The organism is Desulfobacterales bacterium (assembly GCA_034003325.1).
In the GTDB taxonomy this organism is placed as follows: domain Bacteria; phylum Desulfobacterota; class Desulfobacteria; order Desulfobacterales; family JAFDDL01; genus JAVEYW01.
Genome location: JAVEYW010000006.1, coordinates 57,672 through 115,342, shown reverse-complemented (window position 1 = coordinate 115,342; position 57,671 = coordinate 57,672). Strand labels below are relative to the sequence as shown.

Annotated in this window: 48 protein-coding genes and 1 riboswitch (1 of these 49 only partly in view); of the genes, 27 read left to right on the top strand and 21 right to left on the bottom strand. The window is 51.3% G+C overall.

Annotated elements, in window-relative coordinates; translation table 11 throughout:
• From tmk to RBT11_08120, 5 genes are all read left to right on the top strand, one after another.
• A protein-coding gene (gene tmk, locus RBT11_08140; protein ID MDX9786731.1) for a dTMP kinase crosses the window boundary here: on the top strand, nucleotides 1-529 show its 3' portion. It extends 122 nt beyond the left edge of the window; only the last 529 of its 651 coding nucleotides appear in the window; its start codon lies beyond the left edge, outside the window; it ends in the stop codon at nucleotides 527-529.
• Between the two features lie 23 nt (nucleotides 530-552).
• The gene (locus RBT11_08135) at nucleotides 553-2,835 is read left to right on the top strand and encodes a cysteine synthase (protein ID MDX9786730.1); all 2,283 of its coding nucleotides are present in this window, start codon (nucleotides 553-555) and stop codon (nucleotides 2,833-2,835) included.
• Nucleotides 2,836-2,864: 29 nt separating this feature from the next.
• Nucleotides 2,865-3,866 carry a hypothetical protein gene (locus tag RBT11_08130; protein MDX9786729.1) on the top strand — a complete coding sequence of 334 codons (1,002 nt, stop codon included), beginning with the start codon at nucleotides 2,865-2,867 and terminating at the stop codon, nucleotides 3,864-3,866.
• A gap of 171 nt (nucleotides 3,867-4,037) precedes the next feature.
• A complete protein-coding gene (locus RBT11_08125; GenBank protein ID MDX9786728.1) occupies nucleotides 4,038-4,226 on the top strand; it encodes a 4Fe-4S binding protein in 189 nt (62 codons plus the stop codon).
• Nucleotides 4,227-4,365: 139 nt separating this feature from the next.
• Entirely contained in the window at nucleotides 4,366-5,361 is a 996-nt protein-coding gene (locus RBT11_08120; protein MDX9786727.1) for a potassium channel protein, read from the top strand.
• On the opposite strand, the gene RBT11_08115 is transcribed toward RBT11_08120, so the two are convergent.
• On the bottom strand, nucleotides 5,358-6,782 hold the full coding sequence (locus RBT11_08115) for a diadenylate cyclase (GenBank protein ID MDX9786726.1): 1,425 nt from the start codon (nucleotides 6,780-6,782) through the stop codon (nucleotides 5,358-5,360). The two genes, RBT11_08120 and RBT11_08115, sit on opposite strands and share 4 nt — an antisense overlap.
• A 9-nt stretch (nucleotides 6,783-6,791) precedes the next feature.
• Nucleotides 6,792-7,229 (bottom strand): DUF2914 domain-containing protein, encoded by a 438-nt coding sequence (locus RBT11_08110; GenBank protein MDX9786725.1) that lies wholly within the window; start codon nucleotides 7,227-7,229, stop codon nucleotides 6,792-6,794.
• Between the two features lie 327 nt (nucleotides 7,230-7,556).
• On the opposite strand from RBT11_08110, the gene RBT11_08105 reads away from it, so the two are divergent.
• The 3 genes from RBT11_08105 (at nucleotide 7,557) to RBT11_08095 (ending at nucleotide 11,921) form a co-directional block, all read left to right on the top strand.
• Nucleotides 7,557-7,889 carry a hypothetical protein gene (locus tag RBT11_08105; protein MDX9786724.1) on the top strand — a complete coding sequence of 111 codons (333 nt, stop codon included), beginning with the start codon at nucleotides 7,557-7,559 and terminating at the stop codon, nucleotides 7,887-7,889.
• A gap of 133 nt (nucleotides 7,890-8,022) precedes the next feature.
• Entirely contained in the window at nucleotides 8,023-9,690 is a 1,668-nt protein-coding gene (locus tag RBT11_08100; protein ID MDX9786723.1) for a ribonuclease J, read from the top strand.
• A gap of 83 nt (nucleotides 9,691-9,773) precedes the next feature.
• Entirely contained in the window at nucleotides 9,774-11,921 is a 2,148-nt protein-coding gene (locus RBT11_08095) for a DNA translocase FtsK 4TM domain-containing protein (GenBank protein ID MDX9786722.1), read from the top strand.
• Between the two features lie 87 nt (nucleotides 11,922-12,008).
• On the opposite strand, the gene RBT11_08090 is transcribed toward RBT11_08095, so the two are convergent.
• From RBT11_08090 to RBT11_08075, 4 genes are all read right to left on the bottom strand, one after another.
• A complete protein-coding gene (locus tag RBT11_08090) occupies nucleotides 12,009-12,464 on the bottom strand; it encodes a hypothetical protein (protein MDX9786721.1) in 456 nt (151 codons plus the stop codon).
• 67 nt (nucleotides 12,465-12,531) lie between these two features.
• Nucleotides 12,532-12,702, bottom strand: coding sequence for a hypothetical protein (locus tag RBT11_08085; GenBank protein ID MDX9786720.1), 171 nt, complete (start codon nucleotides 12,700-12,702; stop codon nucleotides 12,532-12,534).
• 335 nt (nucleotides 12,703-13,037) lie between these two features.
• A riboswitch (cobalamin riboswitch) is annotated at nucleotides 13,038-13,229 on the bottom strand.
• Between the two features lie 39 nt (nucleotides 13,230-13,268).
• Complete coding sequence (pgm, locus tag RBT11_08080; protein MDX9786719.1) at nucleotides 13,269-14,912, bottom strand: phosphoglucomutase (alpha-D-glucose-1,6-bisphosphate-dependent); 1,644 nt, start codon at nucleotides 14,910-14,912, stop codon at nucleotides 13,269-13,271.
• A 78-nt stretch (nucleotides 14,913-14,990) separates the two neighbouring features.
• Nucleotides 14,991-15,362: a transcriptional repressor gene (locus RBT11_08075; protein MDX9786718.1), complete on the bottom strand. Its 372-nt coding sequence runs from the start codon at nucleotides 15,360-15,362 to the stop codon at nucleotides 14,991-14,993.
• Nucleotides 15,363-15,628: 266 nt separating this feature from the next.
• Here RBT11_08075 and RBT11_08070 point away from each other — a divergent pair, with 266 nt between their 5' ends.
• From RBT11_08070 to RBT11_08055, 4 genes are read left to right on the top strand one after another with little or no spacing between them, the layout of a single operon-like run.
• Complete coding sequence (locus RBT11_08070) at nucleotides 15,629-16,621, top strand: zinc ABC transporter substrate-binding protein (GenBank protein MDX9786717.1); 993 nt, start codon at nucleotides 15,629-15,631, stop codon at nucleotides 16,619-16,621.
• The gene (locus RBT11_08065; GenBank protein MDX9786716.1) at nucleotides 16,608-17,429 is read left to right on the top strand and encodes a metal ABC transporter ATP-binding protein; all 822 of its coding nucleotides are present in this window, start codon (nucleotides 16,608-16,610) and stop codon (nucleotides 17,427-17,429) included. Before RBT11_08070 ends, RBT11_08065 begins: the two co-directional genes overlap by 14 nt.
• Nucleotides 17,422-18,288: a metal ABC transporter permease gene (locus RBT11_08060; protein ID MDX9786715.1), complete on the top strand. Its 867-nt coding sequence runs from the start codon at nucleotides 17,422-17,424 to the stop codon at nucleotides 18,286-18,288. Before RBT11_08065 ends, RBT11_08060 begins: the two co-directional genes overlap by 8 nt.
• Nucleotides 18,289-18,338: 50 nt before the next feature.
• Nucleotides 18,339-18,866 (top strand): gamma carbonic anhydrase family protein, encoded by a 528-nt coding sequence (locus RBT11_08055; protein MDX9786714.1) that lies wholly within the window; start codon nucleotides 18,339-18,341, stop codon nucleotides 18,864-18,866.
• 83 nt (nucleotides 18,867-18,949) lie between these two features.
• Here RBT11_08055 and RBT11_08050 read toward each other — a convergent pair whose 3' ends face one another.
• Nucleotides 18,950-19,405, bottom strand: a complete 456-nt coding sequence (locus tag RBT11_08050; GenBank protein MDX9786713.1) for a hypothetical protein — start codon at nucleotides 19,403-19,405, stop codon at nucleotides 18,950-18,952.
• 506 nt (nucleotides 19,406-19,911) lie between these two features.
• On the opposite strand from RBT11_08050, the gene RBT11_08045 reads away from it, so the two are divergent.
• Nucleotides 19,912-20,376 (top strand): response regulator, encoded by a 465-nt coding sequence (locus RBT11_08045; protein MDX9786712.1) that lies wholly within the window; start codon nucleotides 19,912-19,914, stop codon nucleotides 20,374-20,376.
• A 40-nt stretch (nucleotides 20,377-20,416) separates the two neighbouring features.
• On the opposite strand, the gene RBT11_08040 is transcribed toward RBT11_08045, so the two are convergent.
• Nucleotides 20,417-21,202 (bottom strand): AMP nucleosidase, encoded by a 786-nt coding sequence (locus RBT11_08040; protein ID MDX9786711.1) that lies wholly within the window; start codon nucleotides 21,200-21,202, stop codon nucleotides 20,417-20,419.
• Between the two features lie 321 nt (nucleotides 21,203-21,523).
• Between RBT11_08040 and RBT11_08035 the strand changes: the two genes are divergently transcribed.
• Entirely contained in the window at nucleotides 21,524-22,039 is a 516-nt protein-coding gene (locus RBT11_08035) for a cob(I)yrinic acid a,c-diamide adenosyltransferase (GenBank protein MDX9786710.1), read from the top strand.
• Nucleotides 22,040-22,062: 23 nt separating this feature from the next.
• On the opposite strand, the gene RBT11_08030 is transcribed toward RBT11_08035, so the two are convergent.
• The 3 genes from RBT11_08030 to RBT11_08020 form a co-directional block, all read right to left on the bottom strand.
• Nucleotides 22,063-23,757, bottom strand: a complete 1,695-nt coding sequence (locus tag RBT11_08030; protein ID MDX9786709.1) for an AarF/UbiB family protein — start codon at nucleotides 23,755-23,757, stop codon at nucleotides 22,063-22,065.
• The gene (locus RBT11_08025; protein ID MDX9786708.1) at nucleotides 23,718-23,963 is read right to left on the bottom strand and encodes a hypothetical protein; all 246 of its coding nucleotides are present in this window, start codon (nucleotides 23,961-23,963) and stop codon (nucleotides 23,718-23,720) included. Before RBT11_08025 ends, RBT11_08030 begins: the two co-directional genes overlap by 40 nt.
• A 145-nt stretch (nucleotides 23,964-24,108) precedes the next feature.
• Complete coding sequence (locus tag RBT11_08020; GenBank protein ID MDX9786707.1) at nucleotides 24,109-25,743, bottom strand: TolC family protein; 1,635 nt, start codon at nucleotides 25,741-25,743, stop codon at nucleotides 24,109-24,111.
• Between the two features lie 133 nt (nucleotides 25,744-25,876).
• Here RBT11_08020 and RBT11_08015 point away from each other — a divergent pair, with 133 nt between their 5' ends.
• Together RBT11_08015 and RBT11_08010 are read left to right on the top strand one after the other, a co-directional pair.
• Entirely contained in the window at nucleotides 25,877-27,091 is a 1,215-nt protein-coding gene (locus RBT11_08015) for an efflux RND transporter periplasmic adaptor subunit (protein ID MDX9786706.1), read from the top strand.
• Nucleotides 27,088-30,198, top strand: a complete 3,111-nt coding sequence (locus tag RBT11_08010; protein MDX9786705.1) for an efflux RND transporter permease subunit — start codon at nucleotides 27,088-27,090, stop codon at nucleotides 30,196-30,198. Before RBT11_08015 ends, RBT11_08010 begins: the two co-directional genes overlap by 4 nt.
• 79 nt (nucleotides 30,199-30,277) lie before the next feature.
• Here RBT11_08010 and RBT11_08005 read toward each other — a convergent pair whose 3' ends face one another.
• On the bottom strand, nucleotides 30,278-32,578 hold the full coding sequence (locus RBT11_08005) for a methyl-accepting chemotaxis protein (GenBank protein ID MDX9786704.1): 2,301 nt from the start codon (nucleotides 32,576-32,578) through the stop codon (nucleotides 30,278-30,280).
• A gap of 724 nt (nucleotides 32,579-33,302) precedes the next feature.
• Between RBT11_08005 and RBT11_08000 the strand changes: the two genes are divergently transcribed.
• The gene (locus tag RBT11_08000; protein MDX9786703.1) at nucleotides 33,303-33,989 is read left to right on the top strand and encodes a flavodoxin family protein; all 687 of its coding nucleotides are present in this window, start codon (nucleotides 33,303-33,305) and stop codon (nucleotides 33,987-33,989) included.
• A 31-nt stretch (nucleotides 33,990-34,020) separates the two neighbouring features.
• Here RBT11_08000 and RBT11_07995 read toward each other — a convergent pair whose 3' ends face one another.
• The 6 genes from RBT11_07995 to RBT11_07970 form a co-directional block, all read right to left on the bottom strand.
• Complete coding sequence (locus RBT11_07995; GenBank protein ID MDX9786702.1) at nucleotides 34,021-34,929, bottom strand: sulfite exporter TauE/SafE family protein; 909 nt, start codon at nucleotides 34,927-34,929, stop codon at nucleotides 34,021-34,023.
• A gap of 269 nt (nucleotides 34,930-35,198) precedes the next feature.
• On the bottom strand, nucleotides 35,199-36,917 hold the full coding sequence (locus RBT11_07990; GenBank protein ID MDX9786701.1) for an ATP-binding cassette domain-containing protein: 1,719 nt from the start codon (nucleotides 36,915-36,917) through the stop codon (nucleotides 35,199-35,201).
• Nucleotides 36,918-36,964: 47 nt separating this feature from the next.
• Nucleotides 36,965-38,137 carry an aminotransferase class I/II-fold pyridoxal phosphate-dependent enzyme gene (locus tag RBT11_07985; GenBank protein ID MDX9786700.1) on the bottom strand — a complete coding sequence of 391 codons (1,173 nt, stop codon included), beginning with the start codon at nucleotides 38,135-38,137 and terminating at the stop codon, nucleotides 36,965-36,967.
• Complete coding sequence (locus RBT11_07980; GenBank protein MDX9786699.1) at nucleotides 38,137-38,388, bottom strand: phosphopantetheine-binding protein; 252 nt, start codon at nucleotides 38,386-38,388, stop codon at nucleotides 38,137-38,139. Before RBT11_07980 ends, RBT11_07985 begins: the two co-directional genes overlap by 1 nt.
• A gap of 46 nt (nucleotides 38,389-38,434) precedes the next feature.
• Nucleotides 38,435-39,367, bottom strand: a complete 933-nt coding sequence (locus RBT11_07975; protein MDX9786698.1) for an NAD-dependent epimerase/dehydratase family protein — start codon at nucleotides 39,365-39,367, stop codon at nucleotides 38,435-38,437.
• 106 nt (nucleotides 39,368-39,473) lie between these two features.
• Nucleotides 39,474-41,243, bottom strand: a complete 1,770-nt coding sequence (locus RBT11_07970) for a fatty acyl-AMP ligase (GenBank protein MDX9786697.1) — start codon at nucleotides 41,241-41,243, stop codon at nucleotides 39,474-39,476.
• Nucleotides 41,244-41,632: 389 nt separating this feature from the next.
• Between RBT11_07970 and RBT11_07965 the strand changes: the two genes are divergently transcribed.
• A complete protein-coding gene (locus RBT11_07965; protein MDX9786696.1) occupies nucleotides 41,633-42,481 on the top strand; it encodes a hypothetical protein in 849 nt (282 codons plus the stop codon).
• Here RBT11_07965 and RBT11_07960 read toward each other — a convergent pair.
• Entirely contained in the window at nucleotides 42,473-43,321 is an 849-nt protein-coding gene (locus RBT11_07960; protein ID MDX9786695.1) for a nucleotidyltransferase family protein, read from the bottom strand. The genes RBT11_07965 and RBT11_07960 overlap by 9 nt on opposite strands.
• A 6-nt stretch (nucleotides 43,322-43,327) precedes the next feature.
• Nucleotides 43,328-44,506 (bottom strand): N-acetyltransferase, encoded by a 1,179-nt coding sequence (locus RBT11_07955; GenBank protein MDX9786694.1) that lies wholly within the window; start codon nucleotides 44,504-44,506, stop codon nucleotides 43,328-43,330.
• A 224-nt stretch (nucleotides 44,507-44,730) separates the two neighbouring features.
• Here RBT11_07955 and RBT11_07950 point away from each other — a divergent pair, with 224 nt between their 5' ends.
• The 3 genes from RBT11_07950 to lptG all read left to right on the top strand — a co-directional run bounded on the left by RBT11_07950 (nucleotide 44,731) and on the right by lptG (nucleotide 47,723).
• Nucleotides 44,731-45,492 carry a phosphocholine cytidylyltransferase family protein gene (locus RBT11_07950; GenBank protein MDX9786693.1) on the top strand — a complete coding sequence of 254 codons (762 nt, stop codon included), beginning with the start codon at nucleotides 44,731-44,733 and terminating at the stop codon, nucleotides 45,490-45,492.
• Nucleotides 45,493-45,495: 3 nt separating this feature from the next.
• A complete protein-coding gene (gene lptF, locus RBT11_07945) occupies nucleotides 45,496-46,563 on the top strand; it encodes an LPS export ABC transporter permease LptF (GenBank protein MDX9786692.1) in 1,068 nt (355 codons plus the stop codon).
• A gap of 92 nt (nucleotides 46,564-46,655) precedes the next feature.
• Complete coding sequence (lptG, locus tag RBT11_07940; protein ID MDX9786691.1) at nucleotides 46,656-47,723, top strand: LPS export ABC transporter permease LptG; 1,068 nt, start codon at nucleotides 46,656-46,658, stop codon at nucleotides 47,721-47,723.
• Between the two features lie 102 nt (nucleotides 47,724-47,825).
• Here the strand turns inward: lptG and RBT11_07935 are convergent, their stop codons facing one another.
• Nucleotides 47,826-48,860 (bottom strand): metallophosphoesterase, encoded by a 1,035-nt coding sequence (locus RBT11_07935; GenBank protein ID MDX9786690.1) that lies wholly within the window; start codon nucleotides 48,858-48,860, stop codon nucleotides 47,826-47,828.
• Nucleotides 48,861-48,924: 64 nt separating this feature from the next.
• On the opposite strand from RBT11_07935, the gene RBT11_07930 reads away from it, so the two are divergent.
• From RBT11_07930 to gtfA, 6 genes are all read left to right on the top strand, one after another.
• Nucleotides 48,925-50,130, top strand: a complete 1,206-nt coding sequence (locus tag RBT11_07930) for a CDP-alcohol phosphatidyltransferase family protein (protein ID MDX9786689.1) — start codon at nucleotides 48,925-48,927, stop codon at nucleotides 50,128-50,130.
• A gap of 18 nt (nucleotides 50,131-50,148) precedes the next feature.
• Complete coding sequence (locus RBT11_07925) at nucleotides 50,149-51,198, top strand: diacylglycerol kinase family protein (GenBank protein MDX9786688.1); 1,050 nt, start codon at nucleotides 50,149-50,151, stop codon at nucleotides 51,196-51,198.
• A gap of 2 nt (nucleotides 51,199-51,200) precedes the next feature.
• Entirely contained in the window at nucleotides 51,201-52,154 is a 954-nt protein-coding gene (locus tag RBT11_07920; GenBank protein ID MDX9786687.1) for a hypothetical protein, read from the top strand.
• Nucleotides 52,155-52,983: 829 nt separating this feature from the next.
• Nucleotides 52,984-53,889 (top strand): carbohydrate kinase, encoded by a 906-nt coding sequence (locus RBT11_07915; protein MDX9786686.1) that lies wholly within the window; start codon nucleotides 52,984-52,986, stop codon nucleotides 53,887-53,889.
• The gene (locus RBT11_07910; protein ID MDX9786685.1) at nucleotides 53,886-56,078 is read left to right on the top strand and encodes an HAD-IIB family hydrolase; all 2,193 of its coding nucleotides are present in this window, start codon (nucleotides 53,886-53,888) and stop codon (nucleotides 56,076-56,078) included. The genes RBT11_07915 and RBT11_07910 overlap by 4 nt, the downstream gene beginning before the upstream one ends.
• Nucleotides 56,075-57,523, top strand: a complete 1,449-nt coding sequence (gene gtfA / locus RBT11_07905) for a sucrose phosphorylase (protein ID MDX9786684.1) — start codon at nucleotides 56,075-56,077, stop codon at nucleotides 57,521-57,523. The genes RBT11_07910 and gtfA overlap by 4 nt, the downstream gene beginning before the upstream one ends.
• Nucleotides 57,524-57,671 lie beyond the last annotated feature (148 nt).

The window sequence follows — 57,671 nt, the reverse complement described above, 5'->3', positions numbered from 1 at the left end:
GATCGGCGAAAAGATTCGGGCAATTCTACTAGATCCGGCAAGCAGCGGATTGGACCCCATGGCGGAACTGCTGTTGTATATGGCGGATCGGGCACAGCATATCCATGAAACCATTATACCGTGGTTAAGGGCCGGGAAAACCGTTGTTTGTGATCGTTTTTTTGATGCCACGGCCGCCTATCAAGGGTATGCCCGGCAGCAGGACATTGCCTTAATTCACCGGCTGCATGCGCTGCTCTTTTCTACGCTGACGCCCGACATCACCCTGCTCTTGGATCTGCCCCCGGCCGTCGGGTTGGCCCGCGCCTGGCAACAGATTCATCAGGGGCAACGCCGTGATATGGAAACACGATTTGAAAAGGAAGCCGTTGCATTTCATGAACGGGTGCGCGCCGGTTATTTGGCGCTCGCAAAGCGGGAACCTCGCCGGTTTCATATTATCGACGCCGAACAAGATCAGGACCAGGTCACACGACAAATCATTCGAACGCTATCGGCCGCCATGCGCCAAACGGCCAAAACAGCATAACCCGAAAAGGTATTCGAAGCCCCATGACGATGGAAGGGAAAACCATTCTGGACATCATCGGCAACACGCCGTTGGTTGAAATCAAACAGTTGAGCCCGAACCCGAAGGTTCGTATCTTCGCAAAACTCGAATATCTGAACCCGGGCGGCTCCATTAAGGACAGGGCAGCGTATTACATGATAAAGGCCGGGGAAGAATCCGGCGAGCTGACGCCGAACAAGATGGTGATTGAAGCAACCAGCGGAAATACCGGCATCGGCCTGGCCATGGTCTGCGCGGTAAAAGGATACAAGCTTCTGCTGGCCATGAGCGAAACCGCCAGTGAAGAGCGACGCAAGATCCTTAAGGCCCGCGGCGCCGAAATTCTTCTTACCCCGGGGCATCTGGGAACGGACGGTGCCATTGAAGAAGTCTACCGCATGGCCAGAGAGCATCCGGATCAGTATTTTGTAACGGACCAGTTCAATAACGAAGCGAATTATAAAGCCCATTATTACGGCACGGCCCCCGAAATCTGGGCGCAAACCGAGGGAACAATCACAATGCTGGTGGCGACCATGGGGACGACCGGCACCCTCATGGGGTTATCCAGAAGGTTAAAGGAATACAACCCGGCCATTCGGATTGTGGGCGTAGAGCCTTATTTAGGGCATAAACTACAGGGCCTTAAAAACCTGAAAGAAGCCTATTGCCCCGGCATTTTTGAAAAAAGTCGTCTGGATAGCAAGGTGAACGTGGAGGACGAGCCCGCCTATGAAATGGCCAGGCAACTGGCTCGTAAAGAAGGCATTTTCGTTGGAATGAGCAGCGGCGCCGCCATGGTGGTCGCTCGTGAACAGGCCGCCGTCATGAGCGAAGGCATCATTGTCGTCATTTTTCCCGATGGCGGAGAGCGGTATTTAAGCACCTCCCTTTTTGCAGAAAAGGATAAGGTTGATCTGATCCTTTTTGACACGTTGCGGCGCGAAAAAGCTTGGTTTCGACCCATTCAGCCCGAAAAAGTCACCCTATTCACCTGCGGCCCCACCGCGCACACGCGAATGCACCTGGGGGAATACCGCCGGCTCGTTTTCGCGGATCTTCTGGGTCGTTACTTTTCCTACCGGGGATATGAGGTGTCGCATGTGGTCCATGTGACCGATTTAGATGACAAAACCATTCAGGATGCGGAGAAAGCCGGCACCAGCCTCGAAGCATTTACCCGTCAGCAATTGGAAGACTACCAGCGAAACCTTACCCTGCTGACCATTCATTCGAACGTTAAGCACCCCAGAACAAGTGAAAACATAGAGGATATGATTCACCTGGCCGAGCGGCTGGCAACGAAAGGATACGCTTACGAAAAACTTCGTTCTCTGTATTTTGATATCTCCCGGTTCTCCGGTTACGGCAAACTATCGGGCATTGATATCTACAAAATAAAGCTTGGCGCCACCGTGGACCTGGATGAATACGAAAAGGACAATCCCAGGGATTTTACCCTGATGAAGCGAATCACCCTATCCGAGTTAAAAAAAGGGCTTTTCTTTAAAACGCAATGGGGTAACGCCCGGCCGTCCTGGCACATTCAATCCACCGCTATCGCTATGAAATACCTTGGAAATAATTTCGACATCTACATCAGCAGCCGCGAGCTTATTTTTCCCCACAACGAAAACGAAATCGCCCTGTCCGAAGCGCTGACCGGTAAACCGATGGCCAATTACTGGCTTCACTGCGAACAGGTAAGAGTAGACGGGAAAAAAGTGGGAGATACTGCCCGCATGACCTTAAACGGCTTAACGGAGTTAGGTTACAGCGGCAGGGAAATTCGATACTGGCTTCTATCCAGCCATTATCGAAAGCCGATTCTTTTTTCGATCAAACAGCTTGAAAGCACCCGGCGATCTTTAGGCCGATTGGACGCTTGCATTCACTCACTTGAAAGCATAACGGCGGGCCAACCCTACCTCGAGTTGAACCAACTGCTCTATGACCTAAAGCAAGGGTTTGTCTCCGCCATGGATATGGATATCAACATTTCCGCGGCCATCGCTTCTCTCTTTAAGGTAGTTAAAAAGATCAACCGGCTGATAGCCGAGGGGCGTATCGACCCAACGGACGCCGAAAAAATACTGGATTGTTTTCAAGGAATCAACTCCGTTCTTCAGATTTTTGATTTCAGCCGGCCGCGGAATGATGCCCACATTCAAAGCCTGATTCAGGCCCGCGAAGCTGCCCGTAAGGAAAAAAACTGGAATTTGGCCGATAAACTCCGGGACGAACTGGCGGCCCTGAACATTTGTGTTCAAGACCAGAAAGTGTAACACAACGAACCAAAAATCACGAGAATATCATGCAAGCGATCTATTTTCCATACACACACCTATCCGCTAATCTGGCCAACACGCTGTCGGCCTGTTTCAAAAAAATGACCGTTTATCAGCCAACCGCCCGGCATATCGACGAAGCCACCCTGCGACAGCGGGATATGGGATGGCTGGACGTTCGCGTGCCAGCCGCTGAATTTGAATCGGAGATCGAATCCGGCTTAACTTCATTTCGATCCTTCGGGGAACGCCATGGCCATCGAAAAGGCGAAGCAACACATTATCAATTCGAAAAATTACCCTTTGTCGAAGACTCGTCCTCCTTTATCATTCGATCCGAACTCACTCACCAACTCAAAGAGGACAACCAACCGGCCAACCAGCTCATCGCGCAAAAAGAGCGCCTCATTCAGGCCTGCCTCTTTTTGCAATTCGCTCAGGATTTTGACCGCCACCAGGAGGATATCGAACATTGCCTGCAAGCGTCCATTGGCCTGGAAAACGCCCTTTTCAAGAATTTAACAGGCGATGAAGACACCCTTTTTCAAAATTCGGTTTCCCCGGTATCCGCTTCGGACAACTATCAGGATGCCTACATGCCGGCTGAGCGGCTCGCCGCTTGGACGCGTTTATTTTTTTGTGACCTTTCCTCCGGCGATAAAAAGCCCGCCTGCTATTCCACGCCCATCCTTCTGATTACTCACAGCCGCCCTGTTTTTGAACATCTGAGTGAACAAGCGCCGGAAAACACGATATTTGTTGATATCGCACAGGATCAGCTTGATTTGGTGAAGGGCAAAGGCGTCTCGCGCCTCGTCCAACTGGCACGAGCAACGGATGTGACCGGCATGGAAACAGACGTCCCCCCCCACACAACCGGCGCGCAGGGGTCCATGAAAACAGCGGTTATCCCCAACCGAACACCCTCCGAGTTTCTGTCTGCGGTTACGGGCGTTCAATCCGATGCATCCGCCCATCATGTCATAAAGACACTTCAGGTGAATACCCTCGTCGGACTGGTCTCATGACAGAACCAAAGCGCTTTCCCCTGACCCGGCCATAAATCCGTTTATTTGCCGGGTCGCTATAAGAAAGGTTGACTGGCCGAAACAATTGATATAAGGGACTCGTTTGTCATCATGGCTATTTTGGGTGGTGTCATCACCCTTCACCAACTATTAAGAAAGGAGATTTGTTCAATGGCTTTTAACCCGATTGTTGACCAAGACAAATGCCAAGGCTGCGAAGAGTGTGTCGATGTTTGCCCGGTGGAAGTGTTCGAGATGGTGGACGACAAGTCCAGCCCCGTCAATGCCGAAGAGTGCCTGGGATGTGAAAGCTGCGTCGAAGTATGTGAGCCCGGCGCTATTACGATCGAAGAGACCTGATTTCATCGCAACGTACCCCTCCGGATGGATCCGCTACCGGAGACATTCGGGGGGGAGTTAAAATCCCCCCCTTCATACAACCATCGCCGATGCCGTCATTGATTTTTTAACCCGCGGTCTATCCACTTGAACGGGTAATATGGATTATTCAAAGCTCAGAGTATCATTGGCGCTTTTCTTTCTTATCATTTCCTGCGGTACAATCGGATACTCCTTTCTGGAAGACATGAGCGTCTTTGATGCATTTTATATGACGCTCATTACCGTCAGTACAGTGGGCTTTTCAGAAATAAAACCCCTATCGGAAGCCGGGCGGCTCTTGACCATCATCGTCATTATCACCGGCATCAGCGTCGGCACCTACACCCTGGGTCAACTCGTTCAAATGCTGATTGAGGGGGAATTGGGCATTATATTGGGGAGGCACAAGTTGAAAAAAAACATTGCCGGACTAAAAAATCACTGGATCATTTGTGGATTCGGGCGAATCGGCCGAATCATCAGCAGCGAACTCTCCGAGGATAACATCGCGTTTGTGATTGTTGAACAAAATCCGGAAAAAAACGTGGACCTCGAGGCGCTCGGATACCTTTATTTCAACATGGACGCCACCTCCGAGGAAGCCCTGATAAAGGCGGGAATAAACAGCGCCAGGGGTATTGTCACCGCCGTCCATTCCGATGCCAACAATGTATATATTACGCTGACCGCCAAAGGGCTTCGGCCGGACATCTTCATTCTTGCCAGGGCCTCCGATGAAAAAAACGAAACCAAGCTGCTTCGCGCGGGTGCCAGCCGAGTGGTCTGCCCTTATATGATCGGCGGAAAGAGAATGGCGGAGGTCTTAAAGCGCCCCACCGTGGTGGATTTTCTGGATACGGCGTTAATGAACAGCAAGCTTGGCCTTGTCATGGAGGAAGCCGTGATCGGCACCGGGTCCCCGATCGCCGGAAAAACCCTGGTGGACAGCAATATCCGCCGTAATTTCGGCGTGATTATTGTTGCCATTAAAAAGCCGGACAACCGGATGGTTTTTAACCCGGCGCCGACTGAAATTCTGGAGGCCAATGATGTGATTGTGGCCATCGGAAAAAAAGAAGACCTTCATCAGATGCAGCATATCGTAATAACTTAGTTTCTTTGTGTCACCTCATAGTGAACAATAATGGTCCCTTTCTGTCCCTCCCCCAAACGAACGGCATCCTCGAGCACCGGCTTGGCCTCCAGCGATCCGCTTTTCGTTATGGTATCCAAAGGTACTTTTTCAGTATAAACGGTCTTCAATTCGTCGAGCAATTGTGTGCGGCCTTTGACCGCCAACACTGATGGCTCCAGCCGAACCGCTGTAAGCGAGAGCCCGTCGCGCAGCTTCCCCGTCCAATCCACCTGCACCGGTAAGGTTCGGGTGGTCACGGCATCAAGAAGCACCTCCACACGGGAAGGGCTTAATCCCGTCAACGCAATACCGGGCGGCAATGAGACATTGGGCGCATTTATCTGAAAGGTATTGTTTCCGGGCTCGGCAGCGCCCAGATCGATTTTGATGGCGATTTGGTCCGGCCGAACCGCATTGATCAACGTACTGAATCCACTCAATTGAAGCCGGACCGTATTGGCGGAAGTCTCGACAATTTCAATTCCGGTGCGCAAATTCTGATAATGAATGGGAACATCCAGGCTGATCAAGGTGTCACGGCCCCGGCTTAAACCGACCCAGGCGCTCGCCACCAGAACAAATGAGAGTACCGCAACCATCGCCTTTCTGAATTTTTCGCTTTGAATACCTTTTTCCGGGCTCTCCTGAATGTTCAAATGCGACTGCAACGTCAGTTTCATTTCGCGGGGTGTCTTGATTTCGCTGATGACGGTCCCTTTGGACATCATCACCCGCCCTCTTTCTTCAGAAACAATCACGGCCAGCGCATCGCTTCTCTCCGTAAGCCCCGCGGCAGCGCGATGCCGGGTTCCCCAGTGAGAGGGCAAATCCGTGCGATCGGTAAGGGGCAATATGCTGCCGACGGTTTTGATCTGATTGCCGATAATGACAGCCGCGCCATCGTGAACTGGGTTTCCGGGCCAGAAGATACTCACGATCATTTCGGTTGAGACAGTGCCCTGCCAGGGAATTCCGCCGTGAATCAGCTCGGATAGGTCTTCTTTTCCAGGGAACACGAGGATCGCACCGATCCGCTTTTCCGCCAGCGCAAACAGGGCATCGGCAATCTGATCGGCATCGGAGTGCTCGGCCCCTTTTGGCGATCCCCAAAAAAGCGCCTGCCAGTTTTGAGTTTGAAATACCGACCTAATTTCATTACGGAAAACCACGATAATGATCAGGGCTGCGGCCGCTGTAATCCCCTGCAACGCCCAGCTGGTAACCAAAAAGCCCATGGACGAAGAAATGCGTTGAATAAACCACAGGCAAGCGATTCCGATCAGGACTCGGAAAGTGTTGGTACCACGAAACAAGGTATATAATCGGTAAAGAATATAACTGTTCAGCGCAATATCCACCACGTCCTGCCAGTGGATCGTATAAAAAAAATCAATCGACATACCGATACGCTAATCCGAAATACTGAATCTAAGGGTTTTCAGAACATGGTTGTCACTATCCGTGATATCAACCCGCCAAGGGCCTTTGTCCGCGTCTCTAAGCCGAATGCTGCTGTAAGTGGCCCATCGAGGCGGCTGAAGAACCAGCTTGATGCTCGCTACCAGCCTATCTTTTCGATACCAGAAATGATATATTATTTCTTTCTGGGCTATCTGATCAAATGCGCTCCAGCAATAAGCGTTTCCATGTCCGACCGAAAAGACAATGGTCGGATTCAGAGGGATCTCCTCTTGAATTCCTTCACACATGACGGCGCTCGTCAGTGCATAGCGCATCGAGTCTGCGGGTTCGGATGGATCTTGGGCCCATAAAAAAAATGATCCCCGTGGGCAACCGATCAGGGTTCCACAAAAAACAAGGACGGCAAGAAAAAACTTTTTTTTCACACTCCGCTCTCTTTTTCGCCGAAGGGGCGCTAACGGGTTTGATTGGATTCCGGCTTCAAAGGCCAGGCCGCCTTTTCCGCCTGTAACCTAATCCGAAAAAGCCGGAAGCTGGGCAGCCACAACAACCTACCTCCGAAGCCCACACGCTTTTTCAAGCAAGTTTCAAAAAAGGGGCTGATATGGCTTTGCCAGATTGTGCTAAACCGTACGTATTTTTGGAAGATACACTATATGGCGACTCATTGCAAAGTCAATTGATCTGCAGCCGCTTATCCGCACCAACATACGCCTTGCATGCTACAATAAACTGTGATAATTGGGCTTTTTATGAAACATTACGTTATTGATGGGCTGCGATACCAAGACTACCAAGCCGTGAAAGCATACCTGGATGCACACCTGGAGTCCTCCGGCGTAAAGGGGCTGTACTGGCTTGAACTGAAAGAGGCGCTATTAACCGATCTTCAGAAGGCCCATACCGAGTGCCGGCCGATGTTTTTTGCGGTTGTGCTCTCGCCCGATCATCTATCCTGTGAGCTATTGATTCGAACCCGTCACAAAATGCAGTGTGATTGCATGGCATATGCCACGGAAGCGCAGCGTAACTGGCTCATCGGTTGGGCGGATGGCATATTTGATGAACTCGGTCTGTATGCATAACACCCTTTGCTCCGCATACAAACGCATATCGACAACCATCGATAACAAACCGTAAATCGGGCGACTGCCTTCTTCGGCCAATGGCTGCAAGAAAAAAGACATCCCCCCGGCCGGTATGATCGGATAAAAGCAGATGAATCACCCTCATGACCATTTCAAAATAATTCCCCTGGGCGGACTCGGGGAAATCGGCCTCAACATGATGGCGTTTGAATGCCGGGACACCATCTTCGTTGTGGACGCGGGATTGATGTTCCCGGAAGACTATATGCTCGGTGTCGATTTTGTGACGCCGGACATGGATTATCTCAAGCAAAACGCTTCCAAGATCAGCGCCGTGGTTCTCACCCACGCCCATGAAGATCATATCGGCGCCCTGCCCTTTTTGCTCAAAATCAAAACGGTGCCGATATTCGGCACACCGTTTACGCTCGGCATCGTGCGTCATAAGCTGCAAGAGCACGAATTGCTTGGCGTGGTGGATCTTCACGAAGTAAAGCCGCGGGAAACATTAAAAATCGGGCCGTTCGAGATTGAGTTCATCCGGGTAAGCCACAGCGTAATCGATGGGGTGGGTCTTGCCATTCGAACCCCCCTCGGGGTTGTCATTCACACGGGGGACTTTAAGATTAGCCACACGGCACTGGCCGGTATGGCGACGGATGTTAACCGGTTTGCTCAATACGGGGAAGAAGGCGTGCTGGCCCTGCTCTCCGATTCCACCAATGTGGAAAAGGAAGGGTACACCTTCTCCGGCGACCAGATCGGGGATACGCTTCGGCAGATCATCGCCGGCAAAACCGGTCGCATTATTGTCGCCTTGTTTGCTTCCAACATCGCCCGAATTCAGAAGGTGGTCAATATCGCCAAGGATCGGGGGAGCAAAATCGTTTTTAACGGAAAAAGCATTGAGGTCAGCATCGGCATTGCCAAGGAGCTTCACTATCTTGATATTCCAAAAGGCATGGAAATCGGAATTGACGAGATCGACAACTATCCGGATGATCAACTGGTCATCATCACGACGGGAAGCCAGGGGGAACCCATGTCCGCGCTGGCCCGCATGGCCGCCGGCGCTCATAAACAGATTAAAATAAAAGCGGAAGACACGGTCATATTGAGCTCCAAATTTATTCCGGGCAACGAAAAGGCCATTGCCGGCATCATCAACAATCTGTATAAACGCGGCGCAGATGTTATCTATGAGAAAATTTCCGGCATTCACGTCTCGGGGCATGCGTTTCAGGAAGAGCTTAAGCTCATGATCAAGCTGACCAACCCCAGGTATTTCATTCCGATTCACGGCGAGTATCGGCACCTGGTTTTACACAGCCGCTTGGCCCGCCAGGTCGGCATTCCTGAAAAAAACGTGATTCTTACGGAAAACGGACAGGTCATTCTGTTCGACAAACACGGCGCACACTTGCCCGAGCGCGTCACAACGGGCCGAATCTTTATTGACGGCAAAGGGATCGGGGATGTGGGGCGAAGCGTCTTAAAGGAACGCAAACACCTGTCAGAGGATGGACTGGTGGTGGTCAATATGGCCCTTGATGAAGAAACCGGTATCATTGTCTATGGTCCGGAACTTGTTTCCCAAGGATTTGTTTTTGAAACCCAGACCGGGCATCTTTTGGCGGACGCGCAATGTGTCATCCTTGAAATAATCGAGGAAATAAGGCCTGATGCCCCGAATCGAATCAATGAAATCCGGGCAAGAATAAAATCTTCCCTGCGGCAATATTTCTACTTTACCATTAAGCGGCGTCCCGTTATTCTCCCTTTTATTATTGAAATATAGCGAATTCGAGGATAATGGCGGGAGCGTCCCGGCAGCTTCGGCAACCGGTATGACGAACATAACAATATCAAGCAGATAAGGCCATGCGCAAGGAACTTGTCGGACTTCTACTTTTTTTCCTGGTGATTTTCACATTGATCAGCCTGTTGTCTTTCACACCCGTGGATCCTTCCATCAACAACGCCACGGCCGACCACCAGGTCCATAATCTTTTCGGAAAACTGGGCGCCTATTCCGCAGACATTCTGATCTCGCTCTTCGGCATCGGCGCTTTCTGGATACCCGTGATACTCATGCTGGCCAGCATTCATCTGTTGAGTAAACACCCGCGCAAAAGCATTCTTTTAACCGTCATCGGCGGCATCGTGTTGGCCGTCACCACGGGAAGCCTGCTCGCCCTTCAAAAAGACCATTATGTAATCTTCAACACCAAGATCTCCTCCGGCGGACTGATCGGCATTCCGCTCAAATCCCTCCTCATTCATTATGCGAATCCCACCGGGGGTTTTTTCATTTTGATACTGGTATGGATCGCAGGGTTTATTCTGGCAACCGGCTTTTCCATTCACGCGTTTGCCCTGCGCTGCCATCGGCATTATTCTTTGTCACTGCTTTTACTCAAAGATATCCTTATCAAATGGAAAGTTCGCCGGGAAAAGAAACGGCATCAGAAACAGGTAAAAAAGAATCCGACCAAGGAAAAAGAAATTCAGATACACATCACGGCACCGCCCCCGCCTTCGCCGGCGACAAAAAAAATACCGAAGCCGAAACAGGAAGTCTTCAGCTTCATGCGGGAAGATAACGGCTTTCAACTGCCTTCCACCGATTTTCTCGTGGATCCGGAGCCACAGGCCATTGAAACAAACCGTGAGAACCTCGAGATGCAGTCCCGGCTGGTCGAAAAGAAGCTTGAAGATTTCGGTGTGCTCGGCAAGGTCGTCGCCGTTATTCCGGGGCCGGTGATCACCACCTTTGAATATGAGCCGGCGCCGGGCGTTAAAATCAACAAAATCGTCAATCTGACCGATGACCTGGCCCTGGCGCTCCGGGCCATGAGCATTCGCATCGTCGCACCCATTCCCGGAAAATCGGTTATCGGCATTGAAATTCCCAATGCAAACCGTCAGATGGTCCGCTTCAAAGAAGTCCTGGTATCAGAAGCGTTCGATTCATCCAAATCCTTTCTCACCTTATGCCTGGGAAAAGATATCGTCGGGAATCCCGTTGCGGCGGAACTCGATAAAATGCCCCATTTGTTGATCGCCGGCGCAACCGGCGCAGGGAAAAGTGTCGCACTCAATACCATGATATGCAGTTTTCTGTATAAAGCCACGCCGGATGAAGTCAAATTCATCATGGTCGATCCCAAACGCATTGAGTTGTCCACCTATGACGGCATTCCGCACCTGATCACCCCGGTGGTGACCGATGTCAAAAAGGCCACCAATGCGCTTTTTTGGGCGGTCCGGGAAATGGAGAACCGCTACAAGCTGCTCTCGGAAAAAAAAGCCCGGAATATTCTGCAATACAACCAGAAAATCGACAAGGATAAAAAAGCGGGCAAAGAAGACGTGCCGAACAAGCTCCCTTATATCGTCATCATCATCGATGAGTTGGCCGATCTGATGATGGTCGCTTCCCGTGATGTGGAGGTTTCGCTGATGCGTCTGGCCCAAATGGCGCGAGCGGCCGGACTTCACTTGATCCTTGCGACACAACGCCCCTCGGTAGATGTCCTGACCGGCATCATCAAGGCCAACTTCCCGACCCGATTGACGTTTCAGGTCTCATCCAAAACCGATTCCCGAACCATCATCGACTGCAACGGGGCGGAACATCTGCTGGGCATGGGGGATATGCTGTTTCTGCCACCCGGCACGGCAAAGCTTCAAAGAATTCATGGCGCCTATTTGTCGGAGGAAGAAATCTCCCGAATCACCGAGTTTCTGAAAAGCCAGGCAGCCCCCTCATATGATCAGGAGGTCACCGAGGCCCGTCAGGAAGATGCGACCGGTAATGAAGAAATCGAATTCGATGAAAAATACGACGAGGCCGTGGCGCTGGTGACAAAAACCCGGCAGGCGTCCATCTCCATGATTCAGCGACATCTTCGCATCGGGTACAATCGCGCAGCCCGCATCATCGAAGTCATGGAAAAAGAAGGGGTCGTCGGACCTTCGGACGGCGTCAAACAACGCGAAGTGCTGGTACCGGGATATGAAAGTTAAGCTTCAAAACGAGGGACACCCGCATGAAAGACTATCGGCAACACCACCTATTGCCGCCTGAACACCCTCCGAGTCAACCGGTTATCGTTATCCTTTAACCGCCCGTATCAAGTATCGCAAGTACCGAATGCTCGAAAAAATCAAAGCGGTTCCAATTCCGATGTATAAAACGGATAGATATGATTTCGGAATCGGCGAATGCCGAAGCAACATTCCGATCGCAACCATTATCATGATAAGCAGATAACTCTTCCAGGGCATAAATGAAAAAAGACACCGCCGCCCCTCCATTGGAAGAATTCGATCGAGATTTCGATCGACGATGCGAAGAAATCCATAGTGGTGAATCACAAGGCCACATATAAATCCAACAACCACCGTGACAAGGACATGGTTTTGCCTTCCGGCGCTCAACCATGAATAGGCCAAGCTATTCAGCATAATGCCCACCATCATCCACATGATTCCCGCCATGAACAAAAGCACGCTTTTAGAAACACCCGGCTTCCATTTTTCCAACTTTTTGATATTTCTAAAATCCATATGTGCTTTAACCGGCTACCCGAGAGCCCGCGCCGAAGGATTGACTTTGGGTTTTTTTACGCGGTCCTTAATTTGAATTTGCGGCGGCTGCCGCCAAATCAAGCCCTTCGGCCATAGCAATTCCCCCTGAATTTTTCCTCACCCATTCACGCAACGACCGGATGAAAGATGGATCATGGAAGTATATCACTTCCCCAAGGCAAGTTAAATCCTGCTGAATACGCCAATAAAGGTACATCCTATCCCCCCTTCGAAATCATTTAATATAATAAGCCATAATCGAGCACGGGACCAGCATTGCATCCGCTGCGGCTGTCTTTTCAACGCATGCCAACATGACTGCCGAAAGTATTTCCACCATAATCCCGTGAATCGCAGCTTAAGCGAGGAAGGCGCTTGTACTATATCTGATCCGTGCCTTTTTAACCGGCCTGGACGATAGGCCGTATCCGGTATGAAGGGCGAAAAGAAAGGCCGGCGTAAGCAAAAAAAACCCGAATCGACATTCTATCGATCCGGAATATCCCTTTTCTCTCCGGCTGAATCAGTGAGCCTTCCTCTATCCACGAGAAAACAGCGGCTCTTCATTCAGGCAGGTCTTCTGACTTTCGGATTCACCTAACGGCAGCGCCTTCCCGATTCTTCTTAAAAAAATCAGTGGCATCATGCTGCTTTCGTCCCCGAATACAGCGGCGGGCCCGTCCCCGATTCACACGGGGTTCCCTCTTCGGCTCCTTTCAGAGCACCTGAATACGTTGTATGAAAACAAAACACGAAAACGGAGTCAAGAAAAAAACAGAAAAATTAAGCTGAGAGGACCTCCGTGACCATGGCTTGCGCCTCTTCTTGTATGCGTCGCAAGTGATCCACTCCCTGAAAACTTTCCGCGTAAATTTTGTAAATATCCTCGGTTCCGGACGGGCGAGCGGCAAACCAGCCGTTTTGCGCCACCACCTTGAGGCCGCCGATGGCCGCGCCGTTGCCCGGCGCATGCGTAAGTGTTGCCTGAATGGGTTCGCCGGCCAGATCTTTGCGCCGGATTTGAGACGGCGATAGCCGGGACAACTTGGTCTTTTCAGCCGGTGAGGCCGGGGCATCCATGCGCTCGAACACCGGTTCACCGAATTGGCGGGTCAGTTCGCGATACACCTCTCCCGGATCACGCCCCATTCGGGCCGTGATCTCGGCCCCCAGCAATGAAGCGATAATGCCGTCCTTATCCGTTGACCATACCGTACCGTCCTGCCTCAGAAAGGATGCCCCCGCGCTCTCTTCCCCGCCAAACCCCAGTGTGCCGTCGAGCAAGCCGTCGACAAACCACTTAAATCCCACCGGCACCTCCCAAACGAACCGGCCCAGTTTGGCGGCCACGCGATCAATCATCTGACTGCTGACAAGGGTTTTGCCCACGGCAGCGTGTTGCGGCCATCGGGGCCGATGCTGAAACAGGTAGTAAATGCATACGGCTAAATAATGATTGGAGGGCAGCAGCCCGGCACTGCGGGTCACAATCCCGTGCCGGTCGTGATCCGTATCGCAGGCGCAGCTGATATCAAAACGATCCTTGAGGCGGATCAGACGCTGCATGGCATAGGGCGAAGAGGGGTCCATGCGAATGCGGCCGTCCCAATCCAACGTCATAAACCGAAAGGTCGGATCGACCTCCACTGAGAGAATCTCCAGGTTCAGGCCGAATCGCTCGGCAATGGGCGCCCAGTATTGCACGCCGGCGCCGCCCAGCGGGTCCACGCCGATGCTGATCTTTGCGTCACGAATCACATCCATGTCGATGACGTGTTTCAGGTCGCGCGTGTAGGCATCCATATAGTCATGGCGATGCGTCGTTTCGGCGCGCATGGCCCGCTCATAGGGCATCCGGTTCACGCCGCCGGGGAGCCTATTCAGCAGCTCGTTGGCCCTTGCCTCGATCCGGGTGGTGACATCGCTACCGGCCGGACCCCCGTTGGTAGGGTTATACTTAAAGCCGCCGTCCTCCGGCGGGTTGTGCGACGGTGTGATGACAATCCCGTCGGCGAGGCCGGTTTTACGGCTCCGGTTATAGGTCAGAATGGCATGCGAAATGGCGGGTGTCGGGGTATAGCTGTTATCCGGAGCGATCATGACCGTCACGTCATTGGCGGCCAGCACCTCCATGGCGCTCGCAAAGGCAGGCGTAGACAAGCCATGAGTATCCATCCCCATAAAAAGCGGTCCGGTAATTTGATGCGCAGCACGGTGCTCGCAGATAGCCTGGCTCATTGCCAGAATGTGGGCTTCGTTAAACGATTTTTTAAAGGATGACCCCCGATGCCCGGAAGTACCAAAGCTGACACGCTGGGCAGGGATTGAAGGATCGGGATTTTCCGTATAATAAGCCGTAATCAAGCGGGGAATATCGATCAGCATACCCGGCTCGGCCGGTTTTCCCGCTTCTGGATGGTTGCTCAAAATTCTCTCCTTTTAAAAAATACCGCAAAAAATCCGAATCCGGCAATGCGGGGTGCGGGTCAAAACCAATACGCGCCTTTACCTCGCACAAGACGGGCAAACCCCGGACAGGAATACCTCGTGATCTTCCACCACGAACCCATCGGGGACGGCCTCTCGCTCGTTCAGGGCGCACCCGGGAAGTTCAAAAACACGGTTGCAGGCATGACAGTGGAAGTGATGATGATGCGCTTTTCCGCTTCTTTCATACAACACGCCGAGGCCGGGATGGCTGATCTGCGTAAGCCACCCGTTTTCGACCAGAAGCTTGAGATTGCGATAAACCGTGGCCTGGTTCAGGGAACTGACAATGGAGCGCCCTTTATCAAGGATTTCTTCAATCCCCAATGGCCGGTCTTGTTGCAGAAAGACTTGTTCTATGGCGGTTCTTTGGGTTGTTATTCGTTTCATTTGCCGTGCCTCGTTTTGTCACAACATAGCCAATGCGACGCCTTAATGCAAACCATTTTGCGTTAAAGCGCTTCCCCATTGAAATCCGACGCATAGGCATCGTATTATCCAATATTCTGATAATATTTTTAATTAACCTTCATCGCAGTCCGTGCCGCATTCGGGGCTACTGAGTTCTCAACTCTTGACAGAAGAAAAACACGGACTATAATGCAAATGCATTTGCAATAGCGCGCACACTGTCCGCTGAAAAGGAATCCGCATCGATGAAAAGAGATCTTGAATGGTGGCGCATGGCAATGGTCTGTTGCTGCCTGATACTTGCCGCTGGATTTACCGATGCTGCGGCCGCCCCGGAAAAACTCAAAGTGATGGCCAGCACATTTCCGGTTCATCAAATCACCCGCAACCTTGTCGCGGGAAGTCATACCGTTGAAACGGCGCTTTTGATTCCGGCCCAGCTAGGCTGCCCGCATGATTATGTCCTGACGCCGCAGGACCTGCGACAACTCGCCGGAACCGATGTGCTCATTATCAATGGGCTCGGGATGGAGGAGTTTCTGGAATCACTTTTGGAAAAAGCCGGCAGGAATTTGAAAATCATCGACAGTTCCGCCGGAATTACAGAAACCCTTCCTTACAAAAACGCAGAGCACGGATATGGCACCGATGAAACCGGGCATTCAGAAGCGCTTGATTCCGACAAGCAGCACGCATACAGTCACCACAAATCCGGCGGCGTAAATCCGCACCTGTTCGCCAGCCCGCGCATGGCAGCACGGTTGGCAATAAACATCGCCGAAGCGCTTTGCGAAATAGACCCAGGCGGGACGACCCTTTATACCACCAACGCAAGGGCGTACGCTGATAAAATGAACCAACTGGCCGAAAATTTTGCCGCACTCGGCAAGAAATTGGTGAACAATCGAATTGTAACCCAGCACGGCGTGTTCGATTATCTGGCCCGGGACATGGGGCTTCAAATCGTTGCCGCAGTGCAACCCCATGCCGGACAAGAGCCGTCAGCGGCCGAAATGCTTGAGCTCGTCGAAACAATCAAACGCGAAAGGGCCGGCGCCGTTTTCACGGAACCCCAATATCCAGCGAACATCAGTCGCACCATCGCCCGGGAAACAGGCATTGCCTTTGCGACCCTGGATCCGGCCGCCAACGGGCCAAATCATGCGCCGTTGGATTATTATGAAACCATCATGCGCCAAAATATAACGGCACTGGGGAACACACTTGGCATCAGGTAATCCGGATCTCATTGAAACCCCGTCGAATGTGGCCATTCGATTTGAGGACGTGACCGTTTCGCGCGGCAACGTGTCCATTCTGGACGGTGTGAGTGCCACAGTGCCCCTGGGCGGATGCACGGCCATTGTCGGGCCCAACGGCGCCGGTAAAACCACCCTGTTGCTGGCCCTGCTCGGCGAAATTCCTTACAAGGGCAGAATATTTACGGCGTGTAATGTCAGCGGCGGCTGCTCACGCATCGGGTATGTTCCCCAACGACTAACGTTTGACCGGGGAATGCCCCTTACGGTCGCCGAATTTCTCGTTCTGGGCATTCAGAAAAAGCCGCTGTGGTTCGGGATTCGCAGGGAACTGAAGTCTATCGCCATGGAAACACTTTCTTCGGTAAAAGCGGCGCATTTAGCCGAGCGCCGGCTGGGTGCGCTTTCCGGCGGCGAAATGCAGCGCGTGCTTCTTGCGCTTGCCCTGCAGCAGACGCCCGAGTTGCTGGTGCTGGACGAACCTGCCTCAGGCGTGGATTTTCAGGGTGAACATGTTTTCTGCGAATTACTGGACGGGCTTCGAAAGTCCCGGGGCTTTACGCAATTAATGGTCAGTCATGACCTGGCCACAGTGACCCACCACGCCACCCATGTCATCTGCCTGAACCGAAAAGTCGCCGCTGAAGGCCCGCCCCGGGAAACGCTGACCAACGCCAATCTGACCGCTATTTTCGGTATGCACATGGGGCTCGTGGATTCACGCTCCATGCCGGACGGCCGTGCAACCTGCACGGCGCCTTGCTGTCATGAGGATCGCGATGCTTGATCTATCCCTCCTCTATGATCTGGTCGCACAACTGTTGCCGTTTGATTGCCTTCACGCCCGGTTCATGCAGCAAGCCCTTGTAGGACTGGTGCTGCTCGCGCCGTTGGCAGCCGTCATGGGGGTTCAAGTCGTTAACTTTCGCATGTCGTTTTTCTCGGATGCGATCAGCCATTCGGCATTTGCCGGCGTTGCCCTCGGGCTCATTTTTTCGGTCAATCCCCACTGGACCATGCCGATTTTCGGGTTGCTGGTCGGGCTCAGCATTATGGCCGTGCAGCGGCACAGCAATCTGTCATCCGACACCATTATCGGCGTTTTCTTTTCAGCCGTGATCGCCTTCGGTCTGGCCGTGGTGAGCCGGGACCGCTCGGTAGCGCGCGATCTACAACGCTTTTTATATGGAGATATTTTAACCATCAGCAACAGCGAAATTCTCTGGCTGATGATTATATTTCTGGCGCTCATGGTCTTTCACGCCTACAGCTATAATCGTCTGTTGTATATCGGCATCAACCCCACCCTGGCCAAGGCGCACCGCGTTCACGTCGCCGCTTTTCAATACGGCTTTTCCGCATTGCTGGCACTGATCGTTATGTTCTCGGTGTGGGCGGTGGGTGTGCTGCTGGTAACCGCCCTGCTCATTGTTCCGGCTGCAGGCGCCCGCAATCTGGCGCGTTCGGCCGGCGCCATGTTTTGGTGGGCCCTGCTGATCAGCATATCGTCCGCGGTGGCCGGCCTTCTGATATCCGCTCAGCAATGGGCCGGCACGGCCACCGGGGCGACCATCATTCTCGTTGCCTGCCTTTGGTTCTTGGCAAGCGCCGCCATCTCTTTGATCAGGGGAGAGAATGTCGGATGAACCCCCTGCAAAGGTGAACTTCACTCATGACTTTTTAGAAAGGATTCTGCATGCGGTATGAATTTAACGGTAACCGTCCCACCTTTGGGAAAGATACCTATATCAGTGAGCTGGCCATGGTCATCGGGAATGTGTCCATTGGCGATAATTGCTATATCGGGCACGGCGCTATTCTAAGAGGCGACTATGGCCAAATCGAAATCGGTGACGGCACAGCGGTGGAGGAAGGCGTCATTATACACGCGCCTCCCGGCAAAACAAACCGAATCGGTGCTGTCGTTACGCTCGGACACGGCGCCGTCATTCACGGCAACTTTATCGGCGATCGAGCGGTAATCGGCATGAACGCCATTCTCTCCATCTGGTCGGAAATCGGAGATGGTGCCATTATCGCCGAGGGCTGCGTGGTAAAAATGAACCAAATCATTCCGCCAAGGGTCGTTGCCGCCGGCAATCCGGCGCAGATCGTTCGGAAAGTCAGCGCGAAAGATGAGAAAGTCTGGAACTGGGGCAAACAGATCTATATCGATCTGGCAAAAGAATATCTGGAAAAGGGGATGAAACCAATCGTCGACTGAGCACGATAAAGCAGGCTCCATCCCCCTCCTTTTGCATGACAAATCGGACTTGATGCTTTTGAAGAGCGGTGGTTCGGTCGTAATCACTTCGCCACTTCAATGGTGCCTTCCGTCGTCAACGCCCCATCTTGGGATTGCACCTTGTATTTAAATACCCCAGGTTCCGGAAAAACCAAAGAACTGGTGGCCCCATAAGGCATAAAAGTGGTTACAAAGCAGTTACTTTCCGTATTCGTAACGAAGTCTCTGGGATTGCTGACCAAGTCTGCGCATCTCTTGGCTTCCTCAAAGATCACCTTCACCTCTGAAAAATATGCTGTGTTCACCCATACCACAATTCCATCCTTGGGAATCTTTACGACTTGCGGATCGATTTTTAAACTGGTGCCGGCGGCCGTTGCCTCGGTTTTCACAGAAAAATCCCAAATCTTAATGACCGTCGCATCCGCAGCATTCGAAATTCCCTGATACGATACGGCCATCACCAATGCAAAAGCCAACGTGAACCCCCAAAATGCGACAACATTTGATTTTTTCATCTCGCTTTCTCCTTTTCAAGTAGTTGAATATGAAATGAAATTTTTCGATCATCTTGAATCAGATGGTTCTTGTTGCGGGAATGCCTGTGCCATGAAAACTGGCAAGTCATATTCGCCCGGTTTATGAAATGGACGAAAAAACCGCCGCAACCGAGTTCAAGACGATTCAATGGAACGACCCCAAATATTTGGGATGGAATAATCAATATTCTAATAGCGCCTCGCTTATTGTCAATTAAAAACATCCTCTATTTGACGACTTCATAAAAATCCAATATCGACGGTAGACAGATTTCCTCGCCATGGTGGTGTGACATAGCTGCGCATCGTTTTCTAAATTGGCGCGCCTTGATCTTGAACTTTGGATCTCATCACGGGGTGACTTAACGCCTGTTCCAAACCAATGAAGCAGCCAACCTATCGAACCGGCAAAAATATCGGGATAAAGGGCACGAAAAGTGTTTGGGCACAGGCTACGTTTTCCGATTCACTCTATGGAGGCGATTATGACCTCGATTAACATTCTTTTTGTCGATAACAATAAGCCATTTATTGAAACAATTGCCCAACGCCTGCGGGAAAGGGGATTCACGGTAGACTGTGTTTTTTCCGGAATGACGGCACTGAACCGTCTGGAAGAAACCAACACCATTGACATTGTATTTCTCGATCTTCAACTGCCTGATCTCGATGGCATTCAAACGCTTAGCATATTAAAGAAAAAGCACCCCCTCGTGGAAGTCGTCATCCTAACAGGCCATCCCACGGTAAATTCCGTCGTCGAAGCGTTTAAATGCGGCGCCTTTGATTATCTGACAAAACCGAGCAAGTTAAATGATCTCATTTCAAAGGCAACCCAAGCGGCAGCGAGGAAAAAAGAACGAGAGGATAAAATCCTCAATGTCCGCATGACCCCCTATCTTTCCACACGAGAACGCAACAAGCTGATATCCGACATATTGGGCACGTAAAGAAAACCGCCCGCAAGGGGGCCCGCAAAAAAAAAACGGGTTACCACTCGCTACGCAGTTGTCGCTCCACCTCCGGCCATCGGGCTTTGAGATTGGACACCGCATCCAGGGCAATGTCCAGATGGGTACTCATGTAATTGTTGTAAATTTCATCGTGCAGTTTCTTGTCCTTGATGCCACGGCGCTGCAGGGGCATATCCGAGACCAGCATGATCGATCCGATGGGCACCTCATACCGATATGCCACGGAAAACAGTGTGGCCAGTTCCATTTCAATGGCCAGAATCCGCTGTGTCCTGAGAAATTCAACAAAGGGTTCGTCGAACTCCCATAAGCGCCGGTCCGTAGTATACACGATGCCGCAACGGGGACTGATCTTTCGGGCCTTGACAGCTCCGAGGCATAGCAGGTTCACACTCATTGCCGGAAGCGCCGGAAATTCCGTGGGCAGATAATGGCGGCTGGTCCCCTCTCCCCGAATCGCGGCCGATGGCACCACAAAATCACCCACTTTCAGAATATCATCAATGCCGCCGCACATGCCGAGCATGATCACCGATTTCAGGTTATCAAGATAGGCCAAGCCGTTGATCACCAGCGCCGCCTGGGGGGAGCCGATGCCGAAATCAATCATGGTGCAGTCCATCTCGGGGGCATTGACGATTCTAAAATTGCCCTCGTGAATTTCACCCCCGGTACGCTCGGAAAAGGCCTTGATGTACTGGCGGAAATTGGTGATCAGCACATGACCGCAAAACTCTTCCAGCTTACAGTTGGTATAGCGCTCCAGTGTCTGACGAATGTACTCATGTTCCTTAAGCCCCATCGTTCCTCCCATCAAGTCGTTGCAAAGACATCAGCTAAAAGCGGCCTCTCCCATGCTCAAAAGCCTTCTCAAGCTAGCCTTCCGGGAAAAACCGGAATATATAAAAAGACGCTGAATACCCGGTCAAGTCCGGCAGGATAAGGTTGCCCCCATCAATTGCCCCGTTTATGAATCAGTTGTCAACTATTTGTCGTCCAAAAGACAGGGCAATCGCTCGCCCATTGTTGACGATCAGGGCAATTCATTATTTGCATTTGAAACAAAATGCAATTATCGCTATTATCACCGAAAAAAAATGAGACAAAGCGAGGAGAAATCATCATGCAAGGATTTGTACAAGTCTATACCGGGGACGGCAAAGGCAAAACGACGGCCGCGTTGGGGTTGGCCATTCGGGCGGCCGGCGCCGGATTCAAGGTCTATATCGGGCAATTTATGAAAAAAGGAGATTATAGCGAGATCAAGGCATTGTCCCGTTTTTCCGATTTGATTATGGTGGAGCAATTCGGCCAGGGCCGGTTTTTGCGCGGCAAGCCCGACCCGGAGGATATGGCGCTTTCCCAAAAGGGCCTGATGCGAATTCGGGAAGTGATCGCTTCCGGACAATTTCAAGTCGTCATACTTGAAGAGGCCAATGTCGCTGTAAGGTGCGGGCTCATTTCGGAGAATGAACTTGAGACGCTGATTCTTACCAAACCTTCGGAAATCGAATTGGTGATTACGGGGCGTGGCGCCACGGATCGCATTATCGCATTGGCCGATCTGGTCACCGAAATGCGAGCCGTTAAGCATTATTACGAAAATGGCGTTGCGGCCCGCGTCGGGATTGAAAAGTAATTCCCCTCACCCGTAAACCGATGCTACAGCTTTCCGGATCGAATAATGGAGAACACCAGCCACAGCCCCAGGAAGGTGGCAATGAGGTAGCCGCCCATACCCAGTATCTCAGTGACGGATATCCGATGAAGGCCGAACCACTCGAATTCAAACGTCATTAATGTTTTGGAAGCGTTGAGAATCAAAGAGGCGGCGATCAGGGAAGCCGAGATCACCAGCCCCAGCGTCAGTCGGTTCAGACCGCTCTCAAATTTCTTGGAAGCCGAATCCATACCGCCGTGTTTCAACTCCACGGCCGGCATTCCCTTGGCAAGGCCTTTAAAGATATCGTGGGTGAATCTGGGCATCATGCGCAACAAACTGCCGGTGTCTTTGATATCCCGGCCGAGGGTTTTAAGCAGCTTTTGCGCTTCATACCCCTGTTCAAGAAGCTTTTTGGCATAGGGGCGGGTGACTTCCAGCAAGCTGGCGTCCGACTCCAAAATCTTGCCCAACGATTCGGTCTGAATGAAGGTCTTGAGCAGCAGAAGCAGGTTACGCGGCATGTGAATGCGGTATTTAAAGACCAGGCGCATGACCTGATCATAAACATCCTTGGCCGATATGGTTTTTAGGGATCGGCCGTAGAACGGTTCGCTCATCTCTTTGAGATCGATGCGAAAACGCTTTAAATCCATGGTCTCGGCGTGAATGAGGCCGGCTGCCTCAAAGGCTTCCATCACCATGTCGTAATCATGCTCCGCATACCCCAAAAACAGATGGGCGATCTGCAACATGGTCTCCTCGTCGAGGTAACCCACGATACCGAAGTCCACCAGACCCACCCGGCCGTCATACATGACGATGGTATTGCCCGGATGGGGGTCCGCGTGAAAGATACCGGCGACCATCAATTGACGTGAAAACGAGCGCAGGCCGATCATGGCGACCTCTTTGGGATCGATGCCATGTCGTTTGATTTCAGCCACTTGATCCATCTTGATCCCGTCAATGTGCTCCATGACCAGCACCGACTTGGACGTATATTGCCAATACACCTTGGGAATGTATATTTCTGCGATGTCCTTGAAGCTTTGGGTGAACCGCTCGATATTCCCAGCCTCGATGAGCATGTCCAACTCACGGAAGATAGTGCGCTCAAACTCTTTGACCAGATTGACAAGCCCCAGCACCCGACCGAGATCGAATCTTTTTTCAAGCCTGGCGGCGAAATAATACATCAACCGAATGTCGTTTCGAATCCGTTTTTCAATGCCCGGCCGAATGACCTTAACGGCCACCTTTTCACCGCTCTTCAGATGGGCCGAATGGACCTGGGCCACCGAGGCGGCAGCCAATGCGGTTGTATCAATATTTTCAAAGAGCTGATTCAGCGGCTGCTTTAATTCCGTTTCGATTAATTGCTGAATTTCCGCAAACGGCACCGGCGGCACGCGGTCCTGCAATTTGCTCAATTCATCAATATATTCGGGTGGGAACACATCTGCGCGGGTGCTCATCAGTTGCCCCAGCTTGATGAAGCTGGGCCCCAGATCTTCCAGGGCGCGGCGCATGCGCACGGGGTCCGGAAGGCCCGATTTGGCCTTACCCCGCTTGGCGCCAAACAGACGGCCAACCACTTCACCCAGTCCGTGCTTGATCAGAATACGCGAGATGGTTCCGAAATGAAGAATACCGCTCAGGCGCCGGTATCTTGTTTGGCCATAACCGGCTTCCATTTTTTGGCAATCTCCTTCAGTTTTTCTTCATCCGCCACATATCGTTCCACCAGACCGCAAGCCACACAAACATAGTTGTCCAGAGCTGCTATTGAGGTCAGACTGACGGGAATGGCATTGCTGCCGAAAGGTCCGCTTTTAAGCGGCAACTCCTTGGCCGCAAATATTTCAACAGAACCGCATTTGGGGCACTTGCCGTTTTTCATAGGATCTCCTTCTGAAGACGATGGGTATTTGTGACCGGAATAGAATGGTGACACACAATATGGCGCAAACAAGAATGGGTGTCAACATGACCGGGGCATGACCGGGGCTGAATCACAAGGAAACGGCAGGTGCGTTCGTCAACGGTTATGGTATCGAAAATGTGACCGGTTCGCGTCCGGGCGCGGAGATTCCGCGGCGCTCAAGCAGTGATCCATCCTGCCGGTAAAGATCAATTAATGTCTTAAGATAGTTGGTAAGGGCTCGCACCTCGGCAATTCTACTAACCAGAAGATCCCGCTGAGCCTGCGCGACCATAAAACTGGTTGATTTTCCCACCCGCAGTTTTTCGGTTTCGATTCTGAGTTTTTCCTCATCGAACATGCGGGTCACTGAAGATGCGGCAATCTGCTGCCGGGTTCGGTTCACTTCGATATAGGCGGTTCGAACGTCAAGTTCCACGAGCTGTGCCAGGTTCTCAAGAGACTGTTGCGCCTGCTCCCGCGTCAGCAGCGCCCGCTGGTGAAGGGATTTGGCCTCCCGGTTGAAAAAGGGAAAATTAAATCGAACGCCTGCCAACGCATCATAGCTGTCCTCGTCGATATTGCCGATAGAATCCTTAAAAGAATTGGCATACCCGCTTTTGCCAAGTGTGATGAAAAAATCCATTGCGGGCAGCAATCCGTCCCGGGTTTCGACAAGCGCCAGATCGCCGCGAACTATTTCCAGACGAGCCTCGTTTAATAGCGGTTGCATGCGCATCGATACGGCCACATGCAGGGAAACGTCTTCCAGTGTGATCTCGGGTAAGACCGGCGGATGGGTAAGCTCAACTTCCCGCTGCCAGAGTCCCGGCCCGGCAGGATTGAGCAGCCTCAGCAGGTGCAGGCGAATGGTTTCCTTGTTGGCCCGCACTTCGATAAGCGCCTGCTCCTGGGCCGCCACCTCGGCCCGCACGGCCGCCAATTCTGATTTGGCCAATCGGCCGACCGTAATCAACGTTTCAGTTTCGTCAAGTTGCTGACGGGCGACTTTCAGCGACTGCTCGACAATTTCAATTTGGCGCCGGGCCAGTGCGTAGTCCCAGTAGGTTCGCTCCATCTCCGCCACCAGCGCTTCGGTAAACCCCCGCAGCTCGTATTCCGACATGCGCGTATCGATGACCGCCTGTTGCAGCCGAACAAGATTCACATCCGCTCCAAAGCCCTTCAGCAGCGCCTGCGTGACCGTCATGCCCAGGCGGGTCGGATAAAAGGTGTCATTATAAAGAGAGGAGTCGCTCATTTGCGTACCGGCTTCCAGCGCCACCGTCGTGCCGGTCGGAAAATATTGCGATAGCGAAATGGTCCCTTCGGCGGTATCGATGAGAAACGCCTCGGTTTCAGAGCCGGATCTGGCGAGGCGCTCTCCTTTCACCTTGCCGGCGGAGATATCTGCGTTTATCGCCGGATCGAAAACAGCGCGTTCCTCGTCCTCCACCGTTTGACGAATCGAGGGATTCAATCTTTGCACCAAAAGCGCGCGGTTGTTTTCAAGACAAAGCAAAATAGCTTCGGTAACGGTTAGGTTCAAGGGCCCCGGCGTCGATACCGGCGCCTCAACCGCTTCGGGTCGCCCGGCATCCGCCGCACGCATGAGCACGCTTGAATCGGCCGGCACCTTCGGTCCTCCCGCAGCGCGCTCTATCCGTTTTTCAATTGGCGCACAGGCAACCGATGTCATCAATACCCAGCCTATGGCAATGAACGTCGGCAAACGAAAATACCCTCTGGTAACCATCATATTCGAATCCTCACGAATCCCGGCTCCTTCCGACAACGGTCGGGTGTGTCCTTTTTTTTTGGTATTTTTAAACCGCGTTGGATAGGTTATATAGCAGGTCGATGCGCAATGACAACGGAAAGGGTGTGGTACCATGAAATCGGGCGGCCCTAAAATTTTTCTTCTGGCGATTCTTCTGATCGGTGCGGCGGCGGGTTTGAGCTGGTTTTTTTTCGGTCCGTTTCGGGATCAAACCGACTCGGGCAAAAGCGGTAAATCGTTACACGCCGTGCCGGTGGAGGTAGCACCCATTCAGCACGGGCCGATCGCGTTACAGCGCGCATTCAGCGGGGAGCTGGAAGCCCTGGCCGCCTTTGTGGTTGCTCCGAAGGTAAGCGGCCGCGTGGAGCATGTGATCGTGAATATCGCCGATACGGTCACGCGGGGGCAGGTAGTGGCCGAGCTGGACAATGATGAGTATGTTCAGGCGGTCGCCCAGGCACAGGCCGACCTATTGGTCGCCGGGGCCAACCTGTCCGAAGCCGGAAGCGCCCTGAAAATAGCCGATCGCGAGTTTAAGCGCACCGAGTCACTGTTAAAGCGCGGCATTGCATCTGATTCCGAGTTCGATGTCGCCCGCCAGGACATTCTCGCAAAGCAGGCAAAACTTAAGGTCGCCGAGGCCCAGGTTACAAAATTCAAATCATCTCTGGAAACCGCCAATATTCGGCTCGGTTACACGAAGGTAACCGCCGGCTGGACGGGCGGCAGCGAGCATCGCGTCGTTGCCGAGCGCTATGTGGATGAAGGCCAGACCGTCGCCGCCAACGCGCCCCTGCTTTTGATCGTCGAGCTGCATCCCATCGTCGGGGTGGTGTTTGTTACCGAAAGAGACTACGCCCATTTAAAACCCGGACAATCTGTTTTGTTAACAACGGAGGCCTATCCGGGCGAAACATTTACCGGCCGCATTGATCGCATCGCGCCCGTCTTTCAAACCGCCACGCGCCAAGCACGCGTTGAAATGACCATCGACAATTCAGCGTATCGGCTCAAACCCGGCATGTTCATTCGGGCGACGGTGGTATTGGCCCGAGTGCCGGAAGCCGCCATCGTCCCGGAACAGGCGTTGACCATGCGTCATGACAGGCACGGTGTCTTTGTCGTCCGTGAGTCGGAACAATCAGTCGCCTGGCGCGAAGTGGAAGTGGGCATTCGTGAAGACGGCCGGGTGCAGGTGAAAGGCGAGGGGCTCTCCGGCCGCGTCGTCACGCTGGGTCAGCAGTTGCTTAGCGACGGCTCCCCCATAACCCTTTCCGACGGGCAGGGCGACACCGCTGCCGGCCGCGAACAGGAACCCCCCCCATGAATTTACCGAGCTTTAGCGTCAAGCGACCGGTATTCACCATCATGGTGACCCTGATTCTGGTCATTCTCGGGGCGGTCTCATTGGGCCGATTACAAATCGACATGATGCCCAACATCGAATTGCCGACACTGACCATTCGAACGGAGTACGAGGGAGCCGGCCCGGAGGTGATCGAGCGCCTGGTGACGCAGATTATTGAAGAGATCGTTGCCACGGTGCCGAACGTAGCGGAAATCACCTCAACCTCCTCAGAGGGTCAGAGCACAATCCGGGTCACTTTCGTGTGGGGAACAAACATCGACACCGCAGCGATCGACGTTCAGGGCAAAATCGAGGACGAGATCAACGAATTACCGGAAGATATTGTCCGGCCCCGCATTCGAAAATTCGATATCGCCAGTTTTCCGGTCGTATTGCTGGGTATTTCCAGTGACCTTGATCCCGTGGAACTTACCGAACTGATCGAGGTTCAGATCCGTTACCGCTTTGCCCGCATTCCGGGCGTTGCGCAGGTCGACGTCTGGGGCGGCTTCAACCGTGAAGTCCGGATCGAACTTGATCCGAACCGGATCAAGGCCGTCGGCCTACCTCTGGACCGGGTCATCAAGGCGATTACCGATGCCAACCTGGATCTTCCGGCGGGCAAGATCGAACAGGGCCGCTATGAGATCATGCTGCGCGCTCCGGCCGAGTTTACCAGCCTCGATCAGATTCGAAACACGGTCCTGGTTCAGCAGGATGGGGCGGCCATCACCTTGGGTCAAGTCGCCGATGTTCAAGATACCTATGAGAAACTGACGCGCATCGTGCGCGTAAATGGCAGCCGAGGACTGCGCGTGGCGATTCGAAAACAGGCCAATGCCAATACGGTCGACGTATCCCGGCGGGTTCTGGCCGAGATTGAAGCCGCCAACCGGGCCCATCCCCAGATCAGGATTGTTCCGGTCTCCAATCAGGGCAATTATATCGAGCGATCCATCACCAATGTCGCCCGATCGGTGCTTTACGGGGGCGGACTGGCCATTGTGGTATTGCTGTTTTTTCTGCGCAACCTTCGCAGTACGCTGGTGATTTCGCTATCGATTCCCATTTCCATCATCACCACATTTGCTCTTATTTACTTCGGGGGATTTACGCTCAACCTGATGACGCTGGGAGGGCTGGCCCTGGGAGTGGGCATGATGGTCGACAGTGCCATCGTTGTGCTCGAAAACATCTTCCGCCGCCGCGTCGAAAACGGCGAAACACCGGAAGACGCATCGATGGAAGGCGCTCGCGAGGTCGGGCCCGCCATCATTGCCAGCACCATTACCACGCTGGTCATTTTTCTGCCGTTGATTTTCGTGCAGGGCGTTTCGGGCATTCTCTTCAAGGAGCTGGCCTATGTGATCATTTTCGCGCTGATCTGTTCGCTCGTCCTGGCATTGACGCTGGTGCCCATGCTGGCATCCAGACTCCTCGCCACAAGCGGGCCGCAGGCCAAGTCGCCGACATCATCCCGAACGAACCGTTGGGCCACGGCTGCAGGGTTTGTTTTTTCGGGTCTTGAAACCGCTTACCTGAACTTGCTGCGATGGGCTTTGAACCATCGATTGGCCACAATCGTTTCAGCGGCTGCCGTATTCTGCGCCAGTTTATCGCTCTTGCCCCTGATCGGTAGTGAATTTTTGCCCCCCAGTGATGAGGGAGAGGTGCGCATCACCGGAAAAATGGAAATCGGGACCCGCCTCGATCTGGTTGACCAACAGACACGCGCTATAGAGCAAATCGTTCAACCGGCTGTGCCCGAAGCCGTTGCCTCGGTGGTCAGTGTCGGCGCCTCGGGCGGGCGGCCTGAAGCAAGTTCAGAAGGGGAAATCAGCCTGTCTCTGCTGCCGGCCGCCCAGCGCGAACGCTCCAATGCGGACATCGCTCAAGACCTGCGTTCTCGACTGGAAGGCAGCATTCCCGGAATGGAAATTCGTGTTCGGGCGCCCCAGGGGCAATTTATTTTGGAGCGTCTTCTGGGAAGTGACGAAGGGCTAAGTATCGAGATCCGGGGATTCGAACTGACCACGCTCGATGTGCTGGCCGCCCGCACGGCCGAATTGATCGAGGGTGTGCCGGGCATCACGGACGTTGAGACCAGTCTCGAAGCCGGCGTCCCACAGTGGGAAATTCGCATGAATCGCGACAAGGTCGCCGATCTTGGCTTAAGTGCTCGCGACGTCACGCAGCTTCTGCAAACCGCAGTGGCCGGTTCCAAGGCCGGCGAATACCGAACGGGGGGCAATTCTTATCGCATACTGGTTCAACTTAAAGATGTCCAAAAACGAACGCTGGATGAAATTCTCAATCTGATGCTGACCACCGCATCCGGAGACAAAGTGGCACTGCGCAACGTCGTTACATCCGAACTGAGCCGTGGCCCGATGCTGATCGATCGCAAGGACCAGCAGCGCATGATAACGGTTCGCGCCAATGTCGCGGGCCGCGATTCGGGGTCTGTGGCCCGAGACGTGCAGGCGTTGCTGAATCAGCTTCCCCGCCCCGTCGGCTATGACCTGACCGTCGCCGGTAATTTCGAAGAGCAACAAAAGGCTTTCGGGGAGCTGATCATCTCCCTTGTGCTGGCCTTGGTCCTCGTCTATATGGTGCTGGCCTGTCAATATGAATCACTACGAGATCCGCTGGTTGTTATGTTCTCCGTCCCGTTGGCGGCGGTCGGCGTGCTGGTAACGTTGTTTATTACGGACACAACGTTGAATGTGCAGTCCTACATCGGCTGTGTCATGCTGGGCGGAATCGTCGTCAACAACGCCATTCTTTTGGTGGACCAGGCCGGTCGATTGATTCATGAGAGAATGCGAACACACGATGCCCTGATCGAGGCCGGCCGCCGCAGATTGCGCCCGATTCTGATGACGACCTTGACCACCATCCTCGGTCTGCTGCCTCTGGCGCTCGGCATCGGCGAAGGCGCAGACGCTCAAGCGCCTCTGGCGCGGGCGGTTGTCGGCGGACTTACCGGATCAACGCTGATTACGCTGGTACTGATCCCGGTCGTTTATTCACTGTTTCATTCAGGACCCGAAAACCAGCCGCCTGAACCGGCTCAAGAAAGATAACCCGCATGGCTCAGCTTCAGAGATGTACTTTAAAAAGCACCTGTAACCGCGCAGCAATCCGTCCGAATTTCATGGGCGCTTAGAAATCCTCCGAATCCGCTTCTTCCCTTGTGATTGCTTTTTTGGATGTCTTTTTCAGGTGTTGAGCTGAATTGTAGCCAATTTCCTTTTGGGATGCCCGTGTTGGTTCCGGTGTCAATTCGAGTTGCCCAACCCGGCCTTGCGCAAGGGCCTTTTGGGCATTGCCGTTATCCGACCGGCCGACCATGGCAACCAAATCTTCTATAAAGGCTTCCAGTTGTTTTGCCTGAGCATTGAGTTCCTCGGTCGCGCCGGCGGACTCTTCCGCACTCGCCGCATTTTGCTGAATGACGCTGTCCATTTCCGAAACGGCTTTGTTGATCTGTTCGATGCCCTGGGCCTGCTCCTCACTGGCCGAGGCGATCTCACTGATCAAATCAGCCACCTTGGTGGCACTTTCGGTAACCTTTGCAAAGGCATCATCCGTATTTGTGACCAGTTTGGCACTCTCATCGACTTTCTTTCGGGTCTGTTCGATCAAAACGGCGGTGTTTTTTGCCGCTTCGGCAGCACGGATGGCCAGGTTACGAACCTCGTCCGCCACGACGGCAAATCCGGCGCCGGCTTCACCGGCGCGGGCGGCTTCAACCGCCGCGTTAAGTGCCAGCAAGTTGGTTTGAAAAGCGATTTCATCAATGGTTTTAATAATTTTGGAAGTTTCGGCGCTGGCGTTTGAAACATCCTTCATCGCTTCCGCCAGATTCGCCATGGTTTCGTTGGCCCTTGTCACGATGTTTTTGGTTTCCTTCATCAAGTTGTCGGCTTGGTTGGCGTGGGAGGCGTTCTGTTTTGTCATCGACGCCATCTCTTCAAGGGAAGAGGATGTCTCTTCCACCGAGGCGGCCTGCTCGGACGATCCTTCGGCCAGCAACTGGCTGGTACCCGCCAGTTGGCCCGAGACCTCGGATACCTTCTCCGAACTGTCCATCAACCCGTGAATGATATGGTTGAGTGATTTCGTGATCACCCGCGCCATCAAAAACGCCAAAACAATGCCAAAAACGGACGCGATCACCGTTCCGAGAAGCATCATGCCGTTTGCACGGCCCGACTGGGAGGTCATCTGTGTTTTCTGCAATGCGCTGGCTTCAAAGCAGAGAGTCTGGGTGGCCTGGGCGGCTTTTAACATCTCATCGGCCGCCTCGTCTTGTTGTTTTACAACCTGATCAAATTCGACAAAGGCATCGCGAAATGCAATCACATCCGCAATAATGGCTTCCACCTGCTGAACACCGACCGGGGACTGAAGACTGATGGCCAAAGCTTGCGCTCGTCTAAGCAACTCACCCAAACCCTCAACAATCCGATTATAAGAGGCTTCCCCTCCGGACAGAATAAATTCTTTTTCTTCATTCTGAACACCATTGAATTGTGAATAAAGAAGATTGGCCTCCTTGGTGTTGGCGAGACGCTCATCCATTTGCCGATCGGTTTCGGCGAGGGTTTTTGTCAGCTCATCGGCAAAACTAACGCGAACTTCAAGCCCTTTATCCATTGCTTTTCTGGATTTCCCGGCAAAGGACTCTAATGCCGTTAAATCCTTTTCCGCTAAAATTTTCCGAAATTCATCCACATGCGCCTGATAGCTGGCCATCATCAGGTCCAATTGTTCGATGGCCTTTGGGTCTTGCAGTTTTGTTTTCAGATCTTCCGCAAGACCAAAGGTCTCGGAGTTGTCAAATTCCCAGGTTTTCATATATCTTTCGTCGAACTGATAAATCAATTCCGTAGCCAGTGCCCTGTTCTCGAGGATACGGTTCAGCAGTTCGTTTATCCTATCCGTTTTTTCCATCTGCTCTGTGAGAAGAGATTTCCCCTTGCTGCGAATATCGATCAACTCGGCATTTTGCGACTCCCGAAATTTCTGAACGCCTTCCATGGCAACGTCGGCGCGGGTCCGCATATGCTTCAGGGTGGTTTCTTTCGTCCCCGTCAACTCGACATACCGGTTAAACGCCTGGTGATAAAGGTCGATTTGTTTTCCGACCTTTTTGAACAATTCCCCTTCACTTGTATTGGAAAATTGTTTGGCGGTATTTGCAGCAATCGCTTTGATCGATTGGATATTTTTCAGCACCTTTTCAGCAATCTCGGGGGTGGCCTTTCGCATGTAATCCTTTTCAAACTGTCGCGTTTCCAGCAGGTCCTGAACCAAACCACCCACTTGGCCGACTTTTTCGCTCAGATTTAAAACATTTGACAGACCTTTAAGCCCTACTACAGCAACGGCAACCAGCAAAACCAAGACTATCGCAAACCCGCCGAAAATCTTGCCTTTCAATTTGATTTTCTGGAACATTATTTTCTCCTTTCGCCCAATGAGGATTGTTGAAGCCGTATTGATCATGCACGAGATAATTCGAACCGCGTTTTTCATCCTGATGATTCAACCCGTGAAAAATCAGCTAAAAGGGGAGACGCTGAATCAAACGTCGTTTTCTATATCTTAATTATGGCTATAAGACAATTCTTATCCAAAGGTTATCCAAGCTTATTCCGGTCCATTCCTTTTTTTTACCAATGCTTCAGTGAGCCTTTTTTGTCCCTCATTATTATCTCCTGGTATCAAAAAATCGGGTACCATGTCGAAAGCGGGAATTAACCGAAAATGTCGTTGCCGCTTAACGCGCTTTTTCCTCACATTTGCTCTTATCGGCACATTGTCATTAAAAGTAAAATTAAAAACGGGGGAAATGTTGGACCCGCCTCGTCCCCACCTAAACGCTGAAACGTAACTGCTTCTGAAAAGGGCTCTATTCCGACACAAGGGGAAACCGTTCCATGATTTTTTTAAAGAAATGGTGTAACTACTTAGGAATACAGAATTCAGGAGCCAGAATTCAGAATAATGCACTAACCGCCTGAATCTTCATTCAACTATATTAATCCGGCTGCTTTCAGTTGTTTTTATTCTGAATTCTGGATTCTGTCTCCTGGCTACTGAGCAGTTACGAAATGGTTTGTAAATTCGATAGGATCTGACATAATTACAGGCATTCCGGAAAATAGCAAAAGGGGTAAAAATGATGAATGTGATCGCTTTTAACGGTAGTCCCAGAAAAAAAGGGAATACGGCCACCTTGCTCGAAAATGCATTGGCCGGCGCTAAAAACGGCTCCGCGAAGACGGCGCTTGTGCATCTCTATGACCTGACGTTTAAAGGGTGTATCAGTTGTTTTGCGTGTAAAAAAATCGGTGGAAAACACCATGGCCGATGCGCGCAAAAAGACGAGCTATCACCGATTCTGGACAGAGCCGCCGAAGCTGACCTCTTAATACTCGGCTCACCGATCTATTTTTTTACAGAGACCGCCATGATGCGTTCTTTCATGGAACGGCTTATCTATCCGTATCTTTCGTACACCCCGGGGTATGCGTCTCTTTTCCCGCGAAAAATTCATACGGGTCTGGTGTACACGATGAACCTTACCGCAGAGCAGATGCCCGTCTATGGTCAGGACAAGTCGGTGGCGGCGTCCCGATGGTGGCTTGCTCATATTTTCGGCCACTGTGAGGTGTTGAATTGTTTCGATACGCAGCAATTCAACGATTACTCAAAATATTTGTCGACCGCTTTTGACGCGGATGCAAAGGTGAAACGGCGTCAAGAGATTTTCCCCAAAGATTGCCTGCGGGCATATGAATTCGGGCGCAACCTCATTGCGATAAACCCAACAATAGAAGATGAACATGGAGCAGACAGGCCGTAGCATTCCACCGCTCAAGCCGGCGGGGTACGGATTAGCTTAAAAATTCAAGAATGTATTTAGTCGCCGTGAAGGTCATAACGCCCGCCAGCATCCATTTAATGGCCTTGGCCGGAACGAATTTCTGACAACGCGCCCCGAGGTACATTCCGGCCATTCCCCCCAAACCGAAAAGGATTCCTAACAACCAATCTGGAGCCACCGAAAGGTGGGAATAAAACGGCGCAATGGCCTGATAAAAGGCCACACCGGCTATCGATGTCACGCAGGTTCCCATTAAGGCCGCGCCTGCTACCGTGTAAACCGGCAACCTGAAGAACGTGATCAGAAACGGGGCAATAATCGCACCGCCACCGATACCATAAATCCCGCCCACAATGCCGACGATGAAGCTGAGAAGAGAGATACCCCAAATGGACACGTCAAAAGATTCCTCGTTGAAGGTGTATCCCAGCCGCTTCAGGTTGAAGTGAGTCACCGTTGTCCTTCCATAACCGTCCCCGCCGGATTTTTCGGTACCGGCGGTCTTCGACCTTTCGTCTCCCGCTTCCTCCCGAGGCCGGTTTTTATTGTTGGCTTCGGTGCCAGTGTCTGTGTTTTTCTTCAGTAAATCCCGTACCATTCTAAAACCGATATAAAGCAGAACGCCGGCGGCAAAGAGCTTAAAATGTTTTGCATTCGGCAAGTAGGCCACACGCACGATAGCCCCGATAAAGACGCCGGGCAGCGTACCGGCGACGATGATCCAGGTCAGGGGCCACACCATCCGGCCCTCGCGCCAATAGCGATACACCCCGCTGGGAATGGCCACGATGTTGAACACCTGGTTGGTGGCGCTGACCGACGGATGCGTGTACCCGAGAAACGACATCTGAAACGGCAGCAGCAAAAAGGCTCCGGAAACACCTCCCATGGAAGTAAAAAACGAAATTATGAACGCCATTAAAGGCGGTATCCAAAAAGCGACTTCAATTCCGGCGGTCGGAAAAAACATGAGCGCCTCCAATCCAAAAAAATGCGACGACATTTAGTCACGAATATTATTTTATTAGTGATAGTAAGTTGCGACAAGCGCATGTGTCAAGACATTTTTGTAATAGGTTCGAAAGGGTTGCGTTAAAAATAGGGAGCCCGATGCTTGTGGATTGAACAACCTTTTTAAAGCGGCATGAAACGATGACTATCTGCTGAAAGTCCCTGCGACTAAATGTTTTACATGCATTTTTTTTCTAGCACCTCGACAACACCGTTGGTTAATCGATAGCCCCTGTCCGCCACATGCAGCAATGCTTTCTGATGTGAGATAGATATGATCGTAAGTTTTCCCCTTAGCTGATATAGCGTAGCGCAAATTGCCGCCTCACTGTCCGGATCAAGGGAACTGGTGGCCTCATCCAGAATTAACAGCTCCGGTCTATGGACCAGCGCCCTTGCGATGGTGATCCGCTGCCGTTGTCCCCCTGACAGGCGAGCGCCTTTTTCCCCGACAGAGCTATGAATTCCGTGAGGCATCTCGGCTACAAAGCGCAAAGCCCCCGCATTCTGCAAGGCTTGCGCCACGTCCTTTTCAGTTAGCGACGGATCACCCAACGTCACATTCATAAACACCGAATCGTGTAAAAGGAGGCTTTCCTGGGGCACATACCCGATCATGTGACGCCATGCCTTGATATCCACAGTTGATAGCGGAATGTCATCAATCCAGAGCTTCCCGGCTTGCGGGCCCAAAAGACCGGTGATCAAATCAATCAGTGTGGTTTTTCCTGCGCCGGAGGCCCCGATAATGACCGAGAAAGACCCCTTTGGAAATGACAACGATATATTCTTGAGTACAAAACGGTCTCCATACGAGAAACTGACCGCTTCAAAACGGATCGAATGAGTAAAGGTGGGCAGGAGGGTTCCGACGCTGGTTTCCCGTTCATTTTCGGCCTCTTTTATTTTTGCCATCAGGGACCAGTAGGCGCTTTCCGCAATGACCATGGACTGGTATTCTTTCTGGGCTTTTTGAAGCGTTTTCAAAGTCTTGGCCAACATATAAACCATAATGATGACCTTGGCGAGCGGTAGTTGCCACCAAACGAGCGCCACATAAAGCCCAAAAGCAAAAAAAATAATAACGAGCGGTTCCTGAAGTGCTCGCAGGGCCTCTTCACTGAACACCTGTTTTTGCAATACCGCATTGAGCTGCTTTGTTTCTCTCTGTAACACCGAATCGGCCTCGTTTTCCCGGGCCATGGATTTAAGCGGCTTGATGGATTGGAGTGTATCGGTCAAGAGAGACAGCAGCGATTTAAGCAGTCTGGTTTGCTGGGCGCCGGCTTTTTTTGCTTTTGTAACCAGGCGTCGAAGCACATATAGAATGAGAATACCGGCGCCTAAGGTGATGAGGGTTATCTTCCACCCCAGCAACAGGGCGACGATGGCGTAAATAACCGCATGCAGCGAAAACGCAATGGCCCTGATTCCATAGAGGAAGGCATCCGATGAGCGTTTGGCCTCTGTCGCAAAGGCATTGGTGAATCGGCCGACCGGTTGGTTGACATAATATTCCCAACGCGTCGCAAACAGGGCGCCAATCAGGGCCAACCGAAGATCCGTGGCCACCCGGGCAACCATGTATCCCACCTGCTTGTTGGCCAGAAGAACCAGGATGGCTTTCAACATGATGCTCACAACAAAAATAAACAGCATAACACCAAGGGTTGAGGGCATTCCGGTTGCAGTTAAAAAGCCGGTAATAATTCCTTCCATTGCAGAGCCGGATCGATGTGAAGCGCCGAGTGATCCGGGGGCGCCCATCGCAATGCCCAACAGCGGAACCAGCATCGAGATGCCGAATCCCTCGGAAATACCCGCCAAAAGCGTGGCTATTAGCGTGAACAGGCTTTGAATGGGATAGCGATGAACAAAGGTGATAATAAGGCGCATGGCGACAATCTGTTTGGGACTGATTAAGTGTGTTTTTGCCCCGTAACTTAACGTAAGGAAGCAAACACCTCTCCTATTTTTTGAACCTGCTCATCCGTGTGAGCGGCGCTCAAACTGCAGCGCAGCAGCGCCTTTCCATCAGGCGTGGCCGGCGGTAACACCATGTTGACATAAATGCCGCTTGCCAACAACCGGTTCCAATCCGCGATGGCCGCCTTTTCTTGATCGTAACAAACGGCGATAATGGGACTGGGCGCCGGTCCCAAAGAAAATCCCGACGCTTTGAGACGTCGGTAGAGATCTTTCGCATTTTTCCAAAGTCGATGTTTCAACTCCGGATGAGAGATCATCATCTGCAAGGCTTTGCGTGTGGATGCAATACTTGACGGAGAGGGGGACGCGGTAAACACATAGGGCCGGCTTGCATAGCGAATCAGATTCAATTCCGGATGATTACTTGTGCAAAAGCCACCAATGGCCCCAAGGCTTTTGCTAAAGGTGCCGATGATGAAATCGACGCTGTCTTCAACGCCGGCCTCCTCAGCCAGGCCCCGGCCGTTCTCGCCAAGAATGCCCAATGAGTGGGCTTCATCGACCATTAAATAGGCGCCGTATTGCTGGGTCAATGCTGCAATGTTCGCCAAGGGCGCCCGATCCCCCAGCATGCTATAAATTCCTTCAACCGCAACCAATACGTTGGTTTTTCTGTTTTCAAGCCGTTTGAGGCGTTTTTCCAAATCCGTTGCATCGTTATGCCGAAAACGGATCACCTCCGCCCCGCCCATTCGACATCCATCGTAGATACTGGCGTGGCAATCGGCATCGATGAGAATGACCTCTCCGGGGCCTACAACCGTGGACAGAATGGATAGGTTGGCGATATATCCTGTAGAAAACACGATGGTATCCCTGCGGTTAAAAAAACGGGAGAGTTCCGCTTCCAAAGCCACGTGTCCCGAGAAGGTCCCATTGGCCATTCGTGATCCGGTGGTGCCGGTTCCTTCTTTTTGGACGGCCCGGCATGCTTCGCGAATACATTCGGGGTTAAACGTCAGGCCCAAATAATTATTGCTTCCGGCGAGAATCACGGGGCGGCCATTCACAACGGCTTCAGTCGCCGAGATAATATCTTCCATGACGATGTTAAAAAACTCGATGCCGTTTTCTCTCATCGCCTGACGCCTCTCAGCCAGCGGCTGAAATTTATCAAATAATCCCATTAACACCCATTCCCTTTTAATTTTTCGATTTGCAGGCTTAAATCACCGATGGTGCGAATTTTCGGCAGAATATTGATCGGAATCGAAATGTCAAAATCGTCTTCAAGACGCTCCAAAATTTTCATTACCTTAAGCGAATCAAGGCCCAAATCGGCTGTCATCTCCGTTTTGGCCGTGATTTCTACTCCCGCCGGAACCAGGGGGATCAATATATCCAAAATTTTGGCTATCACCTCGTCGTTTGTTGTCATGAAATACATCCTTTTAAATTTTCAAATACGATCTGGTAATGGGCGTCTATGCCCCGAGCCTGAACGTTTGCCTGAGCCCTTCCGCCAAAGTGACTTTCGGCGCCCACTTCGTGTCGCGCATCAACGCCGTGTTGTCAGCCACCCAGTCGGAATGAATCAATTCTCGAACTTTTCCGGGTGTTAGCATGGGGGCGCGGCCAGCGATCCGCGCGGCCGTCACATTCAGCACGGATAGAAACCTTAACAAGGATACCGGAATGTTTACACGGCCGATGGGTTTTCGGTGTAGTTGCGACACAATCCTTACAACCTCTTTCCATGCGTATCCACCCGCATGTCCGTCATGCAGTTCATATAGGCATCGGGATCGTGCGCCGTGATGAAGCCAGCAGATAACCGCCTCCGCCAAATCTTCCCCATACAGAAGCGAAAACCGGTTTTCGTCACCGCCGATAATGGGGGCGACCCCTTTTGCCATCCATTGAAAAAGCGGAAAAAGTTCCCGGTCTTCAGGGCCATATACGGCAGACGGCCTGAAAATGCTCCACATCATTTTCTCTGAAATGGCGGCCAGCGCTTTTTCCCCCTTTTGTTTGCTCGCGGCATATGGCGAAAGATGCGGTTCACGCGCGGCTAAAGAGGAAATCAATAAAAAGCGGGGAATGGGACATTGCTCGGTTGCCGCCTGCACCAATCGCGCCACACCGCCGGTATTGATCCGCTCAAAATCCATTGGATTGAAACCACGGACAGCGCCTGCGCAATGCACCACGGCATCTGCGCCGTGAACCAAAGACCGAAGGCTCGCGAGGTCGTCCAGATCACCTAATATCCACTTGATGGGGCTCTTGTTTGAGCATTTATGAATCGAAGTGGGACGGACCAGGGCTTGAACTTGCCACCCGCCGAATATCAACCGTTGGGCGATCATACCGCCGATGAACCCGGTCGCGCCTGTTAGAGCAATCCTGTTCGGCATAAAAAGACGGAAATCCCTTCGCTGGCGCCATATTGAGAAATGTTTGAACGATTCGAACCCATTATGCCAGCCTCATTTGCGATGAAAAAATGGCGCCGGTCCGAAATCAACACGCTTCGGCACGCCGTTTTTCATCGCAGCCATCGACTTGATTCTCAGCGAAACGCTTAAGATACTCCTTTCGCGCACCGGAGCGGGATGGCTTTCCGGACGTCGTTCGAGGAATGGTGTTTCGAGGGACGAGTTCGATGAGGCTGTCTATTCCCAGCTCCTCACGAACCAAGCGGCGAACATAGTCTACCAGATCAGCGCGTTTTTGGGGGTCGGTCAAGCGGCATTGGATCATGATGACAGCCACCTCTTCGCCCTTTGGGCCGGGTACCGAGAACGCCAACGCATCCATTGTCCGTATTTCGGGATGTGATTCAACCAGAAACTCGATGTCCTGAGGCCAAATATTGCGGCCATTTATGATAATCAAGTCTTTTTGACGTCCTGTAATAACGACACAGTCACCAATTTTGTAAGCTTTATCGCCCGTGTTGAGCCAATTATCCCGGGAAAGAACGTCTTGTGTGGCTTTTAAATCACCAAAATAGCCGGACATGACGCTGGGTCCCCTTAAAAAAAGCTCACCACAATGTCGTTCCGGAAGTGCTTGCCCATTAGGATCCCGAACCGATATTTCATATCCGGGAAGCGGCTCGCCGCAATTCACAAACGTGTTGAATCTGCCCTCGTGATTATCTTTTGTTGCAGCGACGGGTATTGCCCGATTCTGATTCGCGAGAAGATTCGCATCAACGCAATCCACCTGCACCCCATTGCCCAGCTCGCCGAAACATACGGCAAGGGAGCATTCCGCCATGCCGTAGCACGGCAGGAACGAACGGGCAGTAAAACCGCAATGTTTCAAAATATGGGCAAATGTTTCAAGCGATTCGGTCCGAATCATTTCCGCGCCGACACCAGCGACTCGCCATGCGCTCAGGTCATAGGGTTGCGGTTCGTTGTCTCTAAGACACCGCGAAACCAAATCGTAACCGAACGGCGGGCTAAAAGAAATGGTGGCTCGATTTTCAGACATGAGCTTTAGCCATAACCGAGGACGCATGGCAAAATCCCGGGTACTCAAATAATCGACGGATATCTGGCATGCCATCGGCGCTAACAGCAACCCGACCAACCCCATATCGTGAAAAAAGGGAAGCCAGGATACCGCGCGATCTCCCGGTCGAATCCGAAGGCCCTGTTTTATAATGGCGGACAGGTTGTTTAAAACCGCTCGTTGTGTAATCATGACGCCACGCGGAAAGCGAGTGCTTCCGGATGTATATTGCAGATAAGCCAAATCGGTCGGCTCAACGGGGTGTGGCGGGGTATCCGCTTCCGGAAGGCTATCGTAGTCTTTGGGACTTCCCAGAAAAAGAAAATTTAATTTTTCGGCGGCTTCCGTCAAAAAAGGAAAAAAATCTTCCGTCGCCATCGCCAGATCGGGTCGGCAAATAGAGAGCAATCGCGCAAGCTGTGTCACGTATGCGTTGTGACCGCCCAATTGAATTTGAGCCGGCAATGGAACCGGCGTTATTCCGGCATATTGGCAAGCGAAAAAAAAACGGACAAAGTCCGGATGGGTATTCGCAACCAACGCCATGCGGGCGCCCCGGGTGACGCCCAGATGGTTGAATTTTTTTGCCAGGATTTTCGCCTCGCTGCGTAGCGTATCGTATGGAAGTGCCGTAATCAGCTTGCCCTTTCCGGAATAAAAATTGTATCCGGTCTGTCCTTGGGCCGCGTAATCCAAGGCCTCTGCAAGGGTTGAAAAAAAAGAGGTTTTGTTTGCCTGAAACCTATTGCCGGTCGACGTTGCCTGCATAGCGCGAGGGGTTCTCCCTTGAGGATTGTTCGTTCAAAAAGTGAATCGCCGCATCACCACATCGGTCATTTGTTGAATTTTTACTTGCGACCGACAATGGACATATTTTTTTGCGTTTTATTGTTATATGGTAGCGATTGAAAAATCAACCAGTGGAATTCAAAAATTTCGAACGGGTGGTATTCGCTGATAACTGATAATGTTAACCATTCGCCCTTATTTCTGTCATCATCTTTGTCAACTTATTTACCAACTTCAGCCGCCGACAGGCCTTGAACCACAGCACCAGGATGCCATTGCACGGAACGCTTTTAAATAAACGGATAACAATTTATTTGTTTCTCCTGACACTGATCGGGAGCGCTCATGCAGCCGTTGCGGGTGGGGATATGCGTTCATGCACTTTCTTGCCCCCCTCTTCCTGGAAGCGCCTAACCTTTGATGGCTCGGGAACCTCGGCTAAAATAACCACTCGAATTCAGCTAACGAGCACTGCCGAAATGCCCGGCGATTTGATCACAACAGGGGAAGGAAAAGCCCTCGATGGTGTGGAGATGGCCGAGAATACGACATTATTAACGGTTGAAACCACCGTTCACTATTTGCTTTTTTTTAATGCAACATACACGGAACACATTTTGTTTAATACCGCAAATGCTCGGGTCTATCGTCGAATCAGGCAGCGTCACGGAACCGATCCCTGGGTCAAGGCCTATTATTGGACGCGCCAAGGGGTGCAAAGGCGAAAAATCATGCCTGCAAGTCCTGATGAAAAAAAACAGGCCCCCGTCAAATGGACCCGTCAAAGTCAATCGCTTTTCCCCTATCCCGACGAGAGGGAGTGCCTGGTGATATCGGATTCGACGATGTTATGTTACCTGTTATCAGTCCTCGAATACAGAAAGTTGCCGTCTGTCCTCTGCGTTTTCGGCAAAGCCCGGTTTCATCGCCTGATCATTGACGAGCAAGCATCCTTTCCGATAAAAACAGCGTTCAAGATGCATTCATCATCAGGCGATGATCGCGTTGAGGCTCAGTTAACACCGCTCGTTTTTTCCGTTTCAGCGCTACCGGCCGTATCCCCTGCCATAAAACCGGAACCATTTTCGCTGCTGGGTCTTGAAAAAGATATCTGTATTTATATCGATCCCTCCCGGCGGTTGCCGATCAGGGTTAGCGGGGTAAATCCCAAGCTTGGAAATCTGATACTTAACCTTAGTGATGCGGAATTAAAATGAGGAAAGGGGCGACACCGGCCGATTTTCTTTCAGGGCATCCGTTGTTTTTCCTGCGGCAATCCGTTGAACCTGTTGCCAATCATCCACGGAGTCGACATCTATGGCCGCCTCCGGAAACGGCATGATAACGACGCCCGATTTAAATCCAAGCCGGTGTGATATTCGATTCAAAGCCTGGGAAAGGGTCAGACGCCTCGTTAAATACCGTATCACGGTCATCCACCCGAAAACGCTGATGACACGCAATGGCCTTTTCCGCTGCTGCTCGACACGGTGCCAGAAATAGGCGGCTGACCGCCCGCGAGGCGTCAAAAAGGCAAATAGGTTACATGCGCAATAAGCGCCTTCGTTCAATCGATAAGCGGTTCGATGCGTTTCCGGGTAAGCCGCGGTTACAGCTTTATGCAGGGCGACGGCAGCGACGACATCGCATCCCGACGATAGGGCTTTCACACAAAAGTAATCGACCATTTGAGCGGTTAACAGGGCATGGTCGCTGGTGGTTAACAATACGGGGATGCCCGGGGCCAGCGATTGCATCACATGATAAGCACTTGCGCTCGGTGTCGCCTTGTTTTCAATCCATCGAACATTACCGGAGGCAAGCTGTGCCTTCAGTTGATCTTCCCGGTTTAGGATGGGTTCAGGGGGGCCGCATAGAATTTGGTCCTTAATGTTCCGGGCGGAAGATAATGCCGCCATCACCCCGAAGACCATGGGAATCCCATTAACCGGGGCCAGTGATTTGCACCGCACACCGGCGGCTTTGGCCACCGGGTTGACCGATTCCCTGTCTGCAGCCAGCACAATGGCGGTAAAATGCGGGGAGGAAATTTTCATTCGCCCTTAACTTGAAAGCGGTTTGTCATAAATACGATACGTTTTATATACCGTCCCGCCGATGTTCGTGATGATGTTTCGCATCGTCGTATTATCTTCCAGTATCCAGGACAGTTCAAGTTTTTTGATACCGCACCCCTCCCCTGCCTCTTGAATATCGCCGATGAGCCGGTAAGCCAGGGCCGCGCCCAACAGACTGTCATGATATTGGCTGCGAACGCCCATTAGCGGGATTCGCGCAGTTTCAGGATATTTTACTTTCAGGCGCCATAACAATTTAAGCCACCCAAACGGAAAGAGCCTGCCGTTTAAATCACGAATCACCTCATTGAGGTTGGGAAGCACCAGCATGAATGCGGCCGGCTCCCCATTCACCTCGGCAATTCTAATCAGTTTATCATTGACCAGAAGTTTTAGATCCTTTCCAAGGTGGTCAAATTCTTTCTGCGTAAAAGGAACAAACCCCCAATTTCCGGACCAGGCATCATTGAAGATGTCTTGAACGATATTTAAATCTTCCTGAAAGTGCGCTTTTCGAAACGGTCGGGTGTGAACGCGGTTCCGGGTTCTTTTCATAATCAGCCGCATGGCTGCTGAATGGGTGAACCCCCAATCGATGGTGTAGCTGAATAAGTCCTTGGTCTTTTGATATCCGCACTGTTCAATATGCTTTTGATAGTAGGGCCGTGCATGCCCCATCATAATCGACGGTGGGGTGTCAAAACCTGCAACGAGTAAGCCGCATTCCTGGTTGATGGATAAATTAAAGGGCCCCCGTGCCCGCGTCATTCCTTGGCGTTGCAACCAGGTCTCTGCCGTGTTCATCAGCGCCTGAAACGTATCAACATTGTCCTCGGCTTCCAGCATGCCCCAAAAACCGGTGCGGTCCTGATACCGTTGAAGATGAAGTTGATCGATTTGAGCACTGATTCTTCCCACTGGTTTTCCATGCCGGTATGCGATCCAAAAACCGCAGCGGGCATGATCAAAATAGGGGTTTTTAGGGGAAAGATGCATCCGCCGTTCAAGCAGAAGGGGCGGTACCCACATGGGGTCGTCTTTGTACACCGGCCATGGCATGCGAATAAACGCATTACCTGTTTGTCTACTGTTTATTTTTTTGATATGCAACGGCTTGCCGGGAAGGCAGTAGTGCTTCTCCACCGCCTGTTTTTTTAAATTCATTTCTGTTTGCCTGTCGGTGAGCATCTTGGGTGGTCAGCAGGGTTGACTGTTTCAAATTTATTGACATTACAAAGCCTTTAGAACAAGGTCAATATGCAAAATGGGTATCGGTGGCATTTTCGAAAAAGCAATCATTCCAAAGGGGATGATGCTTATTTTCCCCTGCTTCCGCGCAGGTAATATTTATTCGTTTGATTTCAAATAGGTATGGGAGGGGTATGCTTATGAAGGCGATTGTCTTGAGCGCAGGCCAGGGGAAACGACTTTTACCATTGACTTCCGAATTACCGAAATGCCTGTTGCCGATCGGCGGAAAAACATTGATCGAATGGCAGATCGATGAGTTGAACAAATGCGGGATAACTCAGATCACGGTCGTAACGGGTTATCGTTCAGAAAAAGTCAAGGCGGTTCTTGACCGGCGTTACGAGCCAGGGCAGGTCAAGACCCTTTACAACGAGGCCTATGCAAAGACAGATAACCTGGTAAGCTGCTGGGCCGCCAGAGAGGAGATGACCGAAGATTTTCTTCTTCTGAACGGCGACACGTTATTTGAAAAGGGGGTCATCGCACACCTGTTTGCGTCGCCGCCCCTTCCGGTTACCGTGGTGGTAAGTTGTAAAGAGCGATATGATGCCGATGATATGAAAGTTGAAATGGCGGATGGCCGGCTTGTTAAAATCGGAAAGGATTTGGCTCCGGAAAACGTTCACGGAGAATCCATTGGGATGATATTGTTTCGTGGTCAGGGGCCCGGGTTGTTCCGATATGCCCTGGAAAAGGCCTTAGATAACCCAACGGCGCTTCATCAATGGTATTTATCCGTCATTGGTGAAATGGCCCGTGAAATGCCGGTATCGACCTGTTTGATCAACGGCCTGAAATGGTGCGAGATTGATTATCCGTCCGATCTCAAGCAAGCAGATAGCGTGGTTGGTGCTTGCGATGGGAGTATTGAGGTCGCCCAAAGTTTTAATATTGGATAGCATGTGATTATTGATCGTTATATCCAGCGTGAAATACTGAAACCCGCCGTGGCGACATGTACGATTTTAATTATAATTTACGGTTGTTATATCTCATCAAGGTATCTGGAAGATGCGGTCTACGGTCAATTGCCCGGTTCCACGGTGATCCTTTTAATTCTGCTCAGAGCGGCCATTGCATTGGAGGTGCTGTTACCAACCACTCTGTATGTATCCGTGGTGCTTGCCCTTGGCCGCCTTTACAGGGATTCCGAGATGGTCGCCCTCTTTTCCTGTGGCATCGGTATCCCGCGAATACTTAAATCCGTTTTTTTCCTTTCCATTATCGTCAGCATGATGGTTGCATCTCTTTCGGTTTACATTCGACCATGGGCCTGGCATTATTTTTTCGCGTTAAAGGCTCAGGCAAAAATGAGTTTCGATCTGACACGAATGAGGGGTGGAATTTTTTATGAAGTTGACAACGGGGAGCGGGCTGTTTTTGCAGATGCCGTCGACAATCAGAAAAATTTTGCGGATGGCGTGTTTGTCCAAACCAAACGAAACGATAAGCTTCAGATTCTGTATGCCAAGCGCGCTGAACAAGTTTTGGATGAAAAGACACAAACGACCCATATCCTGTTTCACAACGGCAGTTTGTACGAATTTCCGCGGCTCAGTAAGGAATTGCGAACGCTAAATTTCAAAAAATTGTCTCTGAAATTGGACAATCCCCAATCGCGTAATGCGCCATACGAGGTTAAAACGATTCCAACCGACAACCTCATCAGATCCGACCGTCTGGAAGAAATAGCTGAATTAGAGTGGAGACTTAGCGCACCGGTAGCCACTATCCTGTTAGCGCTTCTCGGCGTGCCGCTGAGCCGGTCATTTCCCAGAGAAGGCAAATACGCGAAGGTGCCGACAGCGATTTTAATTTTTGCGGGATACTATTATTTTACCGCGATTTTGAAAAAATGGGTGGAACAGGGGGTTATAGACCCCTTTCCGGGAATCTGGTGGGGTCAAATTCTCCTGGCCGGTTTGACGATCTTCTTTTTATACCGCCCAGCCGAATTTTTTCGCAGATAAACGGCATCATCTTTTCGGAATAGTCATCTTGCAGTGGGTTAGCAACGACCGTAAAAGAACTGCTTCATTTATGGATACCTATTCGTTTTTTTATGAAAACAATTGATTTATACATCGGAAGCAGCTTTATTAAATGGGTTTTCCTCCTCCTCGCCATTCTGGCGGTGTTGTTCAGTTTTATCGAGTTATTAACGCAACTGGACGATGTGGGAAAAGGCGCCTACGGGCTGGATAATGCCGTGATCTTTATGGCGCTGACACTGCCTAAACGTCTGCTCGATTTAATGCCCGTAAGTACCCTTATTGGCGGCATTATTGCTTTAGGGCAAATGGCCGACCAGAGAGAACTTCTCGCGATGCAGGCTGCCGGTATATCGGTTTTGAGGATCAGCGCGGTCGTTTTTGTGACCGGCATGTTATTGGTGTTAGCATCCGGTCTGACCACTGAAATGGTTGTGCCGGAGATGGAACAACGCGCCCACAACTCCCGGTCACGAGCGCTCTTCGGTACCGGGGTTACCCTGAGCGGAAACGGCTTTTGGGCGCGCTGGAATAAGTCCTATATTCATGTCGATAAAATGCTGTCGGAAAAAATTGCCGCCGATCTGGAGATTTTTCAATTTGATGCAGCGGGACGGTTACAAATGTTCACGACGGCTCAAAGCGCCGCCATACAGGATAACCACCAGTGGATTTTGCAAGGAATCACTCAAAAAATCATCACGAAAACCGGAATTAACATTCGGCATCCGGCCTTCTTAACCTTGGATTCATTTTTAAAGGCCGACCAGGTCAATTTGCTGATAATGCCCCCCTACAGCTTGTCAACGCCTGATTTGATTCTCTATATCAAGGCGCTGCGGGAACTCGGGCAAAATTCGGATCAATATGCGTTGGCCCTATGGCGAAAAATCAGCATTCCCTTGACCACGGGGGCGATGGCGATGCTGTCCCTTAGTTTCATATTCGGGTCAACCCGAAATATCAGTGCCGGCCGTCGTATGACAATAGGCACGCTTGTCGGTGTGCTGTTGTATTTTGCGGATCACTTGATAATGAACCTGGGCTTACTGTTCAATTTGAACCCATTTTTTACGGCAATGATTCCGGTTCTATTGATATCCGGGGGGGCGTTTTGGCGATTGCGTCGTGTCGTGTAACCCTAAACCGGCAAAGCCGGAAGCTGGGCGGCTGGGATGCTTGGCAGATAACAACCTTCTCCAAGAATACACGCTTTTTCGTACATGTTTCTGATAAAGGGCCTAAGAACCTTCCGGGCAACGATATTCATCAGCCGAAGCGGGAATGCTTACCCACCGGTTTTTTTCCGGAACAAAGCAGCGATCTTTTTTTGAATAAACACGCGCCGAAATGCTGATGCGCCACCCGTCCCCCGAGGGCGAAACCTGATAAACATTGTAACGGGCGCCCCGGCTACCGGTGTCGTCCGATGACGATGCCGCCGGTACGCCCACAACAGGGATAACGCCAGCGGGGGTTGGCAAGGTATGATAGGCGGTTGCGTGCGTATGGCCATGCAGCACAAGCTCCGCTCCGTAAGATGCAAGAAGCCTTCGTAACGCGGATGCATCGGTTAAGCGTTTACGCCTGCTGATCATTCCGGTAATGGGGGGATGGTGAATCGCTATAATGCGGAAAAGGTTCTGAGCAGCCGCCTGTTTCAGGATTTTTTCCAATTTCTTCAATTGGGGGACGCCCATTCGGCCGGTCGCCAGATGCGGGGCACAGGGATACGCCGTACACACACCGATTAAAGCGATATCGCCGCGTACCCGCAGGATGGGGAACACATCGTCAAGTCCGTTCACCGATTCGTGTGTTTGATACGCTGTGTCGGAAATCATATAGCTTAACCAGCCGGAAAAAGTTTGATGCCAATCGGTTCGAACATAGGCGTCATGATTACCGGGAATGACGGTAACTTGAGCCGGTGTGCTAAGGGATTGCAGCCACTTTTCTACTTTTTCAAATTCCGCGGGAAGGCTCAGATGGGTCAAATCACCCGTAATTAAAACATGATTCGGCTTCATCTGTTGCAAGTCTTTTTTGAGGATGGTAAGAATTTCATCCTGATACTTCGCTCCCCGATGCAATTTCCATCGCAGGTAGCCAAAAAGCCGCTTATTCATGAGGTGATGGAGTTCAATTCGGTCCGTGCAGGTGATATGCAAGTCGGAAAAATGAGCCAGTGAAAATGTGCGCCCTTCGCCTGGAACCCTATCCGCTTGAGAATTCCCGTCACCGGCACTTGTTTTATCAGAGGGGATAAACACCATCGTGCCTCTATAAGGAAAATAAGCTGGTTTTGCAAAACGTATTTCCGCTATTAAAGGAACCGCTATGCCATTATGCGTCTATTTCGTTCAAAAAAGCCCGGTTAAAATTTGGGGGCTTACGTCGTCCCAGCGCATCGAACGCGTATTAAAGGCTGCGGGTGTCGGTATGATTATAGATGACCTGAGCGCCTTGCATGACAACGACTCCGTTTTAATTTTACGAACCGACTATTTGTTTGATGACCGCTTGGTCAATTACCTGGCCGTAACACCGGGCATTGTTCTGCAACTAACACAAAACCGGACAGGGGTAACCGTTGCCGCGCATGTGTCTGCCGAATTGGCGCAACAAGCCATTCAAGTGATCGAAAACCCTATGATGGCGGCATCGCTGCCTGGTGTTCAGCCCTTGACGTTGGAAACCTTGCCGATCTCATTACACCAAAGCTTAAAAAAGTCGGAGCCCCCCTTTGTTTTGCCGATTTCGCTGGAATACCAGCGGAAGCTGGAACAGCGGCTTTTCCGTTGGTCTTATAAAGGCGTCACGGATTTGGTTACCAAATGGGTTTGGCCCATTCCGGCGCAATGGATGGTCGGTCAGTGTGTTCGTTACGGAATTCGGCCGAACCTGGTAACGCTGACAGGCCTGTTGCTGGTCATACTCTCCGGAATATTGTTTGCCATGGGTCATTTCGGCTGGGGATTGTTGACGGGATGGCTGATGACCTTTTTGGATACCGTGGATGGAAAATTGGCGAGGGTAACCGTCACGTCGAGCCGCTTTGGACACTATTTTGACCACCTGACGGATCTCTTTCACCCGCCGATCTGGTATATTCTGTGGGGCATCGGCCTAAAAACGTCTCACCTGAATGGGTTTGGAATTTCGGTACATACTGCTTTATGGCTGATTGTGACCGGGTATATTGCCGGCCGATTAACCGAAGGCGCCTTTAAATGGCGCCTGGGGAAATTCGGCATTTTTTGCTGGCGCCCGGTGGATTCCTATTTCAGGCTAATTACGGCGAGACGCAACCCGAACATGATGTTATTGACGGGATGCTTCATCATGGGGCGCCCGGATCTCGGGCTGGTGGCGGTTGCTTTTTGGACGGTGGCGACGAGCGTTTTTCTTTTGACGCGGCTGGCATGGGCCAGTTACGAAAAAAGCAGCCGGGGCCAGCTCGCGTCCTGGCTGGCAAATATCCCCCCGTCCTTGTATGATCAATCTCTTGCGGTTCGATTATTTACACAGCCATCAAGTGATTGATGGGCAAAAGGGGTATTTTTGAATAAAACAGGGGAATATTCTCGTTCCTCAGCAACCTTCAAGCCTGAGGATTCGGGATACAACGCTTTTAAGTTATCTCCGAATATACCGTTGCGAGCCGGTGTCATCAGCAACCCATCCAGCGGCGGCAACAAAAAGGGGCTGCGGGAAGTTAACAAAATAATAAGCCGTCATCCGCAGGTACTGCATCTCGAGGCAACGACGGTGACCGATACCCTAACGGCTTTAAAAGAATTTGCGCGTAATGGCATTAACCTCGTGGTGATTAACGGTGGAGACGGAACCGTTCAAACCGTTCTTACCGCCATGTTTTTCTGGAAACCATTCAAAAACATACCGCTGTTAGCCTTGTTGCGTGGGGGAACCGACAGTATCATCGCCCGAGATTCAGGGCTCAGGGGCGCACGCGATCAGGCGTTAACCAGATTGCTCAATTGGGTGAGCAAAAGAGAGGGGCCATGGCGTATGGTTCAGCGGACGGTTATGAAAGCGGACGTGCCTGCCCTCGATTATCCGCTGTACGGAATGATTTTTGGCGCAGCCGTTATTTATGAGGCCAGTGAGTTTTGTCATCGAAATCTTCATGCAAAGGGGGTAGGGGGTGAATGGGCGCCCGGGTTGACAGCCGCAAGATATGTGCTGGGTGTTATCCGCGGAGAGGCTACTTATCGGCAGGCCGTTCCCATATCGATTCGCACGGATCAGGGATTGAACCTGAAGAATGATTTTCTGATGGTATTGATCACGACGGTTGACCGCCTGTTTTTCGGGTTGCGGCCTTTCTGGGGAGTGGAGAAAGCGCCCCTGCACGTCACCTTGATCCATGATCGGCCGGAACATATGGCACAAGTTTTTTCGTTATTGGCCTTTGGCAAAGCCTCTCGCTACCGAAAACCGGAATACGGTTATTTCAGCCATAACGCCAATGAGGTGCGTTTGCAAATCTCCGGTGGATTCGCGTTGGATGGGCAATTGCATCCGCCTTCATCGTCGGGGCAGCACGTCGTCATAACCAACGGCGCCCCCGCATCATTTCTCATAGGGTGACTATGGAAATCTTCCCGCAGCTCAAGGCATTGATCCGTAACCAAACCTCGAAAATGGTTCTGCCCGGCATCGACATCCTTCGCGATACCTTATTGGCCCGGTACGGAAACGCCGTTCAGGCTATTTTGGTTTACGGCTCATGTTTGCGAAATCAAGATGCCAATGACGGTTTGGTGGATCTCTATTTGTTGGTGGACAGCTACCGCCATGCCTATCGCAACCCGCTGCATGGGATGCTAAATCAGTTGTTGCCGCCGAATGTCTTTTATATGGAAGCCAATGGTGAAAACAGCGTCATACGCGCCAAATACGCCATTGTCTCTCTGGCGGATTTTCAACAGGGAACCTCGACAGGCTGGTTCCATTCCTATTTGTGGGGCAGATTCGCCCAGCCCACCGGAATTGTATTTTGTCGCGATGAGTCGGTTGCCGACCGAATATACACCGCCTTTTCCCAAGCGGTCATCACGCTGGTAACCCGCGCCCTGCCGAACATGCCGGCGCAATTTGACGCGCGCATGTTGTGGTGTCGGGGGCTGTCGTTAAGCTATCGCGCTGAATTGCGTGCTGAGCGTCCGGAAAAACTGGTGCGTTTGTTCGAACGGCACTCGCCATATTACGAGCAACTGACCAGAATCGTGGTAAAAGCATTTCCGTATGCCGTTAACATGGTTGCCCGCGATGCTGCCTGCCACTGGCAAGCGCAAATCCCCCCCCGAATACGATGGATCAATCGATTGGCATGGCAACTAAGGTTTATCCACGGCAAACTGCTCTCCCTGTTGCGTCTGTTAAAGGCTCTTTTAACCTTCAAAGGCGGCATAGAGTATGTCCTGTGGAAAATAAAACGCCATTCGGGAATTTCGGTTGAGATCCCGGCGCATTTGCGACGAACTCCCCTTTTAGGACTCTGTTATATGTTTTGGAAGCTTTATCAAACCGGCGCCTTTCGTTAAGCTGTTCGTTGAAAATCCCATTTTACAATTGCAAGCAAAAGAAACAAACGGTTCATAATTTTGCTTTCTAAACCAAAAGGATTAAACCGGATTCCAAAACCTCATGATCGAATAGCAATGACCACGGGAGCATTGTCTCCAGTGCGGATTTCGAATGTTACGTTTCCCAAACCCAAAGCGGAACTATTCGTTTTATTAGGCCCTTTACCAGAAACATGCACGCCTTTGCGTGTATGTTCGCCGATGGTGAAAATGACTTTTATGCATCCCAGCATCCCAGCATTCGGCTTTGCCGGATTAGGCCTTTTTGCTTGGGTCTTTTGAGTGCAACATGGCTGAAAGCAGCTTTCCCTTTTGCTGTGTCACAACCTGCGAAGAGCGATGTACTTGTTCCGAAAAGAGAGGAATTAAAATTTGACGTGACAGGCTCCACATGTTACGAATAACAAAATTAGCGTAAACGCAAATTCGAATATTGCCATGGATGCTTTAAGAGGCACCAGCGGCGGGAATAGCAGATAAACCCGTATGAATTGATTTATCGCATCATTTTGCAAATTACAGACCACATATTGTTTTCTTTTTGATAGTCTATTGCATTGATACCTCGGAAAAACACTTCCGACGGATGAAAACTGCTTTCTCGTGCTGTCCGTAAAGAAACCGGAAATAACTCGGCGGTCACCGCACATCCTTCCCAAGCGACATTGCCGCATTTCCGGAATCGGTCATGTTGAACGCTTCTTGTCTGTGAATGGGGGCAAATTGTGCTGCAAACAGTTACAACATTTTGTTTCAATAATATATTTTTTATAGTAGCGCCCATTAAATGATAATTTCCATTGGAGAAATATTAGTCGATGTGTTCCCGGATTATCAAAGAATCGGGGGGGCACCATTCAACTTTGCTTATCATCTCAAGCAATTTGAATTTCCGGTGCGATTTTTTTCACGCATCGGCAAAGACGCCTTCGGCCGGGAAATTCGCGCGCTTGCAAGCGCTTCCGGCCTGAACCCCGAGGACCTTCAAATCGACAGTCAGCGGCCGACGGGCCGTGTCGAGGTACAGTTGACGGATCAGGGAAACCCGCGGTTTGTTATTATTGAAAATGCAGCGTATGATTTTTTCACATTGGATAAAACCATAACCGAAGTGCTTCATCTGCCGCCCCGAATGATCTATTTCGGTTCTCTGATGCAAAGAACCCGCAATGGATTTGACACGCTTCAACGAATTTTGTCGCAAAAGCATCCGGACACCCTATGCCTTTATGATATGAATCTTCGCCCCGGATGCGCGCAACCCCATATTATCATCAAATCGCTTCCCCATGCGGATATTTTAAAACTGAATGAAGAGGAACTTGAAATCACTGCGGCGCATCTGCGTCTTCGTCATGTCAATGAACCGGAAACCGTCGCCGCGCTGATGGCGCGTTTCAATATCAACATCGTGGCCGTTACTCGCGGCGCTGCCGGCAGCGCTTTATACACCGAAACACAACGACATGAAATTGCCGCACCCCCAGCAGTCGCCGTTGCCGACACGGTTGGCGCCGGAGATGCTTACAGCGCCGTATTGGCCGCAGGCGTTCTTTCGGGATGGCCGCCGGAGAAAATACTAATACACGCCAATCGCTTTTCAGCACATATCTGCAGTGTAAAAGGCGCCTTTCCGGCAGCCGGGCACATGTATGCGGAATTTCGGGCACAATTTGGGGAGACAATCCGTTGAAAAATAAGTTTTATATACAGATGTTCAGTATTCACGGGCTCATTCGGGCGCACCACATGGAACTGGGGAGAGATGCCGATACAGGCGGTCAAATTAAATATGTCATTGAACTTTGTAGCCATCTTTCACAACACGCGTTGGTTGATCGCGTGGATCTGTTTACCCGATGGATCGCCGATAAAGCGGTATCGGAAGACTATTCGCGCCCTATCGAAGTGGTAAACGAAAAATTCCGCATCGTTCGAATTCGTAGCGGCGGCACAAAATACATTCGGAAGGAATTATTATGGCCGCACCTGGATGAATATATCGACAAAACCGTCCGATTCATCAAGCGCGAATCCCGCCTTCCGGATGTGGTTCACGGGCATTATCCCGATGGCGGTTATGTTGCCATGGAATTGGCAAGAATATTCGGTGTTCCGCTTGTTTACACCGGCCATTCCATGGGGCGCGTGAAAAAAGAAAAGCTGCTGAATGACGGCATGAGCGAGGAGGACATCAACAAAAAGTATAAAATAGACCGGCGCATTTATGCCGAAGAAGACGCCCTGCGATATGCCGATTTAATTATTACCAGTACCCGGCAGGAAATTGAGAAGCAATACGGTTTGTACAGAAACAAGGATCTGCCCACCTACAAAGTGATTCCGCCGGGATTGGATCTTGAAAAATTTTACCCTTATTATCATGATTTTTTACCAACCAACGGGAAAGATGAACAAGCCGCCTATGCCCATGCATCCGTGCTCAACGAATTGAATCGGTTTTTTCTTCATCCGGACAAACCGATCATTCTCAGCCTTTGCAGACCGGATAAACGGAAAAATATACGGGGGCTTATCAAAGCGTACGGGGAGGATTCGGAACTTCAGGCCATGGCCAACCTGGCGGTTTTTGCCGGCATCAGAAAAGATATTACCCAGATGGAAGACAATGAGCGCGGTGTTTTGACAGAAATGCTGCTGCTCATGGACAAATACGACCTGTACGGGAAAATGGCCATTCCCAAGAAGCATGACTTTGAACACGAAGTGCCCGGAATGTACCGCATTGTTGCCGGGAAAAAAGGGGTTTTCGTCAACCCGGCGTTGACAGAGCCCTTCGGCTTGACCCTGCTGGAAGCCTCTGCCACCGGCGCGCCCATCGTCGCCACCAACGATGGGGGACCCAAAGATATTATAGAAAACTGTAAAAACGGCATCTTAATCGATCCTTCGGATACAAAAGCGCTGTCACAAGCAATTAAAAGCATTATCTCCAGCAGCGAAACCTGGGATCGGTTTTCAAAAAATGGCATTTTAAATGTTCGAAAGCACTACACTTGGCATCATCATGCCGACGAATACACCAACGCCCTGCAACAGCTTAGGCCCGATGAAACAACCAGTGAACTCAAGCACGCCGAACCGCCCGTCACCATCGGACGTCGATTGGCCAGCCTCAATTATTTTCTCATCACCGATATCGACAACACCTTGATCGGAAGCAATAATGATCAATTGGCCGCGCTGCTGGCTTTGATGGAAGAGAATAAAAAAACAATCGGCTTTGCCGTCGCCACGGGACAAACGGTCGACTCAGCCGCCTCATTTCTCAAAAGACACGGCGTGCCGGAACCCGATATCATCATCTCATCGGTGGGCACTGAAATTTATTTCGGCAAAGAATTGCATTACGGCAAGGGGTGGGAAACCCATATTTCCGACAAATGGGACCGGGGAAAAATCGTGCGCCTGCTTGAAAAATACGATTTTCTTGAATACCAGGAAGAATCGGCACAACGCAACTTCAAGATCAGCTATAACATGGATCCGGGAAAAGACCGCGTGGCAAGCATTCATAACACACTGTTGAATAACAGGTGCCGCTATTATCTGATTTATTCCCATAATCGATATCTGGACATTCTTCCCTACCGCGCTTCAAAGGGAAAAGCGATTCGCTATCTATCCTATCAATGGGAAATTCCGCTCACCAATATTTTGGTTTGTGGGGATTCGGGAAACGATGAAGAAATGCTCAGAGGCGATCCGCTGGCGGTAGTTGTCGGAAATTACAGCCCTGAACTTGCAAAACTCAAAGGGGCCAAACACGTCTATTTTGCGACGGCAGAATGCGCCGGGGGCATTTTAGAGGCGATCGATCACTATCAGTTTATTGATAAAGCAAAAGAGGGAACCGTATGACGCTTAAAAATCAGGTCCAACTCATCACCTATCCGGACAGCCTTGGGAACAATCTGGTGGAATTGCATTTCGTGCTTCGAAAATATTTACGCAACCGCATCGGCGGCCTGCACCTGTTGCCATTTTATCCGTCATCCGCCGATCGGGGATTTTCGCCCTTGCGATACGATGAAGTGGACCCCAATTTCGGCACATGGCGAGATGTGGAGGAAATCGCTCAGGACTTTGATCTTACCATCGACTTTATGGTCAATCATATTTCCCGGCAATCGGTGTTTTTTCAGGATTACATCACAAAGGGCACAAACAGCGAGTTCGCGGATATGTTTTTAAGCTTCAACAAGCTCAGCCCGGACGGCGAAATTTCTGTGGAGGACCTGGACAAGGTTTACACACGCAAACCCCGCCCGCCATTTACGGTCATCCAAAGGGCCGACGGCTCGAATGAAAAAATCTGGTGCACCTTTGAATTCGAGCAAATCGATCTGGATTGGCAATCGCCAAAAACCCTTGAAGTGATGAGAAATTATCTAATCCGCCTGGCAAGAATCGATATCAAGATGCTTCGGTTGGACGCCATTGCCTATGCGACCGTTAAAATCGGTACCGACTGCTTTTTTCAGGAACCGCAGATTTGGGAGCTACTTGAATGGATAAAAAATTATACCGAGCCTTTTGAAGCGGAATTATTGCCTGAAGTCCATGAAAATCATGAGTATCAGCTGCGCTTAGCCGAAAAAGGCTATTGGGTCTATGATTTCGCCCTACCGATGCTGGTGCTCCATTCATTGTATCACCACACCCACCGCCGATTGGTGGACTGGCTTAAAATCTGCCCGCAAAAACAAATCACCACCCTGGACACCCACGACGGTATCGGTGTGGTGGATGTCTTCAAGTTAATGTCCGAGGAAGAAATTGCAGCCGCGCTAAGCACGCTCGATGAAAAAGGCGGCAACGTCAAGCGGCTTTATTCCGGCCCCGAATACCAGAACCTGGATGTTTATCAGGTCAACTGCACTTATTATTCGGCGCTGGGGTGCAATGACGATGCCTACATCGCCGCCAGAGCAATTCAGTTTTTCACCCCGGGGATTCCGCAGGTGTATTATGTGGGCTTATTGGCCGGGAAAAATGACATCGCACTTTTGGAGCAAACCAAAAACGGCCGGGATATCAACCGCCACAATTATTCGCTTGATGAAATCGCGGAGGAAATCAAAAGACCGGTGGTTCAGCGGCTGCTGCGGCTCATGGAACTTAGAAATGGATACCCGGCATTTAACGGCACCTTTCATATTCAAAACACCAATGAGGACCGGTTGGGACTATCCTGGGTACTGCCGCCGTACCAGGCGCATCTGGATTTGGATCTGAACACATTTGACACCCGAATAACGTATTATGATCCGGAAACGGACCGGCAGGTGGAATTGAGAGCCTGAACCGAGCGGCGCCACACACTTGGCACAGAGTGGGTCATCAATCACATACCAGCGCTCAGGCCTGGATAGACGCCTAATCTGCCACTTAAACAAGTTTTGAGAAAGGGTGTGCTTTGAAATCGGTTTTTTTAAAAAAAATGAACCCGCT

What these genes read in the sequence shown, in the direction of transcription:
- RBT11_08135 (MDX9786730.1), top strand. Translation starts at nt 553, where the DNA reads ATGACGATGGAAGGGAAAACCATTCTGGACATCATCGGCAACACGCCG.
- RBT11_08130 (MDX9786729.1), top strand. Translation starts at nt 2,865, where the DNA reads ATGCAAGCGATCTATTTTCCATACACACACCTATCCGCTAATCTGGCC.
- RBT11_08125 (MDX9786728.1), top strand. Translation starts at nt 4,038, where the DNA reads ATGGCTTTTAACCCGATTGTTGACCAAGACAAATGCCAAGGCTGCGAA.
- RBT11_08120 (MDX9786727.1), top strand. Translation starts at nt 4,366, where the DNA reads ATGGATTATTCAAAGCTCAGAGTATCATTGGCGCTTTTCTTTCTTATC.
- RBT11_08115 (MDX9786726.1), bottom strand. Translation starts at nt 6,782, where the DNA reads ATGTCGATTGATTTTTTTTATACGATCCACTGGCAGGACGTGGTGGAT.
- RBT11_08105 (MDX9786724.1), top strand. Translation starts at nt 7,557, where the DNA reads ATGAAACATTACGTTATTGATGGGCTGCGATACCAAGACTACCAAGCC.
- RBT11_08100 (MDX9786723.1), top strand. Translation starts at nt 8,023, where the DNA reads ATGAATCACCCTCATGACCATTTCAAAATAATTCCCCTGGGCGGACTC.
- RBT11_08095 (MDX9786722.1), top strand. Translation starts at nt 9,774, where the DNA reads ATGCGCAAGGAACTTGTCGGACTTCTACTTTTTTTCCTGGTGATTTTC.
- RBT11_08090 (MDX9786721.1), bottom strand. Translation starts at nt 12,464, where the DNA reads ATGGATTTTAGAAATATCAAAAAGTTGGAAAAATGGAAGCCGGGTGTT.
- RBT11_08085 (MDX9786720.1), bottom strand. Translation starts at nt 12,702, where the DNA reads ATGTACCTTTATTGGCGTATTCAGCAGGATTTAACTTGCCTTGGGGAA.
- RBT11_08075 (MDX9786718.1), bottom strand. Translation starts at nt 15,362, where the DNA reads ATGAAACGAATAACAACCCAAAGAACCGCCATAGAACAAGTCTTTCTG.
- RBT11_08070 (MDX9786717.1), top strand. Translation starts at nt 15,629, where the DNA reads ATGAAAAGAGATCTTGAATGGTGGCGCATGGCAATGGTCTGTTGCTGC.
- RBT11_08060 (MDX9786715.1), top strand. Translation starts at nt 17,422, where the DNA reads ATGCTTGATCTATCCCTCCTCTATGATCTGGTCGCACAACTGTTGCCG.
- RBT11_08055 (MDX9786714.1), top strand. Translation starts at nt 18,339, where the DNA reads ATGCGGTATGAATTTAACGGTAACCGTCCCACCTTTGGGAAAGATACC.
- RBT11_08050 (MDX9786713.1), bottom strand. Translation starts at nt 19,405, where the DNA reads ATGAAAAAATCAAATGTTGTCGCATTTTGGGGGTTCACGTTGGCTTTT.
- RBT11_08045 (MDX9786712.1), top strand. Translation starts at nt 19,912, where the DNA reads ATGACCTCGATTAACATTCTTTTTGTCGATAACAATAAGCCATTTATT.
- RBT11_08040 (MDX9786711.1), bottom strand. Translation starts at nt 21,202, where the DNA reads ATGGGGCTTAAGGAACATGAGTACATTCGTCAGACACTGGAGCGCTAT.
- RBT11_08035 (MDX9786710.1), top strand. Translation starts at nt 21,524, where the DNA reads ATGCAAGGATTTGTACAAGTCTATACCGGGGACGGCAAAGGCAAAACG.
- RBT11_08030 (MDX9786709.1), bottom strand. Translation starts at nt 23,757, where the DNA reads ATGGAAGCCGGTTATGGCCAAACAAGATACCGGCGCCTGAGCGGTATT.
- RBT11_08025 (MDX9786708.1), bottom strand. Translation starts at nt 23,963, where the DNA reads ATGAAAAACGGCAAGTGCCCCAAATGCGGTTCTGTTGAAATATTTGCG.
- RBT11_08020 (MDX9786707.1), bottom strand. Translation starts at nt 25,743, where the DNA reads ATGATGGTTACCAGAGGGTATTTTCGTTTGCCGACGTTCATTGCCATA.
- RBT11_08015 (MDX9786706.1), top strand. Translation starts at nt 25,877, where the DNA reads ATGAAATCGGGCGGCCCTAAAATTTTTCTTCTGGCGATTCTTCTGATC.
- RBT11_08010 (MDX9786705.1), top strand. Translation starts at nt 27,088, where the DNA reads ATGAATTTACCGAGCTTTAGCGTCAAGCGACCGGTATTCACCATCATG.
- RBT11_08005 (MDX9786704.1), bottom strand. Translation starts at nt 32,578, where the DNA reads ATGTTCCAGAAAATCAAATTGAAAGGCAAGATTTTCGGCGGGTTTGCG.
- RBT11_08000 (MDX9786703.1), top strand. Translation starts at nt 33,303, where the DNA reads ATGATGAATGTGATCGCTTTTAACGGTAGTCCCAGAAAAAAAGGGAAT.
- RBT11_07995 (MDX9786702.1), bottom strand. Translation starts at nt 34,929, where the DNA reads ATGGCGTTCATAATTTCGTTTTTTACTTCCATGGGAGGTGTTTCCGGA.
- RBT11_07990 (MDX9786701.1), bottom strand. Translation starts at nt 36,917, where the DNA reads ATGCGCCTTATTATCACCTTTGTTCATCGCTATCCCATTCAAAGCCTG.
- RBT11_07985 (MDX9786700.1), bottom strand. Translation starts at nt 38,137, where the DNA reads ATGGGATTATTTGATAAATTTCAGCCGCTGGCTGAGAGGCGTCAGGCG.
- RBT11_07980 (MDX9786699.1), bottom strand. Translation starts at nt 38,388, where the DNA reads ATGACAACAAACGACGAGGTGATAGCCAAAATTTTGGATATATTGATC.
- RBT11_07975 (MDX9786698.1), bottom strand. Translation starts at nt 39,367, where the DNA reads ATGCCGAACAGGATTGCTCTAACAGGCGCGACCGGGTTCATCGGCGGT.
- RBT11_07970 (MDX9786697.1), bottom strand. Translation starts at nt 41,243, where the DNA reads ATGCAGGCAACGTCGACCGGCAATAGGTTTCAGGCAAACAAAACCTCT.
- RBT11_07965 (MDX9786696.1), top strand. Translation starts at nt 41,633, where the DNA reads ATGCGTTCATGCACTTTCTTGCCCCCCTCTTCCTGGAAGCGCCTAACC.
- RBT11_07960 (MDX9786695.1), bottom strand. Translation starts at nt 43,321, where the DNA reads ATGAAAATTTCCTCCCCGCATTTTACCGCCATTGTGCTGGCTGCAGAC.
- RBT11_07955 (MDX9786694.1), bottom strand. Translation starts at nt 44,506, where the DNA reads ATGAATTTAAAAAAACAGGCGGTGGAGAAGCACTACTGCCTTCCCGGC.
- RBT11_07950 (MDX9786693.1), top strand. Translation starts at nt 44,731, where the DNA reads ATGAAGGCGATTGTCTTGAGCGCAGGCCAGGGGAAACGACTTTTACCA.
- lptG (MDX9786691.1), top strand. Translation starts at nt 46,656, where the DNA reads ATGAAAACAATTGATTTATACATCGGAAGCAGCTTTATTAAATGGGTT.
- RBT11_07935 (MDX9786690.1), bottom strand. Translation starts at nt 48,860, where the DNA reads ATGGTGTTTATCCCCTCTGATAAAACAAGTGCCGGTGACGGGAATTCT.
- RBT11_07930 (MDX9786689.1), top strand. Translation starts at nt 48,925, where the DNA reads ATGCCATTATGCGTCTATTTCGTTCAAAAAAGCCCGGTTAAAATTTGG.
- RBT11_07920 (MDX9786687.1), top strand. Translation starts at nt 51,201, where the DNA reads ATGGAAATCTTCCCGCAGCTCAAGGCATTGATCCGTAACCAAACCTCG.
- RBT11_07915 (MDX9786686.1), top strand. Translation starts at nt 52,984, where the DNA reads ATGATAATTTCCATTGGAGAAATATTAGTCGATGTGTTCCCGGATTAT.
- gtfA (MDX9786684.1), top strand. Translation starts at nt 56,075, where the DNA reads ATGACGCTTAAAAATCAGGTCCAACTCATCACCTATCCGGACAGCCTT.